At 65.1% G+C, this 57,671-nt stretch carries 45 protein-coding genes and 1 pseudogene (1 of these 46 running past the window's edge); 19 read left to right on the top strand and 27 right to left on the bottom strand.

Annotated features, from left to right (window positions below; translation table 11 throughout):
• The 3 genes in view from QYL93_RS21920 to QYL93_RS21910 are tightly spaced (at most 13 nt apart) and all read left to right on the top strand, a layout consistent with a single transcriptional unit that may run on beyond the window.
• On the top strand, positions 1–118 hold the 3' portion of the coding sequence (locus QYL93_RS21920; RefSeq protein ID WP_305745641.1) for a DUF5938 domain-containing protein. It extends 1,019 nt beyond the left edge of the window; the window shows 118 of its 1,137 coding nt (coding positions 1,020–1,137); the start codon falls outside the window, past its left edge; the stop codon is at positions 116–118.
• A gap of 13 nt (positions 119–131) precedes the next feature.
• The gene (locus tag QYL93_RS21915) at positions 132–1,676 is read left to right on the top strand and encodes an AMP-binding protein (protein WP_305745640.1); all 1,545 of its coding nucleotides are present in this window, start codon (positions 132–134) and stop codon (positions 1,674–1,676) included.
• Between the two features lie 11 nt (positions 1,677–1,687).
• Positions 1,688–2,872, top strand: coding sequence for a lipid-transfer protein (locus QYL93_RS21910; protein WP_305745639.1), 1,185 nt, complete (start codon positions 1,688–1,690; stop codon positions 2,870–2,872).
• A gap of 6 nt (positions 2,873–2,878) precedes the next feature.
• Here the strand turns inward: QYL93_RS21910 and QYL93_RS21905 are convergent, their stop codons facing one another.
• On the bottom strand, positions 2,879–3,289 hold the full coding sequence (locus tag QYL93_RS21905) for a transcriptional repressor (RefSeq protein ID WP_305745737.1): 411 nt from the start codon (positions 3,287–3,289) through the stop codon (positions 2,879–2,881).
• A 507-nt stretch (positions 3,290–3,796) separates the two neighbouring features.
• Here QYL93_RS21905 and QYL93_RS21895 point away from each other — a divergent pair.
• The gene (locus QYL93_RS21895; protein ID WP_305745638.1) at positions 3,797–4,012 is read left to right on the top strand and encodes a hypothetical protein; all 216 of its coding nucleotides are present in this window, start codon (positions 3,797–3,799) and stop codon (positions 4,010–4,012) included.
• Positions 4,013–4,024: 12 nt separating this feature from the next.
• The gene (locus tag QYL93_RS21890) at positions 4,025–5,056 is read left to right on the top strand and encodes an SDR family oxidoreductase (RefSeq protein ID WP_305745637.1); all 1,032 of its coding nucleotides are present in this window, start codon (positions 4,025–4,027) and stop codon (positions 5,054–5,056) included.
• 8 nt (positions 5,057–5,064) lie between these two features.
• Here QYL93_RS21890 and QYL93_RS21885 read toward each other — a convergent pair whose 3' ends face one another.
• The 4 genes from QYL93_RS21885 to msrB all read right to left on the bottom strand — a co-directional run bounded on the left by QYL93_RS21885 (position 5,065) and on the right by msrB (position 9,392).
• On the bottom strand, positions 5,065–6,045 hold the full coding sequence (locus tag QYL93_RS21885; RefSeq protein ID WP_305745636.1) for a tripartite tricarboxylate transporter substrate binding protein: 981 nt from the start codon (positions 6,043–6,045) through the stop codon (positions 5,065–5,067).
• 205 nt (positions 6,046–6,250) lie between these two features.
• Positions 6,251–6,988, bottom strand: a complete 738-nt coding sequence (msrA, locus tag QYL93_RS21880; protein ID WP_305745635.1) for a peptide-methionine (S)-S-oxide reductase MsrA — start codon at positions 6,986–6,988, stop codon at positions 6,251–6,253.
• A gap of 59 nt (positions 6,989–7,047) precedes the next feature.
• Positions 7,048–8,877, bottom strand: coding sequence for a cytochrome c biogenesis protein DipZ (locus QYL93_RS21875; protein ID WP_305745634.1), 1,830 nt, complete (start codon positions 8,875–8,877; stop codon positions 7,048–7,050).
• 11 nt (positions 8,878–8,888) lie between these two features.
• Positions 8,889–9,392 carry a peptide-methionine (R)-S-oxide reductase MsrB gene (gene msrB / locus QYL93_RS21870; RefSeq protein WP_305745633.1) on the bottom strand — a complete coding sequence of 168 codons (504 nt, stop codon included), beginning with the start codon at positions 9,390–9,392 and terminating at the stop codon, positions 8,889–8,891.
• Positions 9,393–9,535: 143 nt separating this feature from the next.
• Between msrB and QYL93_RS21865 the strand changes: the two genes are divergently transcribed.
• From QYL93_RS21865 to QYL93_RS21840, 6 genes are all read left to right on the top strand, one after another.
• Positions 9,536–10,261 (top strand): response regulator transcription factor, encoded by a 726-nt coding sequence (locus tag QYL93_RS21865; protein ID WP_370877020.1) that lies wholly within the window; start codon positions 9,536–9,538, stop codon positions 10,259–10,261.
• Positions 10,258–11,790: a HAMP domain-containing sensor histidine kinase gene (locus QYL93_RS21860; RefSeq protein ID WP_305745632.1), complete on the top strand. Its 1,533-nt coding sequence runs from the start codon at positions 10,258–10,260 to the stop codon at positions 11,788–11,790. Before QYL93_RS21865 ends, QYL93_RS21860 begins: the two co-directional genes overlap by 4 nt.
• Positions 11,791–11,925: 135 nt before the next feature.
• Positions 11,926–15,306, top strand: coding sequence for an EAL domain-containing protein (locus QYL93_RS21855; RefSeq protein WP_305745631.1), 3,381 nt, complete (start codon positions 11,926–11,928; stop codon positions 15,304–15,306).
• A gap of 272 nt (positions 15,307–15,578) precedes the next feature.
• A complete protein-coding gene (locus QYL93_RS21850) occupies positions 15,579–16,763 on the top strand; it encodes a DUF3182 family protein (protein ID WP_305745630.1) in 1,185 nt (394 codons plus the stop codon).
• On the top strand, positions 16,747–17,532 hold the full coding sequence (locus QYL93_RS21845; RefSeq protein WP_305745629.1) for a S9 family peptidase: 786 nt from the start codon (positions 16,747–16,749) through the stop codon (positions 17,530–17,532). Before QYL93_RS21850 ends, QYL93_RS21845 begins: the two co-directional genes overlap by 17 nt.
• 327 nt (positions 17,533–17,859) lie before the next feature.
• Positions 17,860–18,366, top strand: a complete 507-nt coding sequence (locus QYL93_RS21840) for a hypothetical protein (RefSeq protein ID WP_305745628.1) — start codon at positions 17,860–17,862, stop codon at positions 18,364–18,366.
• Between the two features lie 31 nt (positions 18,367–18,397).
• Here QYL93_RS21840 and QYL93_RS21835 read toward each other — a convergent pair whose 3' ends face one another.
• Together QYL93_RS21835 and QYL93_RS21830 are read right to left on the bottom strand one after the other, a co-directional pair.
• Positions 18,398–18,949, bottom strand: a complete 552-nt coding sequence (locus QYL93_RS21835) for a hypothetical protein (RefSeq protein WP_305745627.1) — start codon at positions 18,947–18,949, stop codon at positions 18,398–18,400.
• A gap of 149 nt (positions 18,950–19,098) precedes the next feature.
• The gene (locus QYL93_RS21830; protein ID WP_305745626.1) at positions 19,099–20,061 is read right to left on the bottom strand and encodes a LysR substrate-binding domain-containing protein; all 963 of its coding nucleotides are present in this window, start codon (positions 20,059–20,061) and stop codon (positions 19,099–19,101) included.
• Between the two features lie 84 nt (positions 20,062–20,145).
• Here QYL93_RS21830 and QYL93_RS21825 point away from each other — a divergent pair, with 84 nt between their 5' ends.
• Positions 20,146–20,439: a DUF2917 domain-containing protein gene (locus tag QYL93_RS21825; RefSeq protein WP_305745625.1), complete on the top strand. Its 294-nt coding sequence runs from the start codon at positions 20,146–20,148 to the stop codon at positions 20,437–20,439.
• Positions 20,440–20,442: 3 nt separating this feature from the next.
• On the opposite strand, the gene glgA is transcribed toward QYL93_RS21825, so the two are convergent.
• The 18 genes from glgA to QYL93_RS21735 form a co-directional block, all read right to left on the bottom strand.
• Positions 20,443–21,945 carry a glycogen synthase GlgA gene (gene glgA / locus QYL93_RS21820; protein ID WP_370877019.1) on the bottom strand — a complete coding sequence of 501 codons (1,503 nt, stop codon included), beginning with the start codon at positions 21,943–21,945 and terminating at the stop codon, positions 20,443–20,445.
• Positions 21,942–26,921 carry a malto-oligosyltrehalose synthase gene (gene treY / locus QYL93_RS21815; RefSeq protein ID WP_305745624.1) on the bottom strand — a complete coding sequence of 1,660 codons (4,980 nt, stop codon included), beginning with the start codon at positions 26,919–26,921 and terminating at the stop codon, positions 21,942–21,944. Before treY ends, glgA begins: the two co-directional genes overlap by 4 nt.
• The gene (gene treZ, locus QYL93_RS21810; RefSeq protein ID WP_305745623.1) at positions 26,918–28,726 is read right to left on the bottom strand and encodes a malto-oligosyltrehalose trehalohydrolase; all 1,809 of its coding nucleotides are present in this window, start codon (positions 28,724–28,726) and stop codon (positions 26,918–26,920) included. The genes treY and treZ overlap by 4 nt, the downstream gene beginning before the upstream one ends.
• Entirely contained in the window at positions 28,723–30,915 is a 2,193-nt protein-coding gene (gene glgX / locus QYL93_RS21805) for a glycogen debranching protein GlgX (protein WP_305745622.1), read from the bottom strand. Before glgX ends, treZ begins: the two co-directional genes overlap by 4 nt.
• A complete protein-coding gene (gene glgC / locus QYL93_RS21800; protein WP_305745621.1) occupies positions 30,912–32,216 on the bottom strand; it encodes a glucose-1-phosphate adenylyltransferase in 1,305 nt (434 codons plus the stop codon). The genes glgX and glgC overlap by 4 nt, the downstream gene beginning before the upstream one ends.
• 21 nt (positions 32,217–32,237) lie before the next feature.
• Complete coding sequence (gene glgB, locus QYL93_RS21795; RefSeq protein ID WP_305745620.1) at positions 32,238–34,142, bottom strand: 1,4-alpha-glucan branching protein GlgB; 1,905 nt, start codon at positions 34,140–34,142, stop codon at positions 32,238–32,240.
• A gap of 286 nt (positions 34,143–34,428) precedes the next feature.
• The gene (locus QYL93_RS21790) at positions 34,429–34,689 is read right to left on the bottom strand and encodes a hypothetical protein (RefSeq protein WP_305745619.1); all 261 of its coding nucleotides are present in this window, start codon (positions 34,687–34,689) and stop codon (positions 34,429–34,431) included.
• A gap of 250 nt (positions 34,690–34,939) precedes the next feature.
• Positions 34,940–35,980, bottom strand: a complete 1,041-nt coding sequence (locus QYL93_RS21785; RefSeq protein ID WP_305745618.1) for an acyl-CoA dehydrogenase — start codon at positions 35,978–35,980, stop codon at positions 34,940–34,942.
• Positions 35,981–36,127: 147 nt separating this feature from the next.
• The gene (locus tag QYL93_RS21780) at positions 36,128–37,120 is read right to left on the bottom strand and encodes a tripartite tricarboxylate transporter substrate binding protein (RefSeq protein ID WP_305745617.1); all 993 of its coding nucleotides are present in this window, start codon (positions 37,118–37,120) and stop codon (positions 36,128–36,130) included.
• Between the two features lie 42 nt (positions 37,121–37,162).
• Positions 37,163–38,095, bottom strand: coding sequence for an electron transfer flavoprotein subunit alpha/FixB family protein (locus QYL93_RS21775; RefSeq protein ID WP_305745616.1), 933 nt, complete (start codon positions 38,093–38,095; stop codon positions 37,163–37,165).
• A complete protein-coding gene (locus tag QYL93_RS21770) occupies positions 38,096–38,845 on the bottom strand; it encodes an electron transfer flavoprotein subunit beta/FixA family protein (protein WP_305745615.1) in 750 nt (249 codons plus the stop codon).
• Between the two features lie 28 nt (positions 38,846–38,873).
• Complete coding sequence (locus QYL93_RS21765) at positions 38,874–39,848, bottom strand: nitronate monooxygenase family protein (protein WP_305745614.1); 975 nt, start codon at positions 39,846–39,848, stop codon at positions 38,874–38,876.
• Between the two features lie 7 nt (positions 39,849–39,855).
• A complete protein-coding gene (locus QYL93_RS21760; RefSeq protein WP_305745613.1) occupies positions 39,856–40,857 on the bottom strand; it encodes a tripartite tricarboxylate transporter substrate binding protein in 1,002 nt (333 codons plus the stop codon).
• A gap of 40 nt (positions 40,858–40,897) precedes the next feature.
• On the bottom strand, positions 40,898–42,145 hold the full coding sequence (locus tag QYL93_RS21755; protein WP_305745612.1) for a CaiB/BaiF CoA-transferase family protein: 1,248 nt from the start codon (positions 42,143–42,145) through the stop codon (positions 40,898–40,900).
• 51 nt (positions 42,146–42,196) lie between these two features.
• Positions 42,197–43,330 carry an acyl-CoA dehydrogenase family protein gene (locus QYL93_RS21750; protein ID WP_305745611.1) on the bottom strand — a complete coding sequence of 378 codons (1,134 nt, stop codon included), beginning with the start codon at positions 43,328–43,330 and terminating at the stop codon, positions 42,197–42,199.
• Between the two features lie 10 nt (positions 43,331–43,340).
• Positions 43,341–44,549, bottom strand: coding sequence for an acyl-CoA dehydrogenase family protein (locus tag QYL93_RS21745; RefSeq protein WP_305745610.1), 1,209 nt, complete (start codon positions 44,547–44,549; stop codon positions 43,341–43,343).
• Positions 44,550–44,562: 13 nt separating this feature from the next.
• Positions 44,563–45,744 carry an acetyl-CoA C-acyltransferase gene (locus tag QYL93_RS21740; protein WP_305745609.1) on the bottom strand — a complete coding sequence of 394 codons (1,182 nt, stop codon included), beginning with the start codon at positions 45,742–45,744 and terminating at the stop codon, positions 44,563–44,565.
• A 17-nt stretch (positions 45,745–45,761) separates the two neighbouring features.
• A complete protein-coding gene (locus QYL93_RS21735) occupies positions 45,762–47,891 on the bottom strand; it encodes a 3-hydroxyacyl-CoA dehydrogenase NAD-binding domain-containing protein (protein WP_370877018.1) in 2,130 nt (709 codons plus the stop codon).
• Between the two features lie 109 nt (positions 47,892–48,000).
• Here QYL93_RS21735 and QYL93_RS21730 point away from each other — a divergent pair, with 109 nt between their 5' ends.
• Genes QYL93_RS21730 through QYL93_RS21720 form a run of 3 tightly spaced genes read left to right on the top strand, consistent with a single transcriptional unit; the run spans position 48,001 to position 50,581 of the window.
• The gene (locus tag QYL93_RS21730; RefSeq protein ID WP_305745607.1) at positions 48,001–48,912 is read left to right on the top strand and encodes a LysR family transcriptional regulator; all 912 of its coding nucleotides are present in this window, start codon (positions 48,001–48,003) and stop codon (positions 48,910–48,912) included.
• Positions 48,909–49,904 (top strand): SMI1/KNR4 family protein, encoded by a 996-nt coding sequence (locus tag QYL93_RS21725; protein ID WP_305745606.1) that lies wholly within the window; start codon positions 48,909–48,911, stop codon positions 49,902–49,904. The genes QYL93_RS21730 and QYL93_RS21725 overlap by 4 nt, the downstream gene beginning before the upstream one ends.
• 35 nt (positions 49,905–49,939) lie before the next feature.
• The gene (locus QYL93_RS21720) at positions 49,940–50,581 is read left to right on the top strand and encodes a hypothetical protein (RefSeq protein WP_305745605.1); all 642 of its coding nucleotides are present in this window, start codon (positions 49,940–49,942) and stop codon (positions 50,579–50,581) included.
• 18 nt (positions 50,582–50,599) lie between these two features.
• On the opposite strand, the gene QYL93_RS21715 is transcribed toward QYL93_RS21720, so the two are convergent.
• The gene (locus QYL93_RS21715) at positions 50,600–51,676 is read right to left on the bottom strand and encodes a site-specific integrase (protein ID WP_305745604.1); all 1,077 of its coding nucleotides are present in this window, start codon (positions 51,674–51,676) and stop codon (positions 50,600–50,602) included.
• Positions 51,677–51,801: 125 nt separating this feature from the next.
• Here QYL93_RS21715 and QYL93_RS21710 point away from each other — a divergent pair.
• The 4 genes and pseudogenes from QYL93_RS21710 to QYL93_RS21695 form a co-directional block, all read left to right on the top strand.
• Positions 51,802–51,954, top strand: a pseudogene (locus QYL93_RS21710) (DNA-binding protein); the annotation flags it as partial.
• Positions 51,955–53,129: 1,175 nt separating this feature from the next.
• Positions 53,130–54,809 (top strand): hypothetical protein, encoded by a 1,680-nt coding sequence (locus QYL93_RS21705; RefSeq protein WP_305745603.1) that lies wholly within the window; start codon positions 53,130–53,132, stop codon positions 54,807–54,809.
• Positions 54,810–54,820: 11 nt separating this feature from the next.
• Entirely contained in the window at positions 54,821–55,927 is a 1,107-nt protein-coding gene (locus tag QYL93_RS21700) for an ATP-binding protein (protein ID WP_305745602.1), read from the top strand.
• Positions 55,914–57,452 carry a hypothetical protein gene (locus tag QYL93_RS21695; RefSeq protein ID WP_305745601.1) on the top strand — a complete coding sequence of 513 codons (1,539 nt, stop codon included), beginning with the start codon at positions 55,914–55,916 and terminating at the stop codon, positions 57,450–57,452. The genes QYL93_RS21700 and QYL93_RS21695 overlap by 14 nt, the downstream gene beginning before the upstream one ends.
• A 39-nt stretch (positions 57,453–57,491) precedes the next feature.
• On the opposite strand, the gene QYL93_RS21690 is transcribed toward QYL93_RS21695, so the two are convergent.
• The coding region (locus QYL93_RS21690; RefSeq protein ID WP_305745600.1) for a hypothetical protein at positions 57,492–57,671 on the bottom strand (180 nt) is incomplete at its 5' end.

Raw genomic sequence — 57,671 nt, 5'->3', positions numbered from 1 at the left:
GGCGCCCCGGCGCGTGGGCTTTGCCTCGGGCTGCCAGGCCTTTGGCCACCACGAGCTGCTGGGCGCGCTGCGCAGCTTCGGCCTGGTGCAGCCGCCCGTGCTCACGGTGCAGCGCTGAGCGGGGCCACCCCATGCGCCTGATCGACTACCTCGACAAGGGGGCCATGCTGGGCGAAAGGTCGCCGTGCCTGACCATGGGCACGGCCGACCTCTCGTACGGCGACGTGCAGCGCACCAGCCACCGCGTGGCGCACGCGCTGCAGCGCTCGGGCATCGCGCCTGGCGACAAGGTGGCGGTGCTCTCCAGCAACGTCGCCCTGGCCTTTGCCTGTGTGTTCGGCATCTCGCGCGCCGCCGCCGTGTGGTGCCCGGTGAACCCGCGCAACGAGGCGTCCGAAAACCGCTTCGTGCTCGACGCCTTCGACTGCAGCTGCCTCATCTTCCACAGCGCCTATGCGCCCATGGTGGAGCAAATGCGCGCGCAACTGCCCAAGGTGCGCCAGTTCGTCTGCCTGGATGCGGCATTCGGGTGGGCGCCGTCCTGGGTGCAATGGGTGGAGGGCGTGGGCAACGAACCCATCGCCATCGCCCCCGTGGACGACCTGGCCATGATCGCCGGCACCGGCGGCACCACGGGCCAGCCCAAGGGCGTGATGCTTTCGGGCCGCAACCTGGAGACCATGTCTGCGCTGACCCTGATGGGCTACCCGTTCGAGGGCCGGCCGGTCTACCTGGCGCTGGCTCCGCTCACCCACGCGGCCGGGGTGCTGTGCCTGCCGGTGATGGCCCTGGGCGGGCGCGTGGTCATCATGCCCAAGCCCGACCTGGGCGACTTCCTCGCATTGATCGAAAGGCACCGGGTGACGCACACCTTCCTGCCGCCCACGCTGATCTACATGCTGCTGCAGCACGAGAAGCTGGCCAGCACAAAGCTCGATTCGCTGCAATGCTTCTGGTATGGCGCGGCACCGATCTCGGCGGCCCGGCTCGAAGAAGCGCTCACGGCCATCGGCCCGGTGATGGCCCAGCTCTTCGGCCAGACCGAGGCGCCGATGATGATCTCCATGATGGCGCCGCGCGAGCACTTTCACGCCGACGGATCGGTGGCGCGCGAGCGCCTGTCCAGTGCCGGCCGGCCCGGCCCGCTGGTGCAGGTGGCCACCATGGACAGCGAAGGCCAGTTGTTGCCAAGCGGCGAAACCGGCGAGATCGTGGTGCGCAGCTCGCTGGTGATGATGGGCTATTACAAGGATACCAAGGCCACAGCCGAGGCAGGGCAGGGCGGCTGGCACCATACGGGCGACATCGGCAGGGTCGATGCCGATGGCTTCCTGTACATCGTCGACCGCGCCAAGGACATGATCATCACCGGCGGCTTCAACGTCTATTCGGTCGAGGTCGAGCAGGCCCTGATGCAGCACCCCGATGTGCAGGACAGTGCCGTCATCGGCCTGCCCGACGACAAGTGGGGCGAGAAGGTGGTGGCCGTGCTGCAACTGCACTCCGGCCGCACCGTGCAGCCCGACGAGATTGCGGCCTTCGTCAAGGCGCGCATCGGCAGCGTGAAGGCACCCAAGCTGGTGGAGATCTGGCCCGACTTGCCGCGCTCCAAGGTGGGCAAGGTGATGAAGAAGGACATCCGCGCCACGATGCTGGCGCGGCCAGCGCTAACCTGAGGAACGCCAACATGTCACACAAGGCATTCATCGCGGGCGTGGGCATGATCCCGTTCGTCAAACCGGGCGCCAATGAGTCCTATCCCGTGATGGCGGGCCGGGCCGGTCGGCTTGCGCTGGAAGACGCGGGCATCGCCTACGGCGCCATCGAGCAGGCCTATGTCGGCTACGTCTACGGCGATTCCACCAGCGGCCAGAAGGCCGTCTATGGCCTGGGCATGACGGGCATACCGGTCTTCAACGTCAACAACAACTGCTCGACCGGCTCCACCGCGCTGTTCCTGGCGCGCCAGGCCATTGAAAGCGGAGCGGCCGACTGCGTGCTGGCATTGGGCTTCGAGCAGATGAGCCCGGGCGCCATTGGCACCATGTTCAATGACCGGCCCAGCCCCTTCGAGGACTTCGACCGCGAGGCTGCCGAGCTGGTCGGCATGCCCGAGTTGCCCCTGGCGCTGCGCTACTTTGGCGGTGCGGGCCAGAGCCATATGCAAAAGTACGGCACACCGCTCGAATCCTTCGCCCAGGTGCGCGCCAAGGCCAGCCGCCACGCCGCGCGCAACCCGCTGGCCCTGCTGCGCAAGGAGCTGTCGGTGCAGGACGTGATGAACGCGCCCATGCTCTGGCCCGGCGTGCTCACCCGGCTCATGGCCTGCCCGCCGACCTGCGGCGCGGCGGCTGCCGTGTTGGTGTCCGAATCCTTCGCCCGGCGCCACGGCCTGCGCACTGACGTGTTCATTGCCGCGCAGGCCATGACCACGGACCGGCCCGATGCGTTTGAGAGCCACGACATGATGAACCTGGTGGGCTACCGCATGACGGCAGCGGCAGCGCACAAGGTGTATGAGCAGGCCGGCATCGGCCCCGAGGACCTGGACGTGGTGGAACTGCACGACTGCTTTGCGCAGAACGAACTCATCAGCTACGAGGCCCTGGGCCTGTGCCCACCGGGTGGCGCGGCCGCCTTCATCGACGCGGGTGACAACACTTATGGCGGCAAGGTGGTCACCAATCCATCGGGAGGCCTGCTCTCCAAGGGGCACCCGCTGGGCGCCACCGGACTGGCGCAGTGCTACGAACTCGCGCACCAGCTGCGCGGCACGGCCGAGGACCGCCAGGTGCCCGGCGCCCGCACCGCACTGCAGCACAACCTGGGCCTGGGCGGGGCCTGCGTGGTCACGCTCTACCAGTCCGCCTGAGGCAGTTCAGGCCGTAGCGGCGGCCTTGCCCCGGGGCTTCGGGGCGGCTGCTGCCTTTGCGCAATCGGCGCAGCGGCCGTACAAGGTCAGTTCGTGCCGCTCCACGGTGAAGCCCTTGGGCGCCAGGTCGCGCAGGTCGCCGGGGCAATCGTGCACGTCGAACACGCGCGAGCACACCGTGCACTGGAAGTGGTGGTGGTGCCCATGCTCGTGCTCGGCGGCTTCATACCTCGGGCTTTCGCCTGGCAGTTGCACGGCCTGCAGCGATCCATCCTCCAGCAGCGCCTTGATGTTGCGGTAGACCGTGGCCATGCCCAGGCCCTGCACGGTTTCGCGTGCGCTGTCCAGCACCTCCTGGGGCGTGAGGGGGCGTTGGGCATCTGCAATGGCCGCCAGGATGGCGGCACGCGGGTGGATCGTTCCATGGGGTGGGGCCGGTGCCGCAGGGCTTGTTGTTGATAACCAATTATCAGTGAAAGCTCAGGCGCGCGCCTGTGCCACGAGCGGCAACTCCCTGCATACAAGGTAGCAGCATTTTCTTCGTCCGGTCACAATTGCTAATGACAACGCATTATCATTTATGAATGTCGAAATGACCGGGTCTTCCAGTGCCTGCTCATCCCGCTTTAAGCGTCCTGACCCCTGCGGTGTTGCCCAAGCCCGTTTCCCCCTGACCGCCATCTCAGATGGAAGGAAACCCCGTGCTCCAAGCCATTGGCCTGACCAAACGCTACGGTGAACAGATCGCCCTGCACCCACTCGACCCGTGCATCCGCCCCGGCGAGATCCATTGCGAGTTGTCGGCCAAATTCGATTTCTGAAGCGTTGGTGTCGGCATAGAAAGACGGCCCATCGTCGGCAATGGATGACAGGCGGGCGGCGGTGGGGTGGCAAGAATGGTGCATTCCCCTAGGAGCAGCAGCCATGCGCATCACCCCCATCCCCCAAGCCGAAGTCGACAAGGCCGAACGCAAGATCGACAACATCCTGGAAGACCTAGAGGAGGAGACCAACTCGGAAGTGCAGGACATCGACCTCGAAGACGTTGTAGAAACCGACCCCGCCACCGGCAAACCTGGCGTGCACAAGACCGTGGATGTCACCGTACAGCCCAGGCCGCAGCGCAAGTGGCTCAAGTAAAGGGGCCGTGCCATGAAGAAATCCACCGCATCCCCTCGCGAGAGCGCCGCCGCAGCGCAGACCGCCAAGAAGCAAAAACGCATCCAGGCCGAGCAGGATGCCAAGGACGCCTCCAAAAAGAAGGCATCTGCAAGCAAAAAGCTGGCTCAACCGAAAAAAATGGGCGTTGCTCCGGGCCCGGGTCGCGCCGAGCCGGGCGCTCCTTTGCCCAACCAGGCGCTGGCCAAGCCCGGCATCGAGGCGCGCATGTCGCTGCCGCCGCGCTTCGAGGCCCCGCACTACAAGGGCAGTGGCAAGCTCGAAGGCATGTCTGCCCTCATCACCGGCGGCGACTCCGGCATCGGTAGAGCCGTGGCCGTGCTGTTCGCGCGCGAAGGTGCCGATGTGGCCATCGTCTACCTCAACGAGCATGAAGATGCGAAGCGCACGATCGAACTGGTGCAGGCGGAAGGCCGGCACTGCATCGCGATCTCCGGCGACGTGAAAAGCGCGCGCTTTTGCAAAGGTGCCGTTGTCAAGACCGTCAAGGCCTTTGGCAAGCTCAACCTGCTGGTGAACAATGCGGCCTTCCAGGAGCATGCCAGCTCGCTCGAAGACCTGACCGAAGAGCGTTTCGACGAGACCTTCAAAACCAACATCTACGGCTACTTCCACATGGCCAAGGCGGCGCTGCCGCACCTCAACCGGGGCGATGCCATCGTCAACACCGGTTCCGTCACAGGCCTGCGAGGCAGCAAGGAGCTGCTCGACTATTCGGCCACCAAGGGCGCCATCCATGCCTTCACCAAGGCCCTGGCGCACAACCTGGCGGACAAGGGCATCCGCGTGAACGCCGTGGCCCCCGGCCCGGTATGGACGCCGCTGAACCCGGCCGACAAGACGCCCGAGGACATCGCCCAGTTCGGTGCCAGCACGCAGATGGGGCGGCCCGCGCAGCCCGAGGAGATTTCGCCGGCCTATGTGTTCCTGGCCGCGCCGTGCTGTTCGAGCTACATTACCGGCATCGTTTTGCCGATCACCGGCAATGCAGGCGACGGGGGCTAAGGCTTCGCTCAGTTGCGGATGTTCGCGAACTCCACCACCCGGCTGAACTTCTGGATTTCCGACTGCAGGAAGGGCACGAAATCCGTGCCTTCCATCATGGTCAGGCCAGCGGCTTCGAGCGTATTGCGCAGTTCGGGCTCCTTGAGCAGCAGCTGCAGGTCCTCGCGCAACCGGATGGTCGTGGCGGGCGGCAGCTTGCCGGGGCCCAGCAGGCCGAACCAGACACCTGCATCGACCGCCTTGAACCGCGCATTCTCTGCCAGGGCCGGGATCTGGGGCGCCACCGCAGAGCGCTCCAGCTTCGTCACGCCAATGGCCTTGACCTTGCCGTCCTTGATATGGGGCAGGGCGCTGGACAGCACCATCACCGCAAAGTCCACGTCACCACTGTCCAGGTTCGCGAGCATGGCACCGGCGCCGCGTGAAGGCACGTGCGCCATGCGCACCCCTGATTGCTGGCGAATGGTCTCCCCCGCAAGGTGCAGCGGCGTGCCCATGCCCGACGAGGCATAGCGCATGGGCGCAGGCGCCTCGGCGGTGGCGCGCAGGAATTCGTCGATGCTGGCCACAGGCGTCTTCCGGCCGGCCACCAGCACCAGGGGCTGGCTGCCGATGAGACCGATGGGCGTGGAATCCTTGAGCGGGTTGTAGCCGTCGCGCCGGCGGCTCACCAGGTGGTTGATGCCCACCTCTGCGGGCGAGCCCAGCAGCAGTGTGTGCCCGTCTGCTTCGGCCAGAGCCACCCGCGCCGCGGCCAGCGCCCCGCTGGTGCCGGGAATGTTCGCCACCTTCACCGACTGGCCCAGGCGGCGCGCCAAACCGGGCGCGATGGCCCGTGCTACAAGGTCCACACTGCCGCCGGCGGGGTAGCCGACAACCAGGGTGACAGTTTTCCACGGATAGTCCTGCGCCCAGGCCACCATGCTGGACAGGGCCAGCACATGCACTGAAACAACGGTCCGGACCTTCTTCAAAATCATCGTGTCCATGGGGTATCCCTGTGGGTGGATTGGGTTACCCATGGTTACATTCGATGCGAGCGAGCGAGGTGCCGCTTCGGCACCGGTCAGTGCCGAATAGATCGTTTTCGGGCCGCTGTCCGCAAGCGTTCAGCGACCCGCCGAACGGGCGCGCAGCGTCTGTCTCAGCCCAGCCTGCTCCGGCACAGCAGGGCAGAAAGGCGATGCGGCGCGACTAAGCTGCGCGCTTGACCAGCGCTGGCTCGGAGCGGTAGCGAGTAGCAAACAATCGTTTGAGGTGCGCCACCTTGGGCAGGTCGTTGACCACGATGTAGGGATGGCGCGGGTTCTCGGTCAGAAAATCCTGGTGGTAGGCCTCGGCCGCAAAGAAGCTCGGGCCGCTTTCCACGCGCGTGGCGATGGGCTTCTTGAACACCTTGAGCGCATCGAGCTGGGCGATGTAGGCGCGCGCCACCTTCTCCTGTTCAGGGCTGGCGGCGAAGATGGCCGAGCGGTACTGCGTGCCCGAATCCGGCCCCTGGCGGTTGAGCTGGGTCGGGTCGTGCACCACCGAAAAGAAGATCTGCAGCAGCGCGCCGTAGCTCACCTGGGCGGGGTCGTAGCTGATCTCCACCGATTCGGCGTGCGCCGTGCGCCCGCTGCTCACCAGGCTGTAGGTGGCCGTGGCGGCCGAGCCGCCGCTGTAGCCCGACACGGCTTTCTGCACCCCCTGGACATGCTGGAACACGCCCTGCACGCCCCAGAAGCAGCCGCCGGCAAAGATGGCCTTTTCCACTTTGGCACTGCCAGCGGGAACATCCTGCGCGGCAGGCGGGATCACCACGGCCTCTTCGGCGGAGTGGGCCAGGTTCTGGAACAGCAGGGCGCCGCCGGCCAGCGTGGCGCCACCGGCCAGGAGCTGCAGCAGGCCGCGCCGGCTGGGGGTAGATGCCGTGGAAGGAGTCGTTTTCATGGTGAGAGCGCCTTTCTGGAAGGTGGTGGGAGTGTGATGCGGGTTCGCCGGAAATGTGCTCACCCGAAGGTAAAGGCGTAGGCGTCGACAGGGGCATCCAGGAACTCGATGCTGAAGGTGCGTTCGCGCACCTCGCCGCCCTGGCGCACCAGCTGGTACAGGCGCTGGTCGGTCACCGTGCCCGTGCCGTCGGCGGCCACGTCGATGCCACGCGCCTCGCCAGGGGCCTGGCCATCGACCGTAACCTTGAAGCGCACGGGCTTGCCGCCGGTGCCCGGCCCCAGCACCAGGTGCAGGTCGCGCTCCTGGAAGCGGTAGACGATGCGGCCGTTGCCAGCGGCCAAGGTGGCACGCTCGGCGCCCACCGTCCACTGGCCGGCCAGGCCCCAGGCATTGAGCGCCGGGCGGGCGGGGGCGGTGTAGGTGGCCGCCCGGTCGCGCACGGCAGGCTCGGCCGAGGCGAAGTGCTCGGCCCGCTCATAGCCCAGGTAGGTTTCGTGCGAGCGCACCGTCCCCAGGTCGGCGGGCTGGTGCACGCCCTGGGCAGCCACCTGGGCCAGGCCGTCCTGCACCGGTGTTGCGGCAGTGCCGGCCTCGCGCAGCAGTTGCTGGATGGCGCGCTCCGACTCAGCGTACTTGCCCTCGCCGAAGTGGTGGTAGCGCATGCGGCCCTGGGCGTCGATCAGGTAGTGCGCGGGCCAGTAGCGGTTCTGGAAGGCGCGCCAGATGGCGTAGTTGTTGTCGATGGCCACGGGGTAGGTGATGCCGAGGTCGCGCACGGCCTTGGCCACGTTGGCGGCGTCGCGCTCGAAGGCGAACTCGGGCGCATGCACACCCACCACCACCAGGCCCTGGTCCTTGTACTTCTCGGCCCAGGCCTTCACATAGGGCATGGCGCGCAGGCAGTTGATGCACGAGTAGGTCCAGAAGTCCACCAGCACCACCTTGCCGCGCAGCCCGGCCGTGGTGAGTGCGGGGGAGTTGAGCCACTGCACGGCACCGTCGAGCGAGGGCACCTCGCCCTGGTCCGGCAAGCGCCCGGCCGCAGCGTTGCCGGCAGCCATCATGGAAGGGCCGGCCCCTTCGGCGGCGGCAGCCATCATGGCGCCGTTGCCCTGCATACTCATTGAAGGGCCACCGCTCATGGCCATGGCGCCGCCCTGCGGTTCGCTGCCCAGCCGGTCCACCAGGGCCTGCTCGATGCCGCCGGTGGATGCCGTCGACAGTCGGGCCAGGATGCCCGTGTCCAGCCCCAGTGCAATCGCAGCCACGCCAGCCAGCATTGCAGCGCCCAGGCCGCGGCGCACCCATTCGCCCACGCCCAGCGAGCGCTTGAGCGCGGCAAACACCCGGCCGCCGAGCAGCAGGGCCGCCGCCATCGACGTGGCCGCACCGGCCGCATAGGCCAGCAGCAGCAGGCTGGTGCCCACGCTGGCACCCTGCAATGCGGCGCCGGTCAGGATCAGGCCGAGCACCGGCCCGGCGCAGGGGGCCCACAGCAGGCCCGTGGCCACACCCAATAGCAGCGATGCGCCCACGCGTGGCTTGCCGTCGCCCTGGGCTGACTGCGACAGGCGGTCACCGGCGGCGACCAGGGGGCGTGCCATGCGGTCGGCGAGGCCCGGCCAAACCAGGGCCAGGCCGAACACCGCCACCAGCACCAGCGCCGCCCAGCGGCCATACTGGTTGGCGGCCACCACCCAGCCGCCGCCCACGGCGGCCAGCGTGGCCACGGTCGCAAAGGTCAGCGCCATGCCGGCCAGCAAGGGCAGGCCGCTGCGCAAAAAGGGCTGGCTGGCGCGCGAGAAGACAAACGGCAGCACGGGCAGGATGCAGGGGCTGACGATGGTCAGCACCCCGCCCAGGTAGGCCAAAAGGAGGAGCAGCATGGCGGCGGTCCTCAGGCAGCGCCGGCCGCGAACGTGAGCGACAGGCCATTCATGCAGTAGCGCAGGCCCGTGGGTTGGGGGCCGTCGTTGAAGACATGGCCCAGGTGGCCGCCGCAGCGGCGGCAATGCGCCTCGGTGCGCGCCATGCCCAGGGTGCGGTCCGTGCGGGTGGCCACGGCATTGTCCAGAGGCTTCCAGAAGCTGGGCCAGCCGGTGCCGCTGTCGAACTTGGTCTTGGAAGAAAACAGCGGCAGGGCACAGCCGGCGCAGGCGAAGGTGCCGGCACGGTTCTCCTTGTTGAGCGGGCTGCTGCCGGGGCGCTCGGTGTTTTCGTGGCGCAGCACGGCGTACTGCGCGGGCGTGAGCCTGGCGCGCCACTGGGCGTCGGTGAAGGTCACCTCGAAAACCTCGCTGGTGGCGGCAGCTGCAGGGGCGCGGCGCGGCGAGAACCAGGCGGCCAGGGCCAGTGCGCTGGCGCTGCCGGTGAACAGAAGATGGCGGCGGGTGGTGGTCATGGGGTCCTCGGTCGGTAGGGGGTTGGCCGGAGCTTAGGCCGGGCTCAATCGCGAAGTCCTCACGCAAACTTCAAAAATTCGTGATAACTCGGCAGGCTGCGATTGCGCACAATGCTGGGCATCCCTCGCTTACCTGCCTTTTCATGTCCATACCTCCCTCCAAACGCGTGCTGCTGGTGGAAGACGACGCCCACATCGCCGAACTGCTGACCATGCACCTGCGCGACGAAGGCCTGCAGGTCGTGCATTGCGCGCGGGGCGACGACGGCCTGGCGCAGCTCACGCGCGCCGGCGACTGGGACGCGCTGGTGCTGGACCTGATGCTGCCGGGGGTGGACGGCCTGGAAATCTGCCGCCGGGCCCGCGCCATGCCGCGCTACGTGCCCATCATCATCATCAGCGCGCGGGCCAGTGAGGTGCACCGCATCCTGGGCCTGGAGATCGGTGCCGACGACTACCTGCCCAAGCCGTTTTCGGTGCTCGAACTCGTGGCCCGCGTGCGGGCCTTGCTGCGCCGGGCCGAGGCCATGGCGCAGAACGCGCGCCAGCAGGCGGGCAGCCTGTCGGTGGACGGCCTGGCCATGGACCCCGTGGCGCGCGACGCGCGGCTCGCGGGCCAGCGGCTCGACCTGACGCCACGCGAGTTCGACCTGCTGTACTTCTTTGCGCGCCAGCCGGGCAAGGTGTTCTCGCGCATGGACCTGCTCAACGCCGTGTGGGGCTACCAGCACGAGGGCTATGAGCACACGGTCAACACCCACATCAACCGGCTGCGCGCCAAGATCGAGGCCGACCCGGCCCAGCCCGCGCGCATCCTCACCATCTGGGGGCGCGGCTACAAGTTTGCCGGCCCCGAGGGTGCGCTATGAGGTTGACCGTGACGCAGCGCCTGTCGCTGGTGTTCGCCGTGCTGCTGCTGGTGTGCAGCGGCACCTCGGCCTGGATGCAGGTGCGCTCCAACCGCATGCACGAGCTGGAGGTGGTGCAGGGCCTCTCGCGCGACCTGGCCGAAAGCATTGCCCGCGACGCCCAGCTCACCGATGCCAATGGCCTCATGCCGGACGCCGTGCGCAAGCTGTTCAGCCAGCTCATGGTGGTCAACCCCAGTGTGGAGGTCTACCTGCTCGAACCCGATGGCCGCATTGCCGGCCACGCTGCACCCGAGGGCCGGCTGCGCCGCGACCGCATTGATCTGGCGCCCGTGCGCCGAATGATCGATGGTGCGCCACTGCCCATCCTGGCCGACGACCCGCGCAGCACCGACGCGCGCAAGGTATTCAGCGCCGCGCCGCTGCGCGTGCATGGGCGCGACGTGGGCTTCATCTACGTGGTGCTGCTGGGCGAGGCGCACGACCTGGTGGCGGCGCAGGGCTCCACCAATGCGGTACTGACCACGGCGCTGTGGTCCATCGCCATGGTGGCGCTGCTGTGCCTGGCGGCGGGCCTCGTGGCCTTCACCCTGATCACGCGGCCGCTGCGCCGCCTTACCGAGACCGTGCGCCATTTCGACATGACCGGTGCACAACCGCCCCTGCCGGCCCTGGCGCCACCATCACCACCAACGCCGGACAGCCGTGATGAGATCGCGGTGCTCGACGCTGCCTACCGCCAGATGGTGGCGCGCATCGGCGAGCAATGGCAGGTGCTGAGCCGCCAGGACCAGGAGCGCCGCGAGCTGATCGCCAATGTCTCTCACGACCTGCGCACACCGCTGTCCTCGCTGCACGGCTACCTGGAGACGCTGCTGCTCAAGGACGCCACGCTGCAGCCGGCCGAGCGCCAGCGCTACCTGGGCATTGCCCTGGACCAGAGCCGCAAGGTGGGCGCGCTGGCGCAGAGCCTGTTCGAGCTGGCGCGGCTCGAATACGGGTTTGTGCAGCCTGAAGCCGAGCCCTTTGCCATGGCCGACCTGGTGCAGGACGTGTTCCAGAAGTTCGAACTGGTGGCCCAGGAGCGCCAGGTGGCTCTGCTGGCGGACATTGCGCCGCAACTGCCGCCCGTGCATGCCGACCTGGGCCTGGTCGAGCGGGTGCTGACGAACCTGCTGGACAACGCCTTGCGCCATACGCCGCCAGGCGGTGCCGTGACCGTGGTGCTGGCCCAGGAGGCCGATGCCCTGGCCGTGCAGGTGCAGGACACCGGTCCCGGCATTGCACCGGAGCTGCGCGAGGGACTGTTCGAGCGCCCCTTTACCATGGGCGGATCGCGGCGCGGCGGAGGCCTGGGGCTGCGCATTGCGCACCGCATCCTGGCGCTGCATGGCAGCCGGATCGCACTGGTGCAGAGGCCGGCGCCGGGGGCGGCATTCCGCTTCACCTTGCCCTGGGCCGGCGGGGCAACCGGCAGGCCCCCGCACATCCAAGAGGGGGATGTGGAATCTCCAGCGCTGCCGCGTTAAGCGTTTTCACCTAGGGCCGGCCCTGTAGGACAACACCGCTTGCGGTCTGCGCAATGTACTTTTTTGCTACCGCACACAGCCAACCGGGTGTAAGAATGGATCATCCTGACATAACAGGGTTTAGGGGGAGGCCCATTGCTGCTGCGCTCGAGCTTCGAATCGAAGGTTCTGGCGGCGTTCATCGCTGCCGCCGTGGTGGTGGCCGGCGTCACGGTGATGGGCTGGAAGCTGGCCGATGACGCGGAGGAGGCGACCCATTGGGTGGCCCACACCCACCAGGTGCTGGGCAACGTGGCCCATATCCGTGCCAACACCCTGCAGATCGAGCTGAGCACGCAGAGCTTTCGCATCACCGGAGACCCCGCGCACATCGCCGAGCGCGATGCCACGGCCGAGGCCCGCGAGGCCATGCTGTCGCAACTGCGCCAGCTCACCGCAGACAACCCGCTGCAGCAGGAGCGCTGGACCCTGCTGCGCCAGATGGTGGACGAGCGGCTGGCCATCTCCCGGCGCGTGGAAATGCTGCGCAAGACACAAGGGCCCGAGGCCGCCAATGCCTACGTGGCCACGGCCCCCCTGCAAAAGACACGCGACCGCATCCACGAGTTGCTGCGCGGCCTGGAGTTCGAAGAGGCCGCTCTGCTGCGCGAGCGCACCGAAGCGCAGCTGCACACCCGCCGCCTGCTGCTGCTGGCCAACAGTATCGTGGCGCTGTTGCTGGTGGGGCTGCTGGGCGGCGCCTATGCGCTGATCAGGCGCCAGCTGGGCGAAACCCGCCAGACCCAGCGCGCCCTGGAGGACAGCGAGGAAAGCCTGGCCACCACCATGCACTCCATTGGCGATGCCGTGCTGGCCACCGACACCGAAGGCCGCATCACCCGGATGAACCCGGTGGCCGAGCAGTTGACCGGCTGGACTTTCGAGATGGCGCGCGGCCTGCCCATCGACGTGGTGTTCCGCATCGTCAACGAGATCACCCGCGAGCCTGCGGTGGTGCCCGTGGCCCAGGTGCTGGCCACCGGCGTGGTGCATGAGCTGGCCAACCACACCACGCTGATCGCGCGCGATGGGCGCGAGTGCCCGATTGCCGACAGCGCCGCCCCCATACGCTCCAGCGCCGGCGCGGTGGTGGGCGTCGTCCTGGTGTTCCGCGATGAAACCCTGGCACGCCAGGCCCAGCGCACGATCGTGCAGCACAACGCGCTGCTGGAGCAGCGGGTACAGGAGCGCACGGCGCAGCTGCATGCCAGTGAAGACCACCTGTTCAGCGTGATCAACAACGTGCCGGCCGTGCTGGCCTACGTCAATGCCGAGCAGCGCTACGTGTATGTCAACGCACAGCACAAGGCGCTCTATGCCCCGGACCGCGACGACGTGCCAGGGCACACGGTGCGCGAGATTCTCGGCGAGGAACGCTATGCCCAGGCCGCCCCGATGATCGAGCGGGTGCTGCAAGGCGAGCGCCAGAGCTACGACTGGCAGCCGTTTCCCGGCATGTGGCAGGCCATCGACTGCATACCCAAGTGCGATGACAGCGGGCAGGTGCTGGGCTACTACGTGCTCGGTTCCGACATCACGGTGCGCAAGCACGCCGAGGAGAAGGTGCTGGCGCTCAATACCGCCCTGGAAGACCATGTGCTGCGGCTGGAGCACACCACCCGGGCCCTGAAGACCCTGAGTGCTGGCAACCGCACCATGCTGCGCGCGGTGGACGAGCAGGGCCTGCTCTCCAGCATGTGCGAGGCCATCGTCACGGCGGGCGGCTACGCCATGGCCGTGGTGTGGTGCCGCCCCGCAGAGGGAGCTGCCGACCCGCTGGTGCCTGTGGCCGAAAGCACCGCCGCCCTGGCGCAACCCTGGCTGCGCGCCTTGAACACCCGCTGGGAGGCGTGCGATACAGGCCAGGGCGTGCTGGGTGATGCCGTGCGCTCGGGTCTGGCCTGCGTGGGCCGGGGAGGCGAGCCGCCCGGCCCCGATGGCCCCGCCTGGCTGGCCGGCATGCCCGCTGCGGCCTCGGTGCTGGCGTGCCCGCTGCGGGTGGACGGCGCGGTGATCGGCGCCCTGGCCATCTACAGCAATCGGCCGAAGATCTTCGAGCCCGACGAGATCACCTTCCTCGTCGAGTCGGCCGATGACCTGGCCTTCGGCATGGCGACGCTGCGCCACCGCAGCGAGCAGGCCCGGGTCCAGGAGGCCATGCAGCAGATGCGCCGCTACGACACCCTCACCGGGCTGCCCAACGAGGCGCAGTTCACCGAGACCCTGGTGTCCGCCATCGACGCTGGCCAGTCGTTTGCGGTGCTGCAGGCCAATGTGGAGCGGCTCAGCGAGATCAACGATGCCCTGGGTTTCTGCTACGGAGACCAGATCCTCAAGGAGGTCGGGGCCCGCCTCGTCCAGGCCGTTCCCGCTTCTGCCACGGTGGGACGGCTGCGCGGCGACGAGTTTGCCATCCTGCTGCCGCAGTGCGATGCGCAGGCCGCAGTGGGCATGGTACGCACCGTGGACGCCGTGCTGGCCCAGCCGTTTCCGATTGCCGACATCTCGATGGAAGTCTCCGTGACCGCCGGGGTGGCCCTGTTCCCCGGGCACGGCGAGACCCCGCACGACCTGTACCGCCACATGGACACTGCGGTGCGCCAGGCCAAGAAGGCCGGGCTCGGGCATGTGGTGTTCGACCCGGCGCAGAGCCACCACCGCAACCAGGCGCACCACCTGCAAATGGCAGGTAAGCTCAGGCGAGCCATCGAGAACGGTGACCTGTCGCTGTACCTTCAGCCCAAGATCGACATGGCCGCAGGCCGGGTGTGCGGGGCCGAGGGCCTGGTGCGCTGGCGGCATGCAGAGCGCGGCATGCTCATGCCGGGCGACTTCATCGGCCTGGCCGAACACACGGGGCTGATCAAGCCGCTGACCGAGTGGGTGATCGAGGCCGCCTTGCGGCTCAACCACGGCTGGGCTGCCAAGGGGGCCGAGCTGCCGATCGCCGTGAACCTGTCCGCGCGCAACCTGCGCGACGACGCCCTGCTGCAAACCATCCGCCAGCTGCAGACCGCCTGGCCCGTGGCGCCGGGGCTGCTGGAGCTGGAGATCACGGAAACCACCGTCATGGAGGAGCCCGAGCGTGCCTTGCGCGTGCTGCAGGCGCTGCGCGACCTGGGCATTGCGCTGTACATCGACGACTTCGGCACCGGTTACTCGTCGCTCAGCTACCTGCAGCAGCTGCCCGTGGAGTACATCAAGATCGACCAGTCCTTCGTATACAACATGTCGGTGAGCAAGGCGTCGGCCGTGATCGTGCGCTCCACCATCGACCTGGCCCACGACCTGGGCCGCAAGGTGGTGGCCGAAGGCATCGAAACCCAGGCGCATTGGGATCAGCTGGCCGCCCTGGGCTGCGACATCGGACAGGGCTATTTTCTGGCACGGCCCATGCCGTCGCAGGATCTGCCGGGCTGGGTCGCGGGCTTCGTCGCGCCCGTGGTCCGTGCACCGGAGAGCATGTTCGTGATCTGATACGGATTTGCCTTCAACCGTCTAACTTCGTTGGTCCGCCTTGCCGTGCTACATCAGGCACAGATCCGCGCAGGCTCCCGGACCACCGATCGATCAGTAGCCTGTGTCCTACACCATGTTGCGGCGCACAAGAATCGCCATCGACCCCCTCCAAAAATAGCATGGAACCACGGCCACGGCAGGGCATACGCCCCCGTGAACCGGATAGGTGCCAGTGGCGGGTCTGCGAATTCCCTCGCAGGCGCGCCCACCCATTCAGGAGGGCCCAGGCCATGACATCCCATGCATCTGAATATTCGCACAGCCTGGAGACCGCCCACAGCGCGCTGGCACTGCGGCGGCGCGAGGCCCAGGAAACCGTCATGCCATTCACGCGGGGACTGCGCGGGCACGCCAGCACCCATGAGCAGACCACGCGCGAAGAACTGGTGCGCCGGCTGGCCGGCATCAAGGGCTGCGCGTACAGCACCGATGAGCTGCCGCAGCCCATCTGGCATGGCCGCACCTACCTGGTGCCCAGTGACACGCTGGTGGGCATGGCCACCGCACACGCCCTCGGCGTGCACGGGCAGGACGACCTGTTCGGCGGTGTCGTACCGCAGGCCTTCATTGCCACCAAGGCCATCACCCATCCCCTGGTGTCGTTCGAGGCCGCCGCGCCAGAAGGCTGGAACCCCGAGTTCTCCCGGCTCGTCAAGCGCTCGGTGCTGCCCGGCTACACCGCGTTCTCGCGTGCGGATGCGCTGCGCGCCGGCGAGGCACTGTTCGCCCTGGGGCCGCTGCGCGTGAAGCCGGTGGGCGAGACCGGTGGGCGAGGCCAGACCGTCGTCACCACCATGGAGGCCTTGGCAAACTGCCTGAACAGTTTGGGGGACAGCCTGCTGGAGAGGGACGGCGTGGTGCTGGAGCACAACCTGACCGAGGTGGAAACGCTGAGCATCGGCCAGGTGCGCGTGGCCGGGCTGCAGGCTTCGTACTACGGCTCGCAGCGCCTCACGCCCGACAACAGCGGGGCCCTGGTCTATGGCGGCTCGGACCTCACGGTGGTGCGGGGTGATTTCAATGCGCTGCTGGCCAGCACACCCTCGGGCCCGCTGCACGATGCGGTGACCCAGGCACTGGCCTATGACGAAGCGGTGCGCACCTGTTATCCGGGCTTTTTCGCGTCGCGCATCAACTACGACGTGGCCCAGGGTCTGAATGCGGCGGGCCAATGGTGCTCCGGCGTGCTGGAGCAGTCCTGGCGCGTGGGCGGAGCCAGCGGCGCCGAGGTGGCGGCGCTGGAGGCTTTCCACCAGGATCCGGGCCTGCGCAAGCTGCGGGCCAGCTGCGTGGAGAAGTTCGGTGCGCCCCAGCCCATCCCTGTCGGGGCCACGCTGTACTACCAGGGAGTCGACCCCGAAGCCGGGCCCCTCACCAAATACACGACGCTGGAGATCCATGGCCACACGGCATAAAACGATCCACATCCCCGTGGGCGGCCGCAGCATAGAGGGCACCCTGGTCGCGCCCGATGTGCTCGTGCCCGGCGTGATGCTGGTGCACGGCTGGGACGGCAGCCAGAAACAGTACATCGCGCGCGCGCACCAGATTGCCGCCCTGGGCTGCATCTGCCTGACCTTCGATTTGCGCGGCCATGCCAACGACCGGGCCGAGCGCGAAACCGTGACCCGCGAGGACAGCCTGAACGACATGCTCGCGGCCTACGACCTGCTGGTAGGGCACCCGGCGGTGGACCCGGCCTCGGTGCTGGTGGTGGGCACCAGCTACGGCGCCTACCTGGCCGCCGTGCTCAGTGCCCTGCGCCCCGTGCGCTGGATGGCGCTCAGGGCGCCGGCGCTGTACAAGGATGAGGACTGGATGGTCTCCAAGATCAAGCTCAACCGCGCAGAGGTGGCCGCCTACCGCAGCCGTGCCATCGCGCCGCAGAGCAACCGGGCCCTGGCGGCCAGCGCACAGTTCAAGGGGGACGTGCTGCTGGTGGAATCGGAGAACGACGATGTCGTGCCCCACCCGGTGCTGGAGAACTACCGCGCGGCCTTCCTGCAGACCCGGTCCATGACCTACCGGGTGATCGGTGGCGCCGACCATGCGCTGACCTGCCCCGAATGGAAAGAGGAATACACCGGCATGCTGGTGCACTGGGTGCAGGAAATGGTCAATGGGGCCCGGAAGAAGGCCAGGCCCGTTACCGCCTCGCCATACCAAGAAGACTTGCCGCCATGAACTGCACCCTGTTACTGGCAGCGAGTGAATAGTTTCCGGTGTTTGCCGATTATCGGAATAATCTAGTAACGAGCTGCCGAACGTGTTTACGAAATACGGCGATCGCAGCGGGAAGATGGCCCCCCGCCCCGTGATTGTCCTACAGCCATGAATGGACGCCAGGTTCAACATGGACTCATCGGTCACCCGCCGGTACGCTCATGGCCTATTGGGCCATCGCATCGTCCCAAAGCTCCAGGACCTTGCGAGTGCCAATGGATCCACAGGATTCAGGGTGAATGTTCTGCTGCGCAGAATGTCCGGAGTCCACTGGTGTGAGGTGCCTTTATGTCCCGTTCCAACCCCATCGTTCCCGCCCATGTCGATACCTCGGTGCTCGGCGAAGACGATCCCGGCGCATCGCTGGAGATATTCCGCCGCGAAGCGCTCAAGAACCGGGCCAAAAAGAACCTGCCCGCTCAGCCGCAAGCGAAAGCTAAAACGGGCCAGGAAGGCAACGCCTATCTGACGATCAATTGCTCCAACAACGGCCGGTGTTTCACGATCCAGGTGCAATGGCAGCCATCGCAGCAACGTGAATTCACCGATCTTCTGGGCTTGGTGATCGCCGAGCATGCAGTGATCTCGGACGTGGCCTGGACCCACCACATGCAGACGGGAGAGGACCCAGTTCAGCTTGAAATGGGCTCCACTGCGGACGGAAGGGCTGCCGTGCAGGTCAAGACGCTTGGTCAGCCAGGCGCCTCACTACCCAGGCGCAAGGTGCTGCATGAGCCCTTCATAGCCGCCAACGATCACCTGCCCATGGCCCGCCATTCCAAAGCAGGGCGTTGATAGTCGAGGCCTGGCACCACAAAGGCAGGCCTCACCGCGCCGCGGTTCCGGACGCCCACAGTGGTGTTCCACTTCCATCGTAGACAACCAGGTTGTTGTCATTTTGTACGGCCAGATGGGGCGTGCCGTACTGTCTCATGTAGCTTTTGCTGTCGATTCCATAGGGAGGCAAGGAATCCCAGAACGTTCGGTCGCGTTTTCTGGCGTCAGCAACCGAGTTCCATAGGGCGTTGTCTACCATGTTGTAAACCACGAGATTTCCATCGCCCTGGAAAACCGCGCATCGGGTCTCCTGGCGGTAGGTGCCCGCATTCCAGAGAGCTACCTGCGCATCTCTTCTCACCCGCTTGTACAGCACCAGATTGCCGTCACTCTGGTGAACCAGATACACCGACTTGTCTGGCGAGTAATAGCGTTTGTTTTCTATCAGCCTGGTGTTGGCCGGAATGATGCCTGGGGTGGCCTGCGGCCCTTTGGCGGGACGAGGGCACACTGCCTTGGCATTGGCGTTGGCTGTACCCGCCAGAATGCACAAGGCCAAAAGACACTGGCCGGGTAGTTTGAGCGAAAAAACTTTCAGCATTGCGCGTCCTTTTTTCCACGCCTGAAAAAGAAAGCGCCCAGGCTGCGCAGGGGCAATTTACTGGAAAAGGTGGGCACGCACCCGTTTTGAATGGGCACCTGCTTGCAGCATTGATTGAAACCGTGAAATCCAGCACAGGGTGCGGGCCGTCAGGCCAGCTTGGCGGGTTTCAGCGCCGCGTCGGCCTCGCTGCGCAGCCAGCGCACGAAGTCCTGCGCATCGGGGTTGGCGCCGCCGCGAACACCCGACACCATGTAGTAGCCGCGCTGCGACGAGGCACAACTGCCGAACGGCGTCACCAAGCGGCCGCTTTCCACCAGCTCGGCCAGCAGCGGCAGCCGGCCGATCACCACGCCTTGCCCCTGCATCGCCGCCGCCACCGCATCGGCGTACTGGGTGAAGCGCACGGTGTTTTTCATGCGCACTTCCGACACCCCCATCAGCCGCGCCCAGGGGTCCCATTCCACCGTGAGCGGCATGCCAGGGTGCTGGTCCACGGCGAGCAGGGTGTGGCGCACCAGGTCGGCGGGCTGCCGCAAGGGGTTGGCTGCATTGGCGGCCAGGCCGGGGGAGCACATGGGGACCACCCATTCCTCGAACAAGGGAGTGCCCAGCCCATCCTCGGTGGGGCAAAAGCGCACCGCCAGGTCCAGCTGGCTGCGGTCCAGGTCCAAAAGCTCCAGGGTGGCCGAGATGCGCACGTCCACATCCGGGTGCTGCGCGGTGAAGTGCGCCAGCCGGGGGATGAGCCACAGCGAGGCGAAGCCCGGGGTGCAGGTCATGGCCACCTGGCGCAGGGCCGGGGCGGCGCGCACCCGTGCGGTGGCGTCGCGCAGCCGCTCCAGCGCATCCACCGCCGCCCGGTGCATGACGGCCCCCGCCTCGGTGAGCACTAGTGACCGGTGCCGGCGCTCGAACAGGGCCACCCCGAGCCAGGCTTCCATCTGCTGTATCTGGCGGCTGACCGCAGACTGGGTGAGGTAGAGCTCCTGCGCCGCTTGCGTAAAGCTCAGATGCCGCGCCGAGGCCTCGAAGCTGCGCAGCAGGTCCAGCGGCGGCAGCTCTTCCCGACCGATGGCCGAGGAAGACGTTTTCACATTCTGGATTGGCATGCGAAGGATTCCAAATGACCGTTTGAGTACCGAGAGCCGTCTCACTATATTCATTCCATCAGCGAATGGATAGGAGCATTTACCATGATCATCGAACTTACCCACCGCGGCTTGCACCATGTGCCCGACGCAGCCGGCCAGCGCTTGCATTGCCAGAGCGGCACGGTCTGGATCACGCTGGACCACGACACGCGCGACGTCGTGCTGGAGGCGGGGGAGAGCTTTTCCACCCCCGAGCACAAGAGGGCGCTGGTGTATGCCCTGGCACCAGCGCGCCTGCTCATCGAGCCGCCAGTGGGTGGCAGACCCACCGTGCACAACCTGCAGCGCCGTCCGGAGCCGTTCCAGCCAGCGTCACCGCTGGCGGCGGGCGCCTGAGGCTCAGCGCCGGCTGTCGATGCTCACCACGTTCTGCATCGGCACAGCCGGTGGCGGCTGCGTCTGTCCCAGCAACTGCGCATACAGCTGCACGTACTGCCGCGCCGCAGCTTCCCAGCCGAAGGGCTGTGCCATTCCCCGGCGCTGAAGGCCCTTCCAGAGCGCGGGCTGCGCCCAAGCCTGCAGCACGCGGTCCAGCGCGCGGTCGAATTCGGCCTGCGTGGGGGCGGCCATCATGAAGCCGGTCCCCTTGTCCAGGCCAGGGCCTGCATCGCTCACCGTGTCGGACAGGCCACCGGTGGCCGTGACGACTGGCGGCGTGCCATAGGCCTGGCTGTACATCTGGTTCAGGCCGCAAGGCTCGAAGCGCGAGGGCATCAGAAAGCAATCGGCACCAGCTTCAATCTGGTGCGCCAGCGCCTCGTCGAAGCCAAGCGTGGCGTGGACCTGGCCCGGGTGTACTGCGGCGAGTGCCCGCAGCCCGTCCTCCAGCGGCTCCTCGCCCCGGCCCAGGACCACCAGTTGGGCCCCGCGTGCGAGCAGGGCAGGAGCCCCCGCCAGCACCAGGTCCACCCCCTTCTGGGAAGTGAGCCGCCCCACCAGGCCCAGCAGCGGGCCGGGCACCTCGGCCAGGCCGCAGCGCTTGCGCAAGGCGGCCTTGTTCACCGCCTTGGCCTCCAGGTTTTTCACCCCGTAGTTGGCTGCAATCAACGGATCGCTCTCAGGGTTCCATACCGTTGTATCGATGCCGTTGAGCAGCCCGTGCAGCCGGCCGGCCTGGGCGCGCAGCACGCCGTCCAGCCCGAAGCCCAGGGCCGGTTTCTGTATTTCTCGCGCATAGGTCGGGCTCACCGTGGTGATGGCGTCAGCGAACTGCAGGGCAGCCTTGAGCATGGACAGCTGACCCCAGAACTCCACGCCCTCCATGCCCCGGTACGTCGGTGCGATGTCCAGAACCTCGCAGGCCTCCATGGGGAACATTCCCTGGAACGCCAGGTTGTGGATGGTGATGAGGCTGTGGGCCACAGCCTGCTGCCCGGCGGCCCGCGCCTGATGCAGGTACAAAGGTGCCAGCCCGCAGGGCCAGTCGTTGGCGTGCACGATGTCGGCGCGCCAGTCGCAGGGGCTGTGCTCCGTGCCGATCAGTGCCGCCACGCGGCTGAGCAGGCCAAAGCGCAGGGCCTGCTCGTGCATGGGTGTGTGGGCCGGGTCGCCGTACGGCGTGCCGGCACTCGCATACAGGGCCGGGCACGACAACAGCAAAAAGGGCATGCCGTCTGGCGACGTCACCTGCAGCAACTGCGCAGCCGGCCAGGGGCCGTAGGCGGGCACGGGCACGATGGCGTCGAGCGTGCCGTCGATGGCCATGCCGCCGTAGGCCGGCATGAGGATGACCACCTCGTGCCCCAGCGCCTTGAGAGCACGGGGCAGCGCGGCACTGACGTCCCCGAGCCCTCCGGTCTTGACCAGGGGGGCGCATTCGGGCGTGGCGAACAGGATCTTCATAAAGGGGTATCTTGCGCCACCAAAATGGCAAAGGGCAGACGGGTGCCGCCAGGGCCGACATCGCCCAGCACGTCGTTCAGGGAATGTTCCGCTGCATTGGCCAGCGTTTGGCCGGTCATCCAGTCGAGCCAGCGGCCTGGGCGCGCCAGGGCCGGGTGGGCCGAGGCCAGGGCAACACGGGTGTCACCCCATCCGCTCTTGCCAAGGCCCAGCAGCAGGCGGGCGCAAACCACCACCACAGCCTGCTCCCCGCCAATGCGGGCAAAGGCCAGTGCGTGGGCCTGCGACGCGCCCTCCACAGTCAGCGGCAGGTACAGTGCATCGCGGAACAGCGCAGGCATCTCCCGGCGCAGCTGCAGCAGGCGCCAGGTGACCAGTTGCTTGGCGCCGGGGGGCATGGCGGGGCCGTCGCCCAACAGCGCATGCCAGTCGGCAGGGCTCGGAAATTGTGCATCGCCCTGGTACAACGAGCGCAGCGGTTGCAGCGAGGTAGCCAGCTCCGCCAGATCCACGGGGCGGCGATTGTCCGGGTCCACCAGCGAAAAGTTCCAGACCTCGCAGCCCTGGTAGATGTCAGGCACACCCGGCGCCGTGAGCTTGAGCGCCAGTTGGCCCAGCCCGTTGCGAAAGCCATGGGGGGCGATGCGCTGCACGAAGTCCTCCAGCACGGCGACAAAGCGTTCCGTGGACAGGGACTTTTCGATGTAATCGCGCACGGCCGCCTCGTAGGCCTCGTTGGGGAAAAGCCAGTTGCTCATGAGCTTGGCCTCGCGCATGGCCTTTTCCTTGTAGCGCTGGATGCGCTGCACCAGCTCCTGGCGCTCATGGGCGTCCGTGGCGTGGGCGGGCCAGATGCCGACCATGGCCTGGTACAGGCCCCACAGGTCGTGCGGCAGCGGCGATGCCTGCCCGTCGATTTCGACCTCGAAGCGCTGGCCGGCCGCCTGCAGCGCCTGCACCGTGGCCTGCCAGGCATCGGGCATTTCAGACAGCACATTGAGCCGCGCGCGCACGTCTTCCGAACGCTTGCTATCGTGCGTGGAGGTGGCCAGCAGTTCGTGCGGCAGGTGCCGCGAGCGCTGCAGGTTGCCCTGGTGGAACGCCGCCACCGAGACGCCGAAGCGCCGCGGCTCCGCCCCCACGTCGTTGAGCGAGACCAGCCGTACGTAGCGGTAGAACAGCGTGTCCTCGACCGACTTGGCCATCACCGGTGCCGTGAACTGCTGCCATCGGCGGATGAAGCGCGCGCGCAAAGCGGGCTCGGCCCCTGGCTCGCCCTGCAGCACTGCCTGCAGATAGGCCAGCACGCCGCCTTCGGCAGACCCCAGGCGTCGGCGCGCGGCGCTGATGGCCCAGGCGATGTGCTGCCGGTCTGCCTCGCTGGGCGGCGCGCCGCCGGGTACCACGTAGGTGCGGTACACGGGGAACTGGGCGGCCACCTCCACCAGTGCCACGCGCAGCTGGTTGCGCGTGAAGTCGCACACCGCGCGATCGGCCCGCGTGATCTTGCTCAGCGTGGCCACCAGCCAGGCCATGTCGCTGAACAGCGCCGTCTCGATGATCAGGCGCTTGCACTCGTAGGTGGCTTCCTCGAAAGGTTTCGTGTCCCCGGTGAACGCGCCATAGATGGCGTCGAAGCGCTCATGCGCGTCGGCTGCAATGAACAGGCCGTTGACCAGGGTGCTGAAGCGGTAGCCGGGGCCGCCATGCACCAGCCAGTCGGCGGGCAGCGGTTCGTGGTCGGCCATGATCTTCTCGACCACCAGGTACAGCGCCTGCGGCGGCTGGCCCCGGGCCTGGCGCTGGGCCGCGTGTCGTTGCTGCAGCCGCTCGAAGTACCGGGCCGGGTCGGCCAGGCCGTCGGGGTGGTCGATGCGCAGGCCCGTGACCTTGCCTTCGGCCAGCCAGCGCAGGGGCAGGGCGTGCACCGCCTCGAAGACCTCGGGCTCCTCCATGCGGATCGCCGCCAGGGCATTGATGTCGAAGAAGCGCCGGTAGTTGATGTCGTCGCCCGCCACGCGCCAGTCGGCCAGCCGGTAGGCCTGGGCCTGCAGCACCGTGTCGAGCAGGTCGAAGCTCGCGGCATCTCCCCTTTGCCCGTTGGCCCGAACAAGGCAGGCCTGCACCCAGTCCGATACCCAGTGGTAGGCCTGTGCCATCTCTGCCAGCCGGCGCTGGTACAGGGGAGCATCGCGCAGACGCGCCGCGCGCTGCTGCGAATCGTCGCTGCCCTGGGGCGGCACCTGGCCCAGCGCATCCACGAGCGAGGCCATTTCGGCCAGTTCCCCAGCCGGTGCGGCCGCCGGCATGGCCACGGCCGTCAGCACGAGGACGTAGCTGCGTGGATCGATCGGAAACGCATGGTCCCAGTAGCCCACATGCAAGCGGCCCTGAGCGGCATCGAAGCGCAGCTGCAGCTCGCCCGCCTCCAGCAGCTTGCCATAGTGGTCGCCCAGCACCGGCAGCAGCACGCGCCGGCCGGTCTGGGGGTTGGGGGGTTGCCATTCGATGTCGAAAGTGGCGGCGTATGGCGAGGCCTCGCCGTGCTCGAGCATGTCCTGCCACCAGCGGTTGGCCGGGTCCTCCACGCCCATGTGGTTGGGTACGATGTCCAGCACGTGGCCCATGCCGCGTTCGGCCAGCGCCTGGCACAGCGCGGCATGCTCGGCCTCGCTGCCGATCTCGGGGTTGAGCACCGTCGGGTCCACCACGTCGTAGCCGTGCATGCTGCCGGCGGCGGCCTTGAGGTAGGGCGAGGTGTACAGGTGGCTCACGCCCAGCGCATGCAGGTAGGGCACGACCGCAGTGGCCTGCGCGAAGGTGAACCCGCGGTTGAGCTGCATCCGGTAGGTGGCGCCGGGCACGTCGGCCGATGCCAGCGGTGGCAGTTCAGCGGCAGGTTCGACCAGCGCAGCGCGGCGGGCATTGCCCACGGCCTGGTTGATGGCTTCGAAATACGGATCGCCGCTCAACTGCTCCAGCAGCACCGGCATGCGGTGGCGCCAATTGGGGTAGCGGTCTTCGGTGGTGCCCGGCACGTTGAGCTGTTCGCGCTGGCCGGTCAGGTCCTCGAGCTGCACGCCCAGCAGCTGGCATGGCGTGCGTGCCAGGAAGGCGTGCACGGCGGCGGCCAGTGCGGGTGTCATCTCGGGGGTGGATTGGGCGTCGAGCGTGGTGCCCTGTGGCAGCAGTTGCTGGGCGTCGAGGGCGGCCAGCAGGTGGGTGCGGTCCTGCGCGCGCGCCAGTTGGGCGCGCACCTGGGCATCGCTGTCGCCAAGCCAGCCCAGCGAGTGCTGGATGGCGATGTCGTCCCCACCCCAGAAGCCCTTGAGCGTGGGCAGGTCGTGGGTGCTGACCACGGCCAGCGCCTGCGGCTGCCAGTCCGCCGGCGGGCGGAAGGCGCCGCCTTCCAGGCGTTCGAAGATCAGCGGGCGGTACGACAGCAGCGCATGCTCGGCCATGGCCTCGCGCATGCGCGGCGCCACATTGCCCAGGTCTTCGCCGATCACCATGCACTGGTGGCGGTGGCTCTCGATGGCCATCACCGCGACCAGCGCCTCCAGCGGGTAGCGCACGTAGGTGCCTCCCGCGGGGCTGTTCCAGTACAGCCGCATCAGCGCCATGGCATGGTCCATGCGCAGCGCGCCGGCGTGGCGCATCACGCTGGCCAGCAGTTGCCGAAACGGCAGGAAGCGCGCATCGCTGAGTGCCACGGGATTGACGGGAGGCAGGCCCCAATCCTGGCCCTGGGTGCTCAGGGGGTCGGGCGGGGCGCCCACGTTCATGCCCCGGGCATAGAGGCCGGGGGACATCCAGGTTTCAGAGCCGCCGTCACTGGCGCCCACGGCCAGGTCGCAGTACAGGCCGAGCGGCATGCACGCGCGCGCATGCTCGAACGCCCGGCCCAGCTGGACGTAGGCCAGCCACTGCAGCCAGTACCGATACGCCACCGAATCGGCATGTTCGCGTGCGAAGACCAGTGCCGCAGCGCCTTGCGGGTCTTGCAGATCCTTTGGCCAGGCGGGCCAGCCCCAGACCTGCGGATCCCGCGCACCCAGGGTCAGCTGGATGGCCTCGTAGCGTGCATGCAGGCCCAGTGTTGCCTGGTGCTGCGCCATGAAGGCATCGAACTCCTGGCCTCTTGCTGTGGCGGCCTCCCAGTGGGTGGAGCGAAACTCTTGCCACAGCAAGGCCAGCACGGGTTCCTTGAGCGCAGCCACCTCGGCGTAGCGCACGGTCGGGCTGGCACGCACCTCGCGCAAGCGCTGCTGAAAGCCGCTGTCCGCTAACAGGGCCTGGGCTTCGGTACTGCAGGCAAATTCGGGCACGGCGGCCACATCGATGTGCAGCACATTCAGCGCCAGTCGGCTGCTGGGGCTGTAGGGGCTGGCCTGTTCGGGGTGTTCCGTGCGCAGGGCATGCAGCGGGCTCACGCCGACGAACGCAGCACCCCGCGAAGCCGCCAGCCGGACCAACGTGGCCAGGTCGGAGAAATCGCCAATGCCCCAGTTGCGCTGCGAACGCAGAGCGTACATCTGTGCCGTGATGCCCCACCAGCGCTCGCCAGACTGCAGGCCCTCGGGGAGCCAGCAGCGCCGGGGCGCGACGATGAGCAACCGCTCGGCACCGGGCGAGTGCAGGAGGTAGTAGCCGGAACCCAGGGTAGCGGGCAGGTGGGCGACGCTGCCAGTCCCCTCCAGCAGTGCCGCTCCGCCGGGTTCCTCGGGCAGCAGTTGCCATGCGCCATGCGCATCCAGCGGCACCTGCGCGGCATGGCCCTGTTCCACCACGATGGGTTGCGGCGCGTTGCCATCGGCATGCGCGCCCATGGCGGCCAGTGCCCTGGCCAGGACCTCGGGGCTCACGGTCAAGGTTTCGCCCCAGAAGCTTGCATATTCGGTAGCGATGCCGGCGCGCTCGGCGCGCTGGTGCAGGTCTGAACCTAGCGCATCATGAACAGCTGGCTCCTGGCTCATGCCGAACCTTCGGTGCAGGTCCACCGGGCCGACCATGGGGCCCACAGCCGCTCGTCACCGGTCCAGTGGTGGCTGAATACCTCAACGGCAGCGGTGTCCGCCGCAGTTGCGGACGGTGTGGCGTCCAACGCGTCAGGTCCCAGGTTCATTTCCATCCTCAGTATTGCTCCGTCCTGGTAGTGCCAGGCCACGCGCAGGCCGCTATCTCCCACCAACTCCGCCGTGTGGCCCTCTGCGCACAGTTGCTGCGCACGGGGCTGCAACCAGGTGCGCCGCGCCTCCAATGATCGCTGCACCAAGGCCCGGCGAGTCTGCCCGATTGATGTGTCCGATTCGTCCCATTGCAGTCGGCTGGCCTGAAGAGTGGCCACGTCGCAGGGGTCGGGCAGCACGGCATCGCCGGTCACCGCGTGGCCGAACTCGCGCGCGCGCCCCTCGCGCACCGCGTCGCGCAGGCTGCCGTCCCAGTTCGCAAAGTACAGGAACGCTGTGGAGGCGGCAAATTCGTCGCCCATGAACACCATGGGCGTGGCCGGAGTCAGCAGCGCCAGCAGAAGCGCCAGCTCCGCCCCCTCGGGGTTCGCCAGGTTCCCGAGCCGCTCGCCGAAGGCGCGGTTGCCGATCTGGTCGTGGTTGCCGATGAAGTTGACCATGCAGGACAGCGGCACCGGATCGCCGCCGGCCACGCTGGCCGCCTCGGGAAAGGCGAAGCCATGGGTCAACACCCGCGCCAGCAGCGCCAGCGGGTGGCGCGCGAACTTGGCATAGTAGCCCTGGGATTCGTCCGTCAGGGCCACATGCACTGCATGGTGAAAATCGTCGTTCCACTGGGCATCGTACAGGCCGGGCTCGGGCGAGGAGGACAGGCGCGCGGGCTGGTTCTTCTCGTTCTCCAGCACCAGGTGCACCAGGCGTCCGCTGGCCGTGGCCAGCTCGCGCACGCGTGCGCTCAATTCCTGCAGGATGTCGGGCCGGCTGTCGTCGGCGATGGCGTGCACCGCGTCCAGGCGCAAGCCGTCCATGCCGAACTCCTCGATCCAGTACAGCGCGTTGTGCACGAAGAAGTCGCGCACCACGGCGCTGCCCTCCTGATCGAAGTTGATGGCAGCGCCCCAGGGGCTGGCATGGCTGCTCGAAAAGAACTGGGGCGCGTAGGCATGCAGGTAGTTGCCATCAGGCCCGAAATGGTTGTACACCACATCGAGGAAGACGCACATCCCAAGCGCATGCGCTCTGTCGACCAGGCGCTTGAGGTCTTGCGGGCTGCCATAGGCCGCATGTGGTGCGAAAGGCAGCACGCCGTCATAGCCCCAGCCCCATTGCCCGCCAAAGCTGGCCAGCGGCATCAGTTCGAGGGCCGTGAAACCCAGCGCCGCCAGCTCCGGCAGCTTGCGGATGGCGCCTTCATAGGTACCCAGCGGGGTGAAGCTGCCCACATGCAGCTCGTAGAAGACCAGTTCGTTCCAGGGTCGGCCGGCCCAGTCCGTCTTCCATTCATGGCTGACGGGATCGGTGACGACACTGGGCTCGTGCGGCCCCCAGGGATTGCTGCGCGAGGCCGGGTCGGGCACGGTGAGCTTGCCGTCGACGAGCCAGCGGTACGGGGTGCCCGCGCCAGCATCGGCAGCACTCGCCTGCCACCAGCCGCCGTCGGCCTGGTTGGCGGGCAGGGTGCGGGCCGCAGCATTGGGCGTTGGGCGGTACCACAGGGCTGCCTCATGCGCCGCGGGTGCCCACAGCGAGAACCTGGCACCGCCACCGGCCAGCAGCCGGGCGCCGAAGGGCATGGTATGCGTGCGCCTCATGCGGTGGCAGCGGGGCTGGGTGCGAAGGGGGCCGTCAGTACCGCCATAGAACGTGCCAGCAAAGTGTGCTGCCCACCGGCCGCCACCGTTGGCGCACCGGCTTCCTCACCAATGGCCACCACGCGGGCATCCCGGGTGTCCAGGCGCAGCGTCCAGCTGCGGCCCGAGCCGTCCGCAGGCAGGGTGAAGATGGCATCGGCGTCGCTGGCGTTGAACAGCAGCATCACGGACAGCTCCTCCTCGGCCACGCTTTCCATGACCGCGCCCACGCAGCGCACGGCAGGGTCGTCCCATTCCTCCGGTGTCATGTCCAAGCCCCACACGCTGTGCCAGGCCACGGTGACGAGTTGCGGCAGGCCCGCCTCGTCGACGGGCCATGTGTGGGGCCGAACCACGGGCAGCGCCCGGCGCAAGGCCGCCAGCGCCTGGGTGAAGGACTGCAGTTCGCCGTGCCGGTCCGCGCGTTCCCAGTCGTACCACGACAGGGCACTGTCCTGGCAGTAGCCGTTGTTGTTGCCCTGCTGGGTGCGCCCCAGCTCGTCGCCACCCAGCAGCAGCGGCGTGCCGTGGGACATGAACAGGGTGGCCAGGAAGTTGCGCACCTGCCGCTCGCGCAGCGCGAGCACGTCGGCATCGTCGGTATCCCCTTCGGCCCCGCAGTTCCAGCTGCGGTTGTGCGATTCTCCGTCCTGGCCGCCTTCGCCGTTGGCCTCGTTGTGCTTTTCGTTGTAGCTCACCAGGTCGGCCAGGGTGAAGCCGTCGTGCACGGTGACCATGTTCACGCTGGCCGTGGGCCGGCGCCGGCGTGGCTGGTACATGTCGGCCGAGCCGCACAGGCAGGCCGCAAAGGCCGGCAGGCTGCCATCGGCATTGGCCCAGTAGTCGCGCACGGCATCGCGGTAACGGCCGTTCCACTCCATCCAGCCGGCGGGAAAGCCGCCCAGCTGATAGCCATAAGGCCCCAGATCCCAGGGCTCGGCGATGAGCTTGGTGCGCGAGAGCACCGGGTCCTGCGCCAGCGCTGCGAAGAACGGTGCGCGCAGGGTGTAGGAACCGTCCGCATCGCGTCCCAACGCCGATGCCAGGTCGAAGCGAAAGCCATCCACATGCATCTCCTGCACCCAGTAGCGCAGGCTGTCCATCACCAGTTGCAGGGCGGGCGGGCTGCTGGTGTCCACCGTGTTGCCGGTGCCGGTGAAGTCCATGCACATGCGCCGTTCTTCGGTCTGGCGGTAATAGGCCGCGTGGTCTATGCCCTTGAGACTGAGCGTGGGCCCCAGGTGGTTGCCTTCGCCGGTGTGGTTGTAGACCACGTCAAGGATCACCTCCAGGCCTGCCGCGTGCAGTGCCTTGACCATGGCCTTGAATTCATCGACCCCGCCGTCGGCGCCCGCGCGCGCCGCATAGCGCGGCTCGGGCGCGAAGAAGGCCACCGTGTTGTAGCCCCAGTAATTGGCCAGTTGCATCTCCACCAGGCGGTGGTCGTCGATGAAGGCCTGCACGGGCAGCAGCTCGATGCTGGTCACGCCCAGTTGCTTGAAGTGTGCGATGGCAGCCGGCGATGCCAGGCCCGCATAGGTACCCCGCAGGTTTTCCGGCACGCCAGGATGGGTCTGCGTGAACCCCTTGGCGTGGACCTCGTAGAACACCGTGTCGCGCGCCGGTACACGCGGCGGCCGGTCGTCGCCCCAGTCGAAGCGCGAGCGCACGACGCGGGATTTGGGTGCCGTGCGGCCATTGTCCCGGGTGCTGGGCACCAGGTCTTCATCGGGCTGAGCGAGTTCGTAGCCAAACTGGTCCGCCGCGCCGCGCACGGGCCTGTCCAGCGCCTTGGAGAACGGGTCCATCAGCAGCTTGGCACTGTTGCAGCGCTGGCCGGCCTCGGGTTCATAAGGCCCGTGCACGCGCAGGCCGTACTTCTGGCCTGCCTTGACGCCCGCCACATGGCCATGCCACACGTCGTCGGTCAGGCAGGGCAGGGCGATGCGCTCCATCTCCCGATCGTTTTCTGAAAACAGGCAGATCTCCACGCGGGTCGCCACGGAGGAATAGACGGCGAAGTTGACGCCCAGCCGATCCACCGTCGCCCCCAGGGGCCAGTGTCGGCCGGGGCCGACTTGCCTCACAGGGCGCACCCGCTTGAAGTGGTTCGTGGGAAGGGGGCCTGCGGCATGCACCTCGGGCTTCATGCAGCGGCTCTGAAGTCGTTGCCCAGGGCGGCTGGCACAGGTTGGCGCACCCGGTCCACCTTGAGCGTATTGCTCACGAACGCACTGCGCGTTGGAAAGAACTGCCGCGGCACGACCACGATGCCGCTTTCCGTGACGTGGAACCGGCGGCGGTCCTCCGCTTCGTCGAAGCCGATCCGCTCGCCTGGGGGAATATCGTTGTCCTGATCGATGATGGCGCGGCGCACGTGGGCACCTTGGCCGATACGCGAGCGTTCCATGACGATGCAGTGCTCCAGCGTCGCATCGCGTTCCACCAGCACCGAGCGGCGCAGCATGGCATGGTTGAGCGTTGCGCCATCGACGATGCTGCCCGAACCCACCACCGAGCGGTGTATCACGCCGTTCTCGATCTGGGCCGACTCGGCCTGGTCGGGGCTGGCGTAGATGGGCCACTCGCGGTTGGTCATGCGAAAGCGCGGTGTGGCGCCCAGAGTATCGAAATGCGCATCGAAATACGCATCGATGGTGCCCACGTCGCGCCAATACGCATGCTCTTCATAAGACGCGGTACCGGGGATCTCATTGGCGGTGAAGTCATAGGCCATCAGCCGATGAGATTGCAGCATGGTGGGCAGGATATCGCGGCCGAAGTCGCTGTGGCCTGTGGCGTGCGCCTTCTTCAGAGCGTCGAGCAGAACATCGGCATCGAACAGGTAGTTGCCCATGGATGCCAGCGCATGTGTGCTGCTGCCGGGCATGGGGCGCGTGTTCTTGGGCTTTTCCACGAAGTTGGCAATGCGATGGTGGGCGTCGATCTCCACGATGCCGAACTGGTTGCATTGCGACAGGGGCACCGGCAGTGTTGCTACGCTCACATGGGCTTTGCTGTCTCGGTGGAAGTCCACCATCTGGCGCACGTCCATGCGGTAGATGTGGTCAGCACCAAAGACCGCCACGATGTCGGGTTGGAAGGATTCGATCAGGTGGATGTTCTGGTACACCGAATCGGCCGTGCCCTGGAACCACTCGGGGCCGTTGCGCATCTGCGGCGGCACCACCGTCACGAAGTGCTGGGGGATGAAGCGCGTCATGGTCCAAGAGCTGCGGATGTGCTCGATCAGGGACTGCGACTTGTACTGCACCAGCAGGTAGATCGAATAGATCTCCGAGTTGACCAAATTGGACAGCACGAAGTCCACGATGCGGTGCTTGCCATTGAAGGGCACTGCAGGTTTGCAGCGCTCGTCCGTCAGGGGGTGCAGGCGGGAGCCTTCGCCCCCTGCCATCACGATCGCCAACACATTTCGGGTACGCGACATAGCATCAGCTCCAGTGAAGAATCAAGCCCTTGTGGGGCGGTTGGAAAGAAGAACGGTCGAAAGAGGGGGCACGGTCAGGTGCACGTGGGCCGGTTGGCCTTCGAGCGGCGTGGGCGTTGCATCCACTCCGCCAAAGTTGCCCATGCCGCTGCCGCCGTACGCTTCGGCATCGCTGTTGAGCAACTCATGCCAGTGCCCGGCCACCGGCACGCCAACCCGCAGTGCGGCGACAGGCTGCGGCGTCAGGTTGTGCACGGCCAGTACGATGTCGTCGCCAGCGCGGCGGATGAAGGCCAGCACGGTGGTCTGGTGCGGTGCCATGGGCGCCCAGGCAAAGCCTTCGGCATCGAAATCGTGCGCGTGCAGGGCAGGGCGCTCGCGGTAGGTGCGGTTGAGGTCGGCCACCCAGCGCGCCATGCCGCTGTGGCGGGCCTTGGCCCACAGGTGCCAGTCCAGCGTGCGCTCGTGGTGCCATTCGTCGATCTGGCCGAACTCACCGCCCATGAAGAGCAGCTTCTTGCCCGGGTGCGACCACATCATTCCGTAGAGCGTGCGCAGGCCGGCAAAGCGCTGCCACTGGTCGCCCGGCTGGCGAGACAGCAGACTGCGCTTGCCGTACACCACTTCATCGTGGGAGAGCGCCAGCACAAAGTTCTCGTCGAAGGCATAGACCATGGAGAAGCGGATATCGCCCTCGTGCCAGTGCCGGTGCGCATGGTCACGCTGCATGTAGCGAAGCGTGTCGTTCATCCAGCCCATGTTCCACTTCATGCCGAAGCCCAGGCCGTTGGTATCGACGGGGCGCGACACCCCGGCCCAGGCAGTGGACTCCTCGGCGATCACGTGCACGTCGGGGAACTCGGCGTAGACGGCGCAGTTCAGGTCCTGCAGAAAGCGCACGGCTTCCCAGTTCTGGTGCCCGCCATCGGCGTTGGGCACCCATTCGCCGGGCTTGCGCGAAAAATCCAGGTAGAGCATGGATGACACCGCATCCACGCGGATGCCATCGAAGTGGTACTTGCCCAGCCAGAACAAGGCGTTGCTGATGAGGAAGTCGCGCACCTCATAGCGGCCGTAGTTGAAGATCAGGCTGTTCCACTCGGGGTGGAAACCCTTGCGCAGGTCTTCGTGCTCGTAGAGCGCGGTGCCGTCGAAGCGTGCCAAGCCGTGCGCATCCGACGGGAAGTGCGAAACCACCCAGTCGAGCAGCACGCCTATACCGTGCTGGTGGAGGGTGTCCACCAGCACCATCAGGTCCTGCGGGTTGCCATAGCGGGCCGTGGGGGCGAAGTACCCAGTGGTCTGGTAGCCCCACGATCCATAGAAGGGATGCTCCGTCACCGGCATCAGCTCCACATGCGTGAAGCCCAGGGCGTTGCAATGGGCTGCCAGGCGCTGGGCGATGTCGCGGTAGTTGAGGAAGCGCCCGTCTTCCTGGCGCTGCCAGGAGCCCAGGTGCACCTCGTAGACGGACATCGGGGCGTCCAGCGCCTGCCGCTCGCCGCGAGCGGCCATCCAGGCGCGGTCGTTCCATTCATAGTCCAGGTTCCAGATCCGGGAGGCCGTGCCGGGAGGGTGCTCCTGCCGGGTGGCATAGGGGTCGGCCTTTTCTGCCCACTGGCCATGCGAATCCTGGATGCGGTACTTGTACAGGTCACCATGGCCGGCGCCATCCACGCGCGCGCTCCAGCGGCCCGAGCCGTCCTGTGCGCGCTGCATCGCCAGGGGCGCCCAGTTGCTGAAACTACCGATGACTTCGACCTGGCGGGCATTGGGCGCCCATACCGTGAAGGTGGTGCCTGTGGAATCCACATGGGCGCCCAGCACTTCGTAGTGGTGAAAGTGGGACGACGCGGCCGCCGAAGTGGCTGCGAAGGGAGTCGATTGCGCTGCGTCGTTCATGATGGAGGGGTTGTTGACCTCCATGTTCTGCTGCACTGCAATATGCGACCGCAAGACCGGTGCGCATGCGCTGGTAGGTATTTACCTACACGGTATTCGTGCAGAGGCGTTGCAAAAGGCGAGAGCCCTGATTTGCGGTAAAAAGTGCGCAGGAAAGGAAGCGGCTCGTATGCGCAGCCGATGTCGGGGACAGACGCTTCTTCAAGCGCCTATTGGCACCGGCACACACGAAGTTCACTGCGAGCCAGGTCGCAGCTGAATCGGAGCCGTACCCAGGTTTCCCGGGAAATTGCCAGGACCACCAAACGCCTCAGGACAACGCAGCCCAGGCGGACGACACTTCGGGGCTTCGCTGTCGGATGACCTGTTTGGCGACTTCGGCGAGCAGCGAGGCCCTGCCCAGACCGGTGATGGCGACCACGCGGGCGGGGGGGCTGCCGCGCTCCTGCGTGAACTGCACTTCCACCATGCCGGCGGCCTCAAGCACCCGAAGCTTGTCCACGCCTGCCTCATCGTTCACGTCGAACGGAAGCATCTCGACAGCGATCACTTTCAGGTACTCCATCGGCATAGAACCCCCGCATGGTTGGAGACAACGCATTCTGAACCGCAGTCAACGGGAGTCGGGCAACCATTCGCAACAGCCCTGGAGCGTGAGGGGTTTCGGTGCAGCGCAGCACAAAAAGGAAAGCCCGCGTTGAGCGGGCTTTCCGCTTGCAGTGATGCAAGTGGGGGGATGTCGACTGCGGTATCGACAAGCCAATGGTAAGCGGAAGCAGGGGCTCTGGCTGTAGGACGGCACCGCAAGGGGCGTGCGCTGATCACAGGGCCCAGGCTGGTGGCTTTTCCTGTGCGAGCAGCGCTGCGGCCAGGGCCGTATCGTCGCGATCACCCTGACTCTGGCGCATGAACGCCGGCAGAGCTGCCGCCATGCGCGCAAAAAACGTGTTCCGGCTGAAGGCCGTGCCCTCCAGGGCGCGCCCCGTTTCCTCCAGGACCCGCAAGGCGCCATTCCCTACGGCCTGCCGGGTGCGCAAGGCCAGGGTCATCGCCGCATCGCCAGGGTGGGCGTCGATCCAGGACGCGCTGTCGCGCAATACGGCCGCGGTACTGTTGACGACCACATCCACCCTGCCCAATGCTGCAGCGCGCATGGTATGCAGGGGATGGGTGGATGGGCATTGCTGCACCGCTGCATACAGCACCTGGGCCACCGCACGAATGCCACCGTGCCAACACGCAGCGATGCCGGCGCCTGCATGCCAGTAACCGCAGCGCCGCATGAAATCGCCTGGGGACCCGAGCATGATCGCGGGTGTGTTGTGGAAGGTCACATCAGCACTGCCGGTGTCCGCCATGCCCACGGCGTGCCAGTCATTTGTCTGGATTGTGACGCTGGGATCATCGAGCTCCACCGCAATGAGTTGCGGTTGCTGCCCGGGAAGCCACGCCGTAAGCAGCGCATGGCTGGCACCCAGGGCGCCAGCACACGAGGCCTTTGAGCCCGACAGCACGATGCCTGCAGCGCCCCGGTCTATGGCTTCGAGCCGCCGCCCTGGCGACTCGGCCGCCCACATGGCCCAGACCTCGCCGCGTGATCGGGGCTGACCGCCCAATTCACGCAGTATGGCCAGGGCGTCGGTATGGCTTTCGTACAGCCTGGCCAGCGACAGGTCGTGGCCGGCCACCAGGCTCAGCGCCTGCCAGCGCTCCAGCGTGCGGCCCGCGCCGGGCTGGGGCAGATCGGCCAATCCGTTGTCCACCAAGTGGCGCAACTGCCGGATCACCGGGGCAGAACCCATCGACGCCAGCGCGCCAGGCAAGGCCTGGGCGGTGCTGAAAAGGTTTTGCGAATCGGTCATCATGGCGGCACCTCTTGGCCAAAGGGGCCTGGCTGCGGGCAGCCGCAGTGGCAGGGATGACTGATCGTACGGATCGACCGGTTGCAGCCTTGTAGGAGGATGCAGATACGGCGCATAGGCGCCGGGAGCAATCGTTATGTGTCTGAATCAGTCGACCACCACCCCGGCATCGCGGATGACCTTGGCCCATTTCGTGGTCTCGCTGGCAATGAAGGCATCGCACTCCTGCGGGGTGGAGCCCTCGGCAAACGTGCCCATGCTCTGCTCCAGGCGGCGCGCCACCTCCGGGCTGCGGATGATGCGCGCGACCTCCGTGGACATGCGCTGCACGATCTCGCGCGGCACGCCGGCCGGCGCCAGCATGGCAGCCCAGGTGCTGCCGACGATGGCGGGATAGCCCTGCTCCGCGAAGGTGGGCACGTCCGGCAGCGCCGGCACGCGCTTGTCGCTGGCCACGCCGATCAGGCGGATCTTGCCGGCCTTGGCGGGCTGGATCAGGTTGGGCGGCGGGTCCAGGAACAGCGGGACCTGCCCGCCCATGAGGTCGGCCAGCGCAGGCGAGGCACCCTTGTACGGCACGTGCACCATATCGACCTTGGTGACCAGGCGCATGAGTTCGGAGGTCAGGTGGGCGGCCGAACCAGCGCCCGACGAGGCGAAGCTCAGCTTGCCAGGGTTGGCACGCCCATAGGCCACGAGTTCCGCCATGGTCTTGAACGGGGCATTCGTGGCGACGGCGGCCACCAGCGGCGAAATCCCCATCAGGGACACGCCCACCAGGTCTTTCTTCGGGTCGTAGGGCAGCTTGGGGTACAGCGTGGTGTTGGCCGCATAGGCGGCAATCACCACGGCAAAGGTATGCCCGTCGGGTGCGGCTTTGGCCACCGCATCCACGCCGATGATGCTGTTGGCACCCGGCTTGTTGTCGATGATGACCGGTTGCCCCAGCTGCTGCTGCAGCCCGACCTGCAGCAGGCGCGCCATCTGGTCGGTGAAGCCACCCGCCGTGTAGGGCACGACGATGCGTATCGGCTTGCTGGGCCACGCTGTGTTGGCCCAGGCGGGTGCCGCAGCGGCGGCGATGCCGGCCGTGGCGGTTGCCAGCAGACGGCGGCGGTTGAGGGGTTGGTTGTTGTGCATGCTTGTCTCCTGAAATGGTGAAATGTCGCTTCCGGTTGCGCTTTACAGCGCCTTGACCAGCTCCGGCACAGCGGTAAACAGATCCGCCTCCAGCCCATAGTCCGCCACACTGAAGATCGGCGCCTCCGCATCCTTGTTGATCGCCACGATCACCTTGGAGTCCTTCATCCCCGCCAGATGCTGGATGGCCCCCGAGATCCCGGCTGCGATGTACAGCTGCGGCGCCACGATCTTGCCCGTCTGGCCCACTTGCCAGTCGTTGGGGGCATAGCCGGCATCCACCGCAGCGCGGCTGGCGCCCAGGGCAGCGCCGAGCTTGTCGGCCAGCGGGGTCATCACTTCGTCGAACTTTTCCTTGCTGCCGAGGGCCCGGCCACCGGAGACGATGATCTTGGCGGCGGTCAGCTCGGGGCGGTCGCTCTTGGCGATCTCGCTGCCCACGAAGGTGCTCTTGCCAGTATCCGCCGTAGCGGCGGAGGCTTCGGTGGCGGCACTGCCACCGGTGGCGGCTGCCGGATCGAACCCCGTGGTGCGCACGGTGATGACCTTGGTGGCGTCGCTGCTCTGCACGGTGGCAATGGCGTTGCCGGCGTAGATCGGGCGCTCGAAGGTGTCGGGGGAGATCACCTTGGTGATGTCGCTGATCTGCGCGACATCGAGCTTGGCAGCCACGCGGGGGGCCACGTTCTTGCCGCTGGCGGTCGCGGGGAACAGGATGTGGCTGTAGTTGGCGGCGATGGCCAGCACCTGGGCGGCCACGTTCTCGGCCAGGCCGTGTTCCAGTCCGGGGGCATCGGCGTGGATGACCTTGGCGACGCCGGCGATCTGGCCGGCAGCCGTCGCCGCAGCACCGGCATTGTGGCCGGCGATCAGCACGTGCACATCGCCACCGCAGGCGATGGCGGCGGTCACGGTGTTGAAGGTCGCGCCCTTGACGATCGCGTTGTCGTGTTCAGCAATAACGAGTACCGACATTCAGATCACCTTCGCTTCGTTCTTGAGTTTCTCGACCAAGGCGGCCACGTCGGCCACCTTGACGCCGGCGCCGCGCTTGGCGGGCTCGGTGACCTTGAGGGTCTTCAGGCGGGGGGTGACGTCCACACCCAGGTCTTCGGGCTTGACGATGTCGAGCTGCTTCTTCTTGGCCTTCATGATGTTGGGCAAGGTGACGTAGCGCGGCTCGTTCAGGCGCAGGTCGGTGGTGATGACTGCGGGCAGGGTCAAGGCCAGGGTTTCCAGGCCGCCGTCGACTTCGCGGGTCACGCTGACCTTGTCGGCAGACAGTTCCACCTTGCTGGCGAAGGTGGCCTGGGGCAGGTCGGCCAGGGCGGCGAGCATCTGGCCGGTCTGGTTGGCGTCGTCGTCGATGGCCTGTTTGCCCAGGATCACGAGGCCTGGTTGTTCCTTGTCGACCAGGGCTTTGAGGATCTTGGCCACGGCCAGGGGTTGGAGTTCGACGTCGGTTTCCACCAGGATGGCGCGGTCGGCGCCAATCGCCATGGCGGTGCGCAGGGTTTCCTGGCACTGGGCCACGCCGCAGGAGACGGCGATGACTTCGGTCACCAGGCCTTTTTCTTTCAGGCGCACGGCCTCTTCGACGGCGATTTCGTCAAAGGGGTTCATGCTCATCTTCACGTTGGCGATGTCCACACCCGTTTGGTCCGACTTGACTCGGACTTTGACGTTGTAGTCGACCACGCGCTTGACGGCGACGATTGCTTTCATGGAATTCTTTCTGGGGTGGGTGGAAGGCTCAGCGGGCGAGGCCCGCCAGGCGTTCGTGGATCAGGGCATGGGCCTCGGCCATGGTCCGGTCGATCAGCTGCTGCACCGTCGGTACGTCGTGGATCAGGCCGGCGACCATGCCGCAGGACCAGGCGCCCGCGTCCATCTCGCCGCTTTGCATGATGCGCGGGTAGACGCCTGCGACTTCGGGCAGGATGTCCTCGAAGGTGATCGCCGCGCCCAGCTCGCGCTCTTTTTGCAACAGCCGTTCCACGGCGGCGTTGCTCAGCACCCGCTCGGTGTTGCGCAGCGGGCGCATGACCAGGCGCGTATCGAGCTCGCTGGCCGCGACGATGGCGCGCTTGACGTTCTCGTGCACCGGCGCCTCTTGCGTGGCGATGAAGCGCGTGCCCATGTTCATGCCCTCGGCGCCCAGCGCCAGCGCGGCCACGAGCGAGCGGCCATCGGCCATGCCGCCCGACGCGACGAAGGGGATGGTCAGTTCTTCGGCAGCCCGCGGCAGCAGGATGAAGTTGGGCACATCGTCCTCGCCGGGGTGGCCGCCGCACTCGAAGCCGTCCACGCTGATCGCATCGCAGCCGATGGCCTGGGCCTTGAGCGCATGGCGCACCGAGGTGCATTTGTGGATGACCTTGATGCCGGCCTCCTTGAGCGCAGGCAGCCATTTCTGCGGGTTGTTGCCCGCAGTTTCGACCACCTTCACGCCGCCGTCGATGATGGCCTTCACGTAGCCCGGGTAGTCGGGCGGGTTGACCGAGGGCAAAAAGGTGAGGTTCACGCCAAAAGGCTTGTCGGTCATGGCGCGGCAGCGCGCGATCTCGCGGGCCAGCAGCTCGGGCGTGCGCTGCGTCAGCCCCGTGACCATGCCCAGGCCGCCCGCGTTGGAGACCGCCGACGCCAGCTCGGCCAGGCCCACATGGTGCATGCCGCCCTGGATGATCGGGTGCTGGATGCCGAAGAGTTCGGTGATGCGTGTCTTCATGGCCGGGTCACTCCGAAGCGATGGACTTGTCGCGGATCAGTTGGCCCCACTTGGCATAGTCCTGCTGCAGGTGCTGGCCCATCTGCGCCGGGTCCTGGAAGCGGGCGATGGCCCCCGCATTGAGCAGCTTCTCCTGGGTTTCCTTCTCGGCCAGGATCTGCCGGATCTCGCTGGCCAGGCGCTCCACCACGGCCTTCGGTGTGCCCGAAGGCGCGAGCAGACCGCCCCAGGACACCGCCTCATAACCCTTGAAACCCTGCTCGGCGATGGTCGGCACATCGGGCAGCATGGCTACGCGCTGGGGCGAACCCACGGCGATCGCGCGCAGCTTGCCGGCCTTGATGTGGGGCAGGGCGGCCACCAGGTCGGCATACATCACTGGTACCTGGCCGCCGATGGTGTCGGTGATGGCCGGCACGCCGCCCTTGTAGGGCACATGCTGCATGTCAAAGCCGCCCATTTGCTTGAGCAGTTCCATGCTCAGGTGGCCAAAGCTGCCCGCGCCGGAGCTGGTGTAGTTGAGCGGGGTCTTCTGCGCCTTGGCGTTGGCGATGAGCTTGCGCAGGTCGGTCACTTCCGGCAGCTGGGTGGGGTTGACCACCACGACAATGGGCAGGTCGTACACCGTGGCCACGGGGGCGAAGTCCTTCACCGTGTCGTAGCCCGCCTTCTTGTACAGGTGGGGCGCCAGCAGGGTGGGGGTGGCCAGCATCATCAGCGTGTAGCCATCGGGCTCGGCCTTCATCACCTGCAGCGCAGCGATCGAGCCCGAGGCGCCGGGGAGGTTTTCCACCACCACGGCCTGCTTGAGGCGCTCGGCCAGCTTCTGCCCGACGATGCGCGAGGCCGTGTCGGTGGGGCCGCCAGCCGGGAAGGGCACGATCAGCTTGATGAGGCTGGCGGGCCAGGCGTCCTTGGCGCTCTGGGCCAGGCTGGTGCCCAACAGGCCCGTGCTGCCCAGTGCGGCCAGGCTTTGCAGGGCGGTGCGGCGGTTGAAATGCGTTGTCATGGTGTCGTCTCCGGGGTCTGTGATTTCAGTAGGCAAAGGTTCAGGCTGTCGGCGGAGCCTCGGGCAAGGTCAGCACGCCGCGCTGCTGCAACTGCTGCAATTGCTCGTCGTTCAGGGAAAGCAGCCGATGCAGCACCTCGCGCGTGCCTTCGCCCAGCGTGGGCGGGGCGTTGCGCACGGGCAGGCGCTGCCCGTCCAGGCGGTAGGGCGGTGCGAACACCGGCGTGGTGCCGGTCACGGGGTGGGGCATGTCCTGCACCAGGCCGCTCGCGCGCGTGCGCTCGCTGGTCAGGGCCTCGTGCAGGCCTGCGACCCTGCCGCAGGGGATGCCGGCCGCCGTCATGCGCTCGATCAGCACGTCGCGCTGGAGCGAGCGGATCATGGCGTTGAGCAGCGGCACCAGTGCCGGCCGGTTCCTGGCGCGCTCCACGTTGGTCGCAAAGCGCGGGTCCTCGACGATGTCCGGCCGCCCGATGACCTGGCGGCAGAACTTGTCGAACTGCGCGTTGTTGCCCACCGCGATGATCAGCGGGCCGTCCGCCGCCTCGAACATGCCGTAGGGCACGATGGACGGGTGGGCATTGCCGTAGCGCGCGGGGTCCCGGCCCAGCTGCAGCGCATCGAGCCCGTAGTAGCCCGTGACCATGATGCCGCAGTCGTACAGCGCCATCTCGATGAGCCGACCCTTGCCTGTGCGCTCGCGGCGGAACAGGGCCGCCAGCACGGCCTGGGCCGCATGCATGCCGGTCACCAGGTCCACCACCGCCACGCCGAACTTCAGGGGCGGCTGCTCGGCTTCGCCGTTGAGCGCCATGAGGCCGGCCTCGCCCTGGATCACCAGGTCGTAGCCGGGGCGTTTGGCCTCGGGGCCGCTCGCGTCGTAGCCGGCCACGGCGCAGTAAATGAGGTCGGGGCGGATGGCCTTGAGCTGCTCGTAGCCCAGGCCCAGCTTCTCGGCGCCGCCGGTCTTGAAGTTGTGGATCACCACGTCGCACTGCGGCAGCAGGTCGTGGATGATCTGCAGGCCCTCGGGGCTTTGCAGGTCCAGCGTGATAGACCGCTTGTTGCGGTTCATGCTGTTGTAGTAGGTGGTCTCGGTCTTGCCGATGCGCATGCCCCAGTCGCGCGTGTCGTCGCCGCGGCCCGGGTGCTCGACCTTGATGACCTCGGCGCCGAAGTCGGCCAGCACCTGGCCGCACAGCGGCCCGGCGAACACGCGCGACAGGTCCAGCACGCGCACCCCTTCGAGGGGCAGGTCGATTTCCTGGGACGGTTGTTGGTTGGTCATGGTTCAGTCTCCTTTTGGTGTCCCGGAAAATTCAGGCCTGATAAAACGACGTCAGCTGTGCTGGCCCAGCGCCATGTATCGCGCCAGGTGGTGGTCTTCGTCGCCGAGCTGATGGTCGATCATCACGAGCCGCTTGGCATAGTGCGACAGCGGCAGCTCCCAGGTCATGCCGATGCCGCCATGCATCTGGATGCTCTCTTCAGACACCAGGGTGCCGATGCGGCCGATGGTGAACTTGGCGGCCGACAGCGCGCGCTCGCGCACCACGCGCTCGCCGTCCATGGCCGCAGCGGCGTTGATGACGGCCGAGCGCGCCTGTTCCACCTCCAGCAGCAGGTCGGCCATGCGGTGCTGCAGCGCCTGGAAGCTGCCGATCGGCACGCCGAACTGTTTGCGCGTCTGCAGGTATTCAAGCGTGTCCTTCTTGGCCACTTCCATCGCGCCCAGCGCTTCGGCGCACAGTGCAAGCACGCCCCAGCCCACGGCCAGCTCCAGCGTGGCAAAGCCCTGGCCTTCGGCGCCCAGCAGCGCGTCGGAACCCAGTTGCACCTGGTCGAAGCTGAAGTCTGCGGCGCCCCCGCCGTCGATGCGGCCGTAGCTGCGGCGCACCACGCCCGGCACATCGGCGGACACGAGGAACAGCGAAATGCCGTCCTCGCTGTCCACCGCGCCTGCGGTGCGGGCCGATACCAGCAGCAGTTGCGCCTCTCCACCCTGCAGCACCACGGCCTTGGCGCCCGAAAGTGCCCAACCCTTGTCGTTGCGCACCGCCTGCGTGGCCACGCGCGCCAGCTCGTAGTGGCTGCCCGGTTCGTCATGCGCCAGCGCGGCCACGGTGCTGCCGTCGATCAGGCTGGCGATGCGCTCCTTCTGCGCGGGCGTGCCAGCCGTCGCCAGGGCGCGCCCGACCATTAGGGCCCCGAGAAAGGGCTCCACCACCAGGCCACGGCCCAGGGCCTCGAAGACCACGGCGATATCGAAGCCGGCACCGCCAAAGCCCCCATCGGCCTCGGGGAAGAGCGCGCCGATGGCGCCCAGCTCGGCAAACTGGCCCCAGAGGGCCGGCGACATGCCGGTGCTGCCATAGGCAATGGCGTTGCGGGTCTCCATGGGGCACTGCCCGGCCACGAAGCGGTCCAGCGTGTCCGCCAGCATGCGGCGGTCTTCGGTGTGTTCAAAGTTCATCGCATCAGCCTCACAGGCCCAGGATCATCTTGGAGATGATGTTCTTCTGGATTTCATTGGAGCCGCCGAAGATCGACAGCTTGCGGTAGTTGAAGTAGTTCGCCGCCACCGTGGCCGCCTCGGCGGGGCCTGCGGATGCGTCGGCCACATCCTGGTACTGCGCCTCCTCGATGTAGGGCAGGGCATGGGGGCCCATGGCGCGGCGGATCAGCGACAGGATTTCCTGGCGGATCTCGGTGCCACGGATCTTGAGCATGGAGCTCTCGGCCCCGGGCACGCCGCCACCGGCCACGGCGGCGATCACGCGCAGGTTGGTGGTCTTCATGTTCTCCAGGTCGATCTCGACCTGGGCCATGCGCGCCGCGAACTGCGGGTCCTGGGCCAGCGGGCGGCCATTGCGCTGCACCTTGGCGGCGATGACCTTGAGCTTTTCGAGCGCGGCCACCGAGAAGCCCACGCCGGCGATGCCGGTGCGCTCATAGGTCAGCAGGTACTTGGCGTAGGTCCAGCCCTTGTTCTCTTCGCCCACCAGGTTCTCGGCCGGCACGCGCACGTCGGTGAAGAACACCTCGTTGACCTCGCTGTCGCCATCGAGCGTGCGGATGGGGCGCACCTCCACGCCCGGTGTGTCCATGTCCACCAGCAGAAAGCTGATCGCCGCCTGGGCCTTGGCCTCGCGGTCGGTGCGCACCAGGCAGAAGATCATGTTGGCGTGCTGGCCCTGGGTGGTCCAGGTCTTCTGGCCATTGACGATGTAGTGCTCGCCCTCTCCATCCGATCCGCGCACGGCCGTGGTCTTCACCGAGGCCAGGTCCGAGCCCGCGCCCGGTTCGGAATAGCCCTGGCACCACCAGTCGGCACCGCTCAGGATGCGCGGCAGCCAGTACTGCTTTTGCGCCTCGTTGCCGTATTTGATCAGCACCGGGCCCAGCATGTTGAGCCCGAACGGCACGATGCGCGGCCCGCCCTCGACGGCGCACTCGGTGTCGAAGATGAACTTCTGCACCGCGCCCCAGCCGGGGCCGCCGTACTGCGCGGGCCAGTGGTTGGCCAGCCAGCCGCGCGCGTTGAGGATAGCGTGCCATTCCTCCTGGTCGGCCTTGGTCAGGCGCTGCCCGGCCTTGACCTTGTGCGCCAGGGCGGCAGGCAGTTGGTCTTTCAGAAAGGCCTGCACTTCTGCGCGGAAGGCCTGCTCTTCAGGGGTGAATTGGAGATCCATGTCGTGCCTTGCTTCAGAATATTTCAAACAGGCCTGCCGCGCCCATGCCACCGGCGATGCACATGGTTACCACGCCCCATTTGGCCTTGCGGCGCCGGCCTTCGAGCAGGATGTGGCCGGCCAGGCGCGCGCCCGTCATGCCGAAAGGGTGGCCGATGGAGATGGCGCCGCCGTTGACGTTCAGCCGCTCCATGGGGATGCCCAGACGGCGCTGGCAGTAAAGGGCCTGCGATGCGAAGGCCTCGTTGAGCTCCCACAGACCGATGTCTTCGACCGAAAGACCGTGGCGCGCCAACAGCTTGGGCACCGCGAACACCGGGCCGATGCCCATTTCATCGGGTTCGCACCCGGCCACGGCCATGCCGCGAAACGCGCCCAGTGGCTGCAGGCCCAAACGCTCCGCTTCCTTGGCCTCCATCAGCACACAGGCCGACGAACCGTCAGACAGCTGCGAGGCATTGCCGGCCGTGACGAACTGGCCGGGGCCCTTGACGGGTTCGAGTGCCAGCAGGCCTTCGAGGGTGGTGCCCGGGCGATTGCAGGTGTCGCGCGTGGCCACCACCTCGCGGTAGGTGACTTCGCCCGTGTCCTTGTTCTTTTCGGCCATGCGCGTGGCGCACGGGATGATTTCATCGTCGAACAGGCCAGCCGCCTGCGCGGCCGCCGTGCGCTGCTGGCTTTGCAGCGAGAAGGCGTCCTGGTCCTCGCGCGAGATGCCGTAGCGCTGGGCCACGACGTCGGCGGTGTCGATCATGGCCATGTACAGCGCAGGCTTGTGCTCCACCAGCCAGGGGTCCATGTCGCTGGGCAGGTTGTTGCCCGGGCGCATGCCCGAGATGGTTTCCACACCGCCGGCAATCATGGCCGGCACGCCTTCAGCCACGATGCGGCCGGCTGCAATGGCGATGGACTGCAGGCCCGAGGCGCAAAAGCGCGTGACCGTGGTGCCCGCCACCGACAGGGGCAGCCCGGCGCGCAGCACGGTCTGGCGGCCCAGGTTGCGGCCCTGGAAGCCGTCGGGGTTGCCGCAGCCCAGGATGAAGTCCTCGAACATGGCGGGGTCCACACCCGCGCGCTCGACGGCCGCCGTGACGGAGAACGCGGCCAGCTGGGCGGCCGGCGTGGCATTGAATTCGCCGCGGTGCGACTTGGCCAGCGGGGTGCGGGCGGTGGAAACGATGACGGCTTCGCGCATGGTGGTTGTCTCCTGGTTCAAGCGGGTTGGTTCAGACTGTCGAAATTGCGGCCCTCGGCCACGAGCTGTTCGAGCAGGGCGGCGGGCTTCCAGAACAGCGGGTCGTCCTGGGCGAACTCGCGGATGTCGGCCAGCACCTGGGGCAGGCCCTGCATGTCCGCCCACTTCATGGGGCCGCCGCGAAAGCGCGGAAAGCCGTAGCCAGACAGGAAGGTCACGTCCACATCCAGCGGGCGCAGGGCGATGCCCTCGGCCACCACCTTGGCGCCTTCGTTGACCATGGCGGCCATGTAGCGGCGCATGATCTCGTCGGCGCTGAACGGGCGCGGCACCACGCCTTTTTTGGCGCGCTCGGCATCGACGATGGCCTGCACCTCAGGATCTGGCTGGCCCACGCGGGCGCCCTCGGGGTAGAGATAAAAGCCCCGGCCGGTCTTCTGGCCGAACCAGCCGCGCTCGCAGATACGGTCGGCAATCTCCACGTAGCGTGCCTTCTGGTCGCGCGTGGCGGCGCGGCGCTTGCGCGTGGCCCAGCCGATGTCACCACCGGCCAGGTCGGTCACCTGGAAGGGGCCCATGGGGTAGCCGAAGGCGCGCACGGCGGCATCAATCTCGTACGGGCTGGCACCGTCTTCCATGAGGTAGTCGGCCGCCTGCTTGTACACGGCCAGGATGCGGTTGCCGATGAAGCCGTCGCACACGCCGGCACGTACTGGCACCTTCTTGAGCCGTTTGGCCAGTTCGAAGGCGGTGGCCACCACGTCGGCGCTGACCTGGGCCGGCACCACGATCTCCAGCAGCTTCATGATGTTGGCGGGGCTGAAGAAGTGAAGGCCGATCACGTCCTGCGGGCGCGCGGTGGCCGCCGCGATGGCGTCGATGTCCAGGTAGGAGGTGTTGGTGGCCAGCACGGCGCCGCTCTTGCACACACGGTCGAGCTCGCGGAACACGGCCTTCTTGACCTCGATGTCCTCGAATACCGCTTCGATCACCAGGTCGGCGCCTGCGATGTCCTCGTAGCGGGTGCTGCCGGTGTAGCGCGCCATGGTGGCGGCCTTGGCCTCGGGGGCCATGTGGCCCTTGGCGACCAGGGCGTCGTAGACCTTTTCCACATGGGCTCGGCCGCGCGCGATCGATTCCGCGTCGCGCTCGATCATGGTCACGGGCAGGCCCGCGTCCAGCGCCGATACCGTGATGCCGGCGCCCATGGTGCCGCCGCCGATCACGGCAATGGAGGTGATGGGGCGCGGCGCGGCGGCCTTGGCCTCGGGCACCTTGGCGACTTCGCGCTCGGCAAAGAAGGCGTGGATCAAGCCGGCGCGCTGCGGGCTTTCCAGGCAGGCGAGGAACTGGGCGCGCTCGAACTGCATGCCTTGGTCAAAAGGCATGTCCAGCGCGGCCTGCACGCAGTCGATGATCTTCATGGGCGAGAACAGGCCGCGCGCGGCCTTGGCCGTCTCGGCCCGGAGGGCATCGAGTTCGGCCTGAGCGGCGGCCTTGTCGGCCAGGCGCCCTGCCTGGGCGCTGGTGGGGCGCACCGGCGCCTGGCGCGCCAGCAGTTCGCGCACGTAGGCCAGCCCGGCGGCAACGGGATCGTCGCCCTCAGCCACCACATCCACCAGGCCTGCCGCCAGGGCCGCCTGGGCACCCAGGTGCTTGCCGTTGAGCATGAGTTCGGTTGCGGCCTTCACGCCCATGAGGCGCGGCGCGCGTTGCGTGCCGCCGGATCCGGGCAGCAGCCCCAGCAACACTTCGGGCAGGCCCAGTTCGGCGCTGGGCAGCGCCAGACGGTAGTGTGCCGACAGGGCCACTTCCAGGCCCCCGCCCAGCGCCGCGCCGTGGATGGCTGCCACCACCGGCTTGCTGCAGGCCTCGATGGCCTGGCAGACCTCGGGCAGCGCCGGTGGCACGGGCGGTTTGCCGAACTCGCGGATGTCGGCCCCGGCGATGAAGGCCCGGCCATCCCCCACGATCAGCACCGCCTTGACCTCTGCATCGGCCTCGGCCTGGGCGATCGCCGCCAGCAGCCCCTGGCGAACCGCAGCGCCCAGGGCATTGACGGGCGGGTTGTAGATGCTGACGCGCTGCACGCCGTCATGCAAGCTTGAACGAACGACGGAAGCCGGAAATTGAAGGGTCACGCGCATGTCTCCATTGGGGGCTTGAATAGCAAACCGGGATTCTTGCGGTGACAATGATTTATAACAATCCCAGCTTGAATTGACAGACTGTCAAAATTTTTGAAACAATCGACCGATGGACTCCCATTCTTTGGCCTTGCTGGTCGAAATCATCGACAGCGGCAACCTGAGCCAGGCCGCGCGCAAGCTCAAGGTGTCCCGCGCCAATGTGAGCTACCACCTGACCCAGCTCGAAAAATCGGTGGGGGTGCAGCTGGTGCGGCGCACCACACGCCGGGTCGAGCCCACCGAGGTGGGGATGCGCCTTTACGAGCACGGCCGCAGCATCCAGAACGAGATGCTGGCCGCGCGCGAAACCATCGCCACCCTGGGGCAGGGGCTGCAGGGGCGGGTGGGCATCAGCGTGCCCAGTGGCTACGGGCAGATCGTGATGAGCGATTGGCTGATCGAGTTCAAGCGCCTGTACCCGGGCATCGTGCTCGACGTGCTGTTCGAGAACCGCGCCGACAACCTGCGCGACGAGGTGGACATCGCCATCCGCGTGATCCAGGAGCCGCCGCTGTCCCTGGTAGCGCGCAGCCTGGGCACGGTGCGCTACATCGCCTGCGCCTCGCGCGCCTTTGCACAGGAGCACGGCCTGCCGCAGACGCTGCTGGAGCTGCGCAGCGCGCCGCTGATCACCGCTGGCGTGACAGGGCGCCAGTTGCGCCTGAGTGCCTACCAAGGCGAAGAGCGGCAGGAGCTGTTGCTGGAGCCCACGCTGATCTCGGAGCATTTTCCGTTTCTGCGCCAGGGCATTCTCGCGGGCCTGGGCGTGGGCCTGGTGCCCGACTACGTGGTGAAGGACGCCATCGAATCTGGCGAGGTGCTAAGCACGCTGGACGATTACCGCCTGAGCATCTTCGGCACCCGCATGCACCTCTTGTACATGCCCAACCGCCACCAGACACGCGCCGTGCGCCTGTGCATCGAATTTTTGCTCGACAAGGCGCGTGCCGCGCAAGGGGAAGAGGGGGAGGGCGCATGAATACCACCAGGGCAACGCCGTTTTCGGGCTTCGACCTGCCCGGCTTCTGGGAAGACAGCGACTACGCGCGCAGGGAGTATGTGGAGCCACCGCCCACGCCAGAGACCATCGCCGCCGTCGAGGCGGAGTTGGGCTATAGGCTCCCGGCCAGCTACATCGCGCTCATGCAGTCGCAAAACGGCGGCATTCCCGTCCGGGGCTGCTTTCCCACCCCAACGCCGACCTCCTGGGCTGAAGACCATGTGGCGATCAGCGCCTTCAAGGGCATTGGCTTCGCACGGCAGTGGAGCCTGTGCGGCAGCCTGGGCAGCCGTTTCAAGATCGAAGAGTGGGACTACCCGGACATCGGCGTCTACTTCGGCGACTGCCCCTCTGCGGGCCACGACATGATCGCCCTCGACTACCGTGCCTGTGGGCCGTCCGGCGAGCCCGCAGTGGTGCATGTCGACCAGGAAAGCGACTACCGCATCACGCCGCTCGCACCGGATTTCGACACCTTCGTGCGCAGCCTCGTGCATGAGTCCAAGTACGAGGAAGACCCCGAGGACGTGAAGAAGGACGCGCTGGAGCACGTGCGCAACGCCCCTTTCATCACGCGGCTGCACAGGCTGTGCGAGCAGTGGCCCGATCCGCGCATGCCCGTGGCCATCCGCCGCCTGGCCGAGGCCATCGTGCAGGACAAAGGCTATTTCGCACTGCATGCGGACGCGAACTCGCACCTGTTGTACGCAGCGCAGTTTCTGCTGCTCAGCCACAGCCGGCCGGTGCGGTCGATGGAGGGGTTCCTGCAGTCCTACCCAGGCGTCATCGCGATGGTGGGCGGCGCGCATTTAGGTACCGGTGGCTGGGCACCGGGCTTCGTGGAGGACTGGTTCCAGGCGCGCGTGGGCACCGGCGAGCTGGTGCAGACCGAGGGGCAGTGGCACTTCAGTGCAGATTTCCGGGCTGCGCTGCTGCGGCAACTCGTCGATGCCCGCCAGGAGACCGCATGATAGGCCCCACGCGCACCACCCGGGCATTCGCCGCAATGCTGGCCAGCGTCTCCGTCCATTCTTGCGCCCAGGCCGAGCCAGTTGCTACCGTCCACGTCGCGGCCTGCGGGCTTGAATTTGATCTGCCGACCGGCTACAGGATCACGCGGCCCAAGCGCTCCGCAGATGGGCGCGATGGCCGCGCTTGTGCGTTCTACATCGTCAAGATCCGGCCCGAGCCTGCGCCGCGCGGCGAATGCAAGGGCAGGGAGGAGGGCGGCCAGCCACCCTACAAGGTGTGCGACTGGATGGTCGATACCGGCCCTGCGCCGCCCAGCGTTCAGGTGGCGCGTACAAGGTCTGGGGGCACTGCGCTGCTGGACTCGTTCACGCTTGCAGAGGATGGCCGCTGGATGGTGCCGAATGCACAGGCCGGCGACCAGCCCGCGACAGCCGCCGACTTTTGCGGCAAGCCTGCATGGAAGGGCGAAACCGTCGTGCGCATGTTCTGGGGGCGAACACGCACCAAGAACTACACCGAAATCTATGCCGGCTCGGGTGGCGCCGATGTCACGCTGGTGCCGCTCGCACCCGATCTCTTCGTGCAATTGCAAGACCCGCCCATCGACGCGGCCGGCGAATTTTCGGCATTCTGTTCCAGCTTGCGCCTGGGCGCACGCGCGCAGGATCTTCCGTAGCGCTGGTCGTCGCCCCCATCAACCCTGGGGGTCTTCTTCTTCCAGCAGCCGAGCAGCCTGGCTGGCGTCCGAGACCCGGAAATACCCCAGCAGGCTTGCCACGCTGCGATGGCCCGTCATGGCCATCGTGTCGGCCATGGGGACTTTCTGGGTGGCGGCCTCGGTCACGAAGCCGGAGCGAAGCGAGTGTGCTGAAAACCCATCGGGCAGCCCGGCCGCCCGGGCACGCTCCTGAACGATGTCCCGCACGGCGGCGGCCGACAGCGCCTCACCGAGCATGCCGCCTTTTCGCACCCGCCTGAAAATGGCCCCTTCGGTGATGCCCGTGGCCGCCAACCATGCCTGCAAAGCCTCGCCCGCCATCCCCTGGATGGGTTTGTGGTTCTCCGGCCGGTCTGAACCGGTCTGGTTGGTCTTGGAGTGGGCGAGGGTGTAGATGAACGAGGCAGAACCGCTTTGCCGCAGGTGCCTGATTTGCGCCGACGCGACCTCCGAGCGCCGCCGACCGCCGCTGGCGAAGGCAAACAGCAGCAGGGCGCGATCGCGCAGCCCTTTGAGGGTGGCGGCATCGCAGGTCGCCAGGATCGCCATCAGCGGATCCTTGGTCAGTGCATTCTTTTTCTGGGGCAAGGCTCCCCGCTTAGCGTAGGCACGGCGCGTCTTCGACAGCAGCTCACGCACCTGGGCATCCTGGCAGGGGTTCTTCATGTCCCGCACCTGGTGGGCCTTGGACAGCACCGACACGCGGTGCACCAGGGTGCTGAGCGCCATCGGCCCCAACTTGCCCTTGAAGCCCGCTTCGACAAGCACCGCATCGATGGCCTGCGGCAGCTCGTGGGCCAGCCCCTCGGCAGTCGTCCTTTGGGCATGGTCGACGATGAACTGAAGCACGGCGCTCGGCGGCAGTGGAAGCGTGATTGGCAGGCCATAGCGCACGTTGAACCAAGCAGCCCAGTAGCGCAGGGCCGATCGGTAGCTGGCCAGGGTGTTGGCAGACTCGCCTTCGCGCATCAGCTGATCGACCGCAAGCGCCGTCATATCCGAGAGCACGCCGGGCTCCAGCGCGGCATGCGTTTTGAGGGCTGGCAATCGCATGGGTGTCCCTTCAGGCTAAATTTTGCATTTATCGCACATATGATGTATTGTTTACTATTAATTTAGCAATTTACCCACGATAAGCTTCTATTATCGTGGGTAATTTCAGGAAGTGGAGTGGGGCGATGCAAGCGAAAAGTGTGAGGGGTCCGCGCGGCGTTCAGATGGATGAGGTGTGGGCCGCTGCGGACGCAGTTCTCGCCCTGGGGGAGCGCCCGACCATCGAGCGGGTGCGCCTGCAACTGGGCCGCGGCTCGCCGAATACGGTGGGGCCCATGAGGCGGGTGAGGTAATTCTTTGTCACCGGTTTGCTCGTCTCTCCCAGTGAGTTCACGGGCATCACATGTTCCTGTCAAATGAATTACCTGGATTTTTTGTGAGGTAAATGGTTGTACAAGCCGTGGGGGGCTTGCGGCGAACGCAGGGTAGGTGTATCACTGCAGCTTCATGGGAAAAGGACGGTTTCAGCCGTTGTTCTCGATGGACGCAAGTCAAGCCAACGCGATCAAAAGTCGCGCACCTTTCCGGCCGAGCCGGGCCCTCAGGTCCGCTCTTAGAGAGCGGGGCAAGTCCGTTGGGTCCATCACGTACTTCTACAGCTCCAAGAACAGCAAAGACATTCTTTTCAGCACTGAGCTTGAGTTCGCCTGCGGCGTGCTCCTTGAGGCAGATGAGGGCGTTAAAAGTTACGAAGTCGACGCTGGGCTTATCACACGCCAACTCGAAGAGCTCGGGTACGTCGGAGAGATGCCCGATGCCGTAGTTGCAAGGTGGGGATCAAGACGTCAGTTCTTGGAGATCCGTCGATCCAAATCTGCGCAGCCAATAAGTGCACGGTCCTCGCGTGAACAAAGGCGCGTCGCAGCTGATGCCGTTGGGGCAGATTGGGATACTTTCGATGACAGTTGCATGGAAGCGAAGGCCAGAATTTTTCATGACTGGATCCATGTTGCTGCAGTACTTGACCAGACTCGCCTTGAAGTGGAAGCACGATGGGACTTTCTGAGCAAGAAGCTTTGCCTCGCTTGCTCAAGACCCACCACCCTGGGTGGTCTGCAATCCCTCGGACTTGAATCGTGGGACGTAGTTTTCGCCGCGGTCTTCCGCCTCGTACAGCAAGCTGTGCTTTCGACCGATCTTGATATCAGTCCTCTTAGTCCGGCGACGAAGATCAGATTGCGGGGTGCTCTGCATGCCAAGTAGACAGATTGCGCCCGAGTTGTTGGACTTTAATTTATGGCCGACCGTGGTCACCGAAGGCTTTTCGCCCGAAGAGCTTTCTCGATACACGCGACTTGAACATGCGATCGAAGACGCATGCTGCGGAAAGACTTCTGCGGAGATATTTGCTGAGTACAAAGTCTCGCGAAGTCTTCTCGCCTACCATTTAGATAGGTGTACCACTTTTCATTCGGATGGCAGGCTCCTGGGGTTTCGCGCATTAGTGAAAGGCATGGGACGTAAGAATTATAAAGCCTCGGCTCAAGATCGGAAAGTTACGACCGAAGGGGCAGGATATGCAGGATCATTTCAGCAACTACTTTCTGAATTCAAGAAAACCAACTCTTGGTTGGAATCACAGCTGCAGGGTAACGGGTCGTCAAAGGCAACTCCTGCGGGCATCAATGTGGCGGTGCTACATCAGGAATTTATATCAAGATTAAGAAAGGAGGGTTGCTCAACAGATCGCTATCCTTTTCAAACACGCAGGCATGGGTATGAAGCACTGGTGGCTTACGTCCGAAAGAAAATACAGGATGGAAATCCTGCTCTAGCCAATTTGAAATATGGTGAGACAGCAAATCAGGCCACAGGAAGAAACTCCATAAGCGTAGCGTTGACCCGGCCTTTACATTGTTTGGCAAAAGTGGCGTACGATGAGTACCAGCTTCCAGCTATCGGAACCATGGTCATAGTTGTCGACGGAACTGATGTTGAAGTACCTCTAAGTCGCGCGTACTTCTGCCCCATAGTTGATTACAAAAGCGAGGCAGTGCTAGGTTACTCCTGGTCTATTTCAGAAAGATTCAAATCAGCCAATTTACTGGAGGCGTTTGAATGCGCAATAAACCCTCCGCAGCAGAAAATTCACCCTGCATTTGAAAGTATTAAATCACTTGAAGGTGAAGGTCTTCCTGCATCTGTAGTTCCAGAAGCGAAAGGTCGTCGCATCGCAATACTCTGTCTTGACAACCATCTCACACACATTTCAAATTCAGTTGTTGTCGGACTAAGAAGGAAAACCGGAGTTATTATTACCTATGGCAAAGTTCACAGCTGGATTGAGCGAAATGTCGTAGAAAGGCTTTTCTCAGAGCTTCAACAGAATCTGAGAAGAATTGCATCGACTACAGGTAGCGGCCCCACTGACCCAAACGTTCGGGATCCGGTTGGGAAATCCATTAGAGACAGAATTCGAATGGCTGATTTGATTGCAGTAATGGAAAAACTGGTCTCTCGGCACAACGCTCGGAGAAGGAGGGCACTTTTTAACGCTACTCCCAATGAGCTTATTGCTGCAGATTGGGCTAAGAACTCCAGGTTGCAGATAGTACCTCTATACAAGGAGAGTTTCATGTCTAATCCGAGCTTGGCCGCTGAGTCAGAATGGGTGACTGTAAGGGGGGACCGCTCGACACATAGAACACCCTATATTCAGCTGGACAATGTGGCCTATACCAATGACATTTTGAGGCAAAGTTGGGCTCTGATTGGTACAAAGCTCAACGTCCAGATTCGCGGTGACTATCGCACCGTTCGCGCATTTCGTGAAGACGGCACCGAATTCGGAGTCTTGAGCGTGAGTGGGGGATGGGCAGTTCGCCCTCACACGCGTGAAACACGAAAAGAAATTAATCGATTGTATAGCGCGGGACTTTTTGCATATAGAGCTGATGATCCCATTCTTCACTACCAAGAGTATCTGGCCAGTAAAGCGCTCAAAAGCGTCAAAGGCAAAAAATCGCCAAAGATTGTTCAAGAATCCAATGCTTTGGCACGCACGTTGGCACACTCCAGCAATGATGAGGAATCCGATACTTTGAAATATGAAGCAAAATCGGGTGTTCTTGTCAAAGATACATCGGTCAAGCCCAAAGGGCGTCGTGATTTTTTCTCCTCAGGCAATAGTTAAAGGTGATAATCATGGCGCTTGAACCATTAAATGAATCGCAAGGAAAACCACTGAGACATAGGGCTAAGACTGAGGGTGAAATATTCGGCCGATTAATAGATGAAAGCGTTGATAGCTTAGAGAATGCGCGCGCTCAAAAATTTGCGGTGACAGATCTAGAGTCTCTGCAAGCGAGGATTTTTCTTACTCCAATGCATCCTATGCTGGAATTAAGGTACTACATTGAGACTGAACAGTCTTCTGATTTTTACAGTATTGCCTACGATCACATCTTTGCTAGAAAAAGTGGGCTTTATTTTATGGGTGAGCATCGAGTGGGTAAAACTCGCGCCATACTAAATGCTATTGATCGACTTTTCGAAGACATGCCTTCGATTGCCGTTTTCTATCATACCGCCGAAAGACAGTTGCGCCAGACCAAGGCATCATTTTGTTATGACCTTTTAAAGTCTTTTAAATCCTTCGCTTCAAGCAAGACCAATTCAGTGGATCGCCTGCCGAGGTTCTTAATCACAGAGGCGGTAAAAGCTGGAAGTCGGACTTGTGTGATTTTTATTGATGAAGCTCAGATGCTTACGGTAATGCAGATGAGGTATCTATTGGAGGTTTGGAATCAGCTTGCCAAGGAGGGCTTCGTTTTGGTAACAGTTCTTGTTGGGCAAAAAGGGCTTGATTCACTTAAACAGTTGACAAATGAAGAAGATCAAAAAGCGGTAGTCGCGAGATTTTTTGCCAAAGGGTGTTCAATTGGAGGTCTTCACTCAATTGATCAACTGCGCAATTATCTTGCAGCATTTGATGACAAACTTGTTTACCCACCAAACTCACAGTGGACATATTCTCGGTTTTTTTGCAAGCAGGCCTACGATAATGGATGGCGCCTTGTTGGTGAAGCAGATTTTCTTTGGGATGCTTTATTGCATTTGACAAACCCTACTAGCAAAATGCTGAAATTTTCGGGTTTCAAGCTAGCGTTCATAAACGATGCCATTCATTCATTCCTCATCGACTCCATGAGCGTGGATATGAAAAAGTTCAAAGGCTCACCTAAAATTTGGCTTGATGCGGTCTCTGCTGCCGCCACCAGCGACTTGTTAATCGGCAATGGACTATCCTGAATTTGATACGCAGATGACATGGAGCGTGGGCATTGTCTCCCGCTTTGAGAGTGATTGGATGGCGTGCCATCGTCTACTTGCGCTTAACGCGATGGATGGCGAAGATTTATGGAAAGTACTCCATGGAGATAAGCATGCTCCCAGATACAGCCATCAAATTGCATCTGAGCGCTTTCGTGGAGAGATGCAGTATGCTAGCTTTTTAAAGAAATTCGCGCAGCACTTTCATGCTCGATCATTGGAACAGTGTTTTGGCAAAAAAAATTCAGAACTAATGTTGAAGGTGGATTTCATTCGTTTTTGCCCACTCTGTCTCAGGCAAGCATTCCATTCTCCAATTTTTCAGATTGCCAGCATTGCAAAGTGCCCTCTGCATATGTGCGAACTTAGAACCAGCTGCGTTATTTGTGGGCATCATCTCGGAAAACCAAAATTCGATCAAGCAGACTTCAGGGCGCCTATGTGCTGCGCCGCCTGCTTTGAGCCCTTTATAAGAGGGCCAGCGATTGGAAGGATTGCATCAGGCCCATCGCGTGGAGCTAAGATTTTCGATTCTGTGGAGAGGGATATCTCTATTCTGAACTCATGGCAGTACTATGAAACGAGGTCACTGCATGGGGAGCCCTGGCAGCCAGTGGACTATCAAGCTATCTGCGACGGTCTAAAAATTTCAACTAATCTTCCAGATAGAAAATTCACGAAAACGTTTGATGAGCGTCTTGTCAAAGTGGAAGAATGGGGCCGAATTAGTAATTTTCATAGGCCACCATTGAACGTTGAAAAGTCTGAGCTTTCTTTGAACGATGACCTCGAACATCTATCCAAAGTGACAAAGTCGATTGGTCGCCATCTCCGCCGCCGCCTGCGTGAAATTTGCAAACATCGCTATCCATTAACCATCAATTGGGAGCGAGACAACAGGCTGTATGCAGTCAGCCCTGTGTTACGCTTCATGCATTCGGATTGCCCGTGCTGTGCTCTTATAAATCAGTGGTGCGCCTATTCTGGAAAAATAATTTCGTTGCGAAATATTGCACGAGGGTATGGCAAACCGGTTTACGACAACTACAACTATATGCGCCGCACTTACCTTCTTGAAGCAAATGCATATGCACAGGCACTGATTTCATCTTTTACTTGGTTTGCTGTAGCATTGGTTAATCGTCTGACCCACAACAATGATTCAAATCATATTTATTGGCTTGAACGCGAGTACTACAAAGTTGAAAATCAAAAAAAAGACAATAACTTCTTATTAAGTGCACATCGCTTCAGCATGTGCATCCATGGGTATGTGTTCGAGCGCCAAGGCAAGGAATGCATGTACAGATATTCGCTTAAATTCGCCATGCACGAAATGAGGGTGTGCTTTAGCAAAAGAAATTCCCTAGAAAAATCGTTCAAGAGAAGAGAGTTTGACAATAGAGGGATGAACAATCAGTGGTATACGCAAATGTGGGACGATTTGCATACTCTGCGTGATCTGAGGTGGAGCTTCAATAAATTCAAGAACTCCATCCTTTGATCTCCTATATTCTATATATAGAAAATTAGTAAATTCCCTCTACTTAAAATCCCTACTCTCTAATCGCCCCAACCGCCCCAGCCACGGCGTGAGGTCTACCAGCCGATCCGCAATCAGGTTGCACACCGCTCCATTGCGCTGCCACATGCCCTTCACCGCCAGCATGCGCGACTCTAGCAGCGCCTGGCGCTGGTTCTCGCGCACGCTGCGCCACACGAT

This window comes from Acidovorax sp. A1169, assembly GCF_030704685.1.
Taxonomy (GTDB): Bacteria; Pseudomonadota; Gammaproteobacteria; order Burkholderiales; family Burkholderiaceae_C; genus Acidovorax.
The sequence above is the reverse complement of the archived record's forward strand: the minus strand, read 5'-3'. Positions and strand labels throughout refer to the sequence as shown.

Excerpts from the sequence above, each read along its gene's own strand:
- QYL93_RS21915 (WP_305745640.1), top strand. The coding sequence starts at position 132 with ATGCGCCTGATCGACTACCTCGACAAGGGGGCCATGCTGGGCGAAAGG.
- QYL93_RS21910 (WP_305745639.1), top strand. The coding sequence starts at position 1,688 with ATGTCACACAAGGCATTCATCGCGGGCGTGGGCATGATCCCGTTCGTC.
- QYL93_RS21895 (WP_305745638.1), top strand. The coding sequence starts at position 3,797 with ATGCGCATCACCCCCATCCCCCAAGCCGAAGTCGACAAGGCCGAACGC.
- QYL93_RS21890 (WP_305745637.1), top strand. The coding sequence starts at position 4,025 with ATGAAGAAATCCACCGCATCCCCTCGCGAGAGCGCCGCCGCAGCGCAG.
- QYL93_RS21885 (WP_305745636.1), bottom strand. The coding sequence starts at position 6,045 with ATGGACACGATGATTTTGAAGAAGGTCCGGACCGTTGTTTCAGTGCAT.
- msrA (WP_305745635.1), bottom strand. The coding sequence starts at position 6,988 with ATGAAAACGACTCCTTCCACGGCATCTACCCCCAGCCGGCGCGGCCTG.
- QYL93_RS21875 (WP_305745634.1), bottom strand. The coding sequence starts at position 8,877 with ATGCTGCTCCTCCTTTTGGCCTACCTGGGCGGGGTGCTGACCATCGTC.
- msrB (WP_305745633.1), bottom strand. The coding sequence starts at position 9,392 with ATGACCACCACCCGCCGCCATCTTCTGTTCACCGGCAGCGCCAGCGCA.
- QYL93_RS21865 (WP_370877020.1), top strand. The coding sequence starts at position 9,536 with ATGTCCATACCTCCCTCCAAACGCGTGCTGCTGGTGGAAGACGACGCC.
- QYL93_RS21860 (WP_305745632.1), top strand. The coding sequence starts at position 10,258 with ATGAGGTTGACCGTGACGCAGCGCCTGTCGCTGGTGTTCGCCGTGCTG.
- QYL93_RS21850 (WP_305745630.1), top strand. The coding sequence starts at position 15,579 with ATGACATCCCATGCATCTGAATATTCGCACAGCCTGGAGACCGCCCAC.
- QYL93_RS21845 (WP_305745629.1), top strand. The coding sequence starts at position 16,747 with ATGGCCACACGGCATAAAACGATCCACATCCCCGTGGGCGGCCGCAGC.
- QYL93_RS21840 (WP_305745628.1), top strand. The coding sequence starts at position 17,860 with ATGTCCCGTTCCAACCCCATCGTTCCCGCCCATGTCGATACCTCGGTG.
- QYL93_RS21835 (WP_305745627.1), bottom strand. The coding sequence starts at position 18,949 with ATGCTGAAAGTTTTTTCGCTCAAACTACCCGGCCAGTGTCTTTTGGCC.
- QYL93_RS21830 (WP_305745626.1), bottom strand. The coding sequence starts at position 20,061 with ATGCCAATCCAGAATGTGAAAACGTCTTCCTCGGCCATCGGTCGGGAA.
- QYL93_RS21825 (WP_305745625.1), top strand. The coding sequence starts at position 20,146 with ATGATCATCGAACTTACCCACCGCGGCTTGCACCATGTGCCCGACGCA.
- glgA (WP_370877019.1), bottom strand. The coding sequence starts at position 21,945 with ATGAAGATCCTGTTCGCCACGCCCGAATGCGCCCCCCTGGTCAAGACC.
- treY (WP_305745624.1), bottom strand. The coding sequence starts at position 26,921 with ATGAGCCAGGAGCCAGCTGTTCATGATGCGCTAGGTTCAGACCTGCAC.
- treZ (WP_305745623.1), bottom strand. The coding sequence starts at position 28,726 with ATGAGGCGCACGCATACCATGCCCTTCGGCGCCCGGCTGCTGGCCGGT.
- glgX (WP_305745622.1), bottom strand. The coding sequence starts at position 30,915 with ATGAAGCCCGAGGTGCATGCCGCAGGCCCCCTTCCCACGAACCACTTC.
- glgC (WP_305745621.1), bottom strand. The coding sequence starts at position 32,216 with ATGTCGCGTACCCGAAATGTGTTGGCGATCGTGATGGCAGGGGGCGAA.
- glgB (WP_305745620.1), bottom strand. The coding sequence starts at position 34,142 with ATGGAGGTCAACAACCCCTCCATCATGAACGACGCAGCGCAATCGACT.
- QYL93_RS21790 (WP_305745619.1), bottom strand. The coding sequence starts at position 34,689 with ATGCCGATGGAGTACCTGAAAGTGATCGCTGTCGAGATGCTTCCGTTC.
- QYL93_RS21785 (WP_305745618.1), bottom strand. The coding sequence starts at position 35,980 with ATGACCGATTCGCAAAACCTTTTCAGCACCGCCCAGGCCTTGCCTGGC.
- QYL93_RS21780 (WP_305745617.1), bottom strand. The coding sequence starts at position 37,120 with ATGCACAACAACCAACCCCTCAACCGCCGCCGTCTGCTGGCAACCGCC.
- QYL93_RS21775 (WP_305745616.1), bottom strand. The coding sequence starts at position 38,095 with ATGTCGGTACTCGTTATTGCTGAACACGACAACGCGATCGTCAAGGGC.
- QYL93_RS21770 (WP_305745615.1), bottom strand. The coding sequence starts at position 38,845 with ATGAAAGCAATCGTCGCCGTCAAGCGCGTGGTCGACTACAACGTCAAA.
- QYL93_RS21765 (WP_305745614.1), bottom strand. The coding sequence starts at position 39,848 with ATGAAGACACGCATCACCGAACTCTTCGGCATCCAGCACCCGATCATC.
- QYL93_RS21760 (WP_305745613.1), bottom strand. The coding sequence starts at position 40,857 with ATGACAACGCATTTCAACCGCCGCACCGCCCTGCAAAGCCTGGCCGCA.
- QYL93_RS21755 (WP_305745612.1), bottom strand. The coding sequence starts at position 42,145 with ATGACCAACCAACAACCGTCCCAGGAAATCGACCTGCCCCTCGAAGGG.
- QYL93_RS21750 (WP_305745611.1), bottom strand. The coding sequence starts at position 43,330 with ATGAACTTTGAACACACCGAAGACCGCCGCATGCTGGCGGACACGCTG.
- QYL93_RS21745 (WP_305745610.1), bottom strand. The coding sequence starts at position 44,549 with ATGGATCTCCAATTCACCCCTGAAGAGCAGGCCTTCCGCGCAGAAGTG.
- QYL93_RS21740 (WP_305745609.1), bottom strand. The coding sequence starts at position 45,744 with ATGCGCGAAGCCGTCATCGTTTCCACCGCCCGCACCCCGCTGGCCAAG.
- QYL93_RS21735 (WP_370877018.1), bottom strand. The coding sequence starts at position 47,891 with ATGCGCGTGACCCTTCAATTTCCGGCTTCCGTCGTTCGTTCAAGCTTG.
- QYL93_RS21730 (WP_305745607.1), top strand. The coding sequence starts at position 48,001 with ATGGACTCCCATTCTTTGGCCTTGCTGGTCGAAATCATCGACAGCGGC.
- QYL93_RS21725 (WP_305745606.1), top strand. The coding sequence starts at position 48,909 with ATGAATACCACCAGGGCAACGCCGTTTTCGGGCTTCGACCTGCCCGGC.
- QYL93_RS21720 (WP_305745605.1), top strand. The coding sequence starts at position 49,940 with ATGCTGGCCAGCGTCTCCGTCCATTCTTGCGCCCAGGCCGAGCCAGTT.
- QYL93_RS21715 (WP_305745604.1), bottom strand. The coding sequence starts at position 51,676 with ATGCGATTGCCAGCCCTCAAAACGCATGCCGCGCTGGAGCCCGGCGTG.
- QYL93_RS21705 (WP_305745603.1), top strand. The coding sequence starts at position 53,130 with ATGGGACGTAAGAATTATAAAGCCTCGGCTCAAGATCGGAAAGTTACG.
- QYL93_RS21700 (WP_305745602.1), top strand. The coding sequence starts at position 54,821 with ATGGCGCTTGAACCATTAAATGAATCGCAAGGAAAACCACTGAGACAT.
- QYL93_RS21695 (WP_305745601.1), top strand. The coding sequence starts at position 55,914 with ATGGACTATCCTGAATTTGATACGCAGATGACATGGAGCGTGGGCATT.